This window comes from Aquabacterium parvum, assembly GCF_001447195.1.
Classification (GTDB): Bacteria; Pseudomonadota; Gammaproteobacteria; order Burkholderiales; family Burkholderiaceae_C; genus Aquabacterium; species Aquabacterium parvum.
Genome location: NZ_LFRI01000145.1, coordinates 1 through 56,743 on the forward strand (window position 1 = coordinate 1; position 56,743 = coordinate 56,743).

Annotated in this window: 45 protein-coding genes, 1 pseudogene and 1 riboswitch; of the genes and pseudogenes, 22 read left to right on the forward strand and 24 right to left on the reverse strand. The window is 66.3% G+C overall.

From position 1 onward, the window contains the following. Positions 1-131: 131 nt before the first annotated feature. A complete protein-coding gene (locus ABG80_RS05410; protein WP_058086740.1) occupies positions 132-623 on the reverse strand; it encodes a flavodoxin family protein in 492 nt (163 codons plus the stop codon). A gap of 30 nt (positions 624-653) precedes the next feature. Next, entirely contained in the window at positions 654-2,447 is a 1,794-nt protein-coding gene (locus tag ABG80_RS05415; protein WP_058086741.1) for a monovalent cation:proton antiporter-2 (CPA2) family protein, read from the reverse strand. A 548-nt stretch (positions 2,448-2,995) separates the two neighbouring features. Here ABG80_RS05415 and ABG80_RS05420 point away from each other — a divergent pair. Further along, positions 2,996-3,783: pseudogene (locus ABG80_RS05420) on the forward strand (methyl-accepting chemotaxis protein); the annotation flags it as partial. Positions 3,784-3,786: 3 nt separating this feature from the next. Here ABG80_RS05420 and ABG80_RS05430 read toward each other — a convergent pair. After that, positions 3,787-4,668, reverse strand: coding sequence for an AraC family transcriptional regulator (locus tag ABG80_RS05430; protein WP_058086744.1), 882 nt, complete (start codon positions 4,666-4,668; stop codon positions 3,787-3,789). A gap of 104 nt (positions 4,669-4,772) precedes the next feature. On the opposite strand from ABG80_RS05430, the gene ABG80_RS05435 reads away from it, so the two are divergent. The 3 genes from ABG80_RS05435 (at position 4,773) to ABG80_RS05445 (ending at position 6,932) form a co-directional block, all read left to right on the forward strand. Next, positions 4,773-5,537 carry a hypothetical protein gene (locus tag ABG80_RS05435; RefSeq protein ID WP_235513750.1) on the forward strand — a complete coding sequence of 255 codons (765 nt, stop codon included), beginning with the start codon at positions 4,773-4,775 and terminating at the stop codon, positions 5,535-5,537. Between the two features lie 77 nt (positions 5,538-5,614). Continuing rightward, complete coding sequence (locus tag ABG80_RS05440; protein ID WP_058086746.1) at positions 5,615-6,148, forward strand: carboxymuconolactone decarboxylase family protein; 534 nt, start codon at positions 5,615-5,617, stop codon at positions 6,146-6,148. A gap of 76 nt (positions 6,149-6,224) precedes the next feature. Beyond that, on the forward strand, positions 6,225-6,932 hold the full coding sequence (locus tag ABG80_RS05445; RefSeq protein ID WP_058086747.1) for a glutamine amidotransferase: 708 nt from the start codon (positions 6,225-6,227) through the stop codon (positions 6,930-6,932). On the opposite strand, the gene ABG80_RS05450 is transcribed toward ABG80_RS05445, so the two are convergent. The 7 genes from ABG80_RS05450 to ABG80_RS05480 all read right to left on the reverse strand — a co-directional run bounded on the left by ABG80_RS05450 (position 6,922) and on the right by ABG80_RS05480 (position 15,691). Next, on the reverse strand, positions 6,922-7,944 hold the full coding sequence (locus tag ABG80_RS05450; protein WP_058086748.1) for an aromatic ring-hydroxylating dioxygenase subunit alpha: 1,023 nt from the start codon (positions 7,942-7,944) through the stop codon (positions 6,922-6,924). The genes ABG80_RS05445 and ABG80_RS05450 overlap by 11 nt on opposite strands. Positions 7,945-8,142: 198 nt before the next feature. Beyond that, entirely contained in the window at positions 8,143-9,531 is a 1,389-nt protein-coding gene (locus ABG80_RS05455; protein ID WP_058086749.1) for an amidohydrolase family protein, read from the reverse strand. Between the two features lie 5 nt (positions 9,532-9,536). Further along, positions 9,537-10,391 carry an ABC transporter permease gene (locus tag ABG80_RS05460; RefSeq protein ID WP_083505846.1) on the reverse strand — a complete coding sequence of 285 codons (855 nt, stop codon included), beginning with the start codon at positions 10,389-10,391 and terminating at the stop codon, positions 9,537-9,539. Between the two features lie 130 nt (positions 10,392-10,521). Continuing rightward, positions 10,522-11,349: an ABC transporter ATP-binding protein gene (locus ABG80_RS05465; protein WP_083505847.1), complete on the reverse strand. Its 828-nt coding sequence runs from the start codon at positions 11,347-11,349 to the stop codon at positions 10,522-10,524. Positions 11,350-11,366: 17 nt separating this feature from the next. Further along, complete coding sequence (locus ABG80_RS05470; protein WP_235513751.1) at positions 11,367-12,365, reverse strand: ABC transporter substrate-binding protein; 999 nt, start codon at positions 12,363-12,365, stop codon at positions 11,367-11,369. Between the two features lie 451 nt (positions 12,366-12,816). Next, positions 12,817-13,479 carry a hypothetical protein gene (locus tag ABG80_RS05475; protein ID WP_058086751.1) on the reverse strand — a complete coding sequence of 221 codons (663 nt, stop codon included), beginning with the start codon at positions 13,477-13,479 and terminating at the stop codon, positions 12,817-12,819. Positions 13,480-13,501: 22 nt separating this feature from the next. Next, positions 13,502-15,691, reverse strand: a complete 2,190-nt coding sequence (locus tag ABG80_RS05480; RefSeq protein WP_058086752.1) for a phosphocholine-specific phospholipase C — start codon at positions 15,689-15,691, stop codon at positions 13,502-13,504. Positions 15,692-15,884: 193 nt separating this feature from the next. On the opposite strand from ABG80_RS05480, the gene ABG80_RS05485 reads away from it, so the two are divergent. The 4 genes from ABG80_RS05485 (at position 15,885) to ABG80_RS05500 (ending at position 20,581) form a co-directional block, all read left to right on the forward strand. Beyond that, on the forward strand, positions 15,885-17,072 hold the full coding sequence (locus tag ABG80_RS05485; protein ID WP_058086753.1) for an outer membrane protein assembly factor BamB family protein: 1,188 nt from the start codon (positions 15,885-15,887) through the stop codon (positions 17,070-17,072). 65 nt (positions 17,073-17,137) lie between these two features. Next, positions 17,138-18,295, forward strand: coding sequence for a pyridoxal phosphate-dependent aminotransferase (locus tag ABG80_RS05490; RefSeq protein ID WP_058086754.1), 1,158 nt, complete (start codon positions 17,138-17,140; stop codon positions 18,293-18,295). Between the two features lie 135 nt (positions 18,296-18,430). After that, entirely contained in the window at positions 18,431-19,474 is a 1,044-nt protein-coding gene (locus ABG80_RS05495; protein WP_058086755.1) for a putative solute-binding protein, read from the forward strand. 105 nt (positions 19,475-19,579) lie between these two features. Further along, entirely contained in the window at positions 19,580-20,581 is a 1,002-nt protein-coding gene (locus tag ABG80_RS05500; RefSeq protein ID WP_058086756.1) for an NAD(P)H-quinone oxidoreductase, read from the forward strand. 67 nt (positions 20,582-20,648) lie between these two features. On the opposite strand, the gene ABG80_RS05505 is transcribed toward ABG80_RS05500, so the two are convergent. Then, positions 20,649-21,983: an Hsp70 family protein gene (locus ABG80_RS05505; protein ID WP_235513752.1), complete on the reverse strand. Its 1,335-nt coding sequence runs from the start codon at positions 21,981-21,983 to the stop codon at positions 20,649-20,651. Between the two features lie 87 nt (positions 21,984-22,070). Continuing rightward, positions 22,071-23,132: an AraC family transcriptional regulator gene (locus tag ABG80_RS05510; protein WP_058086758.1), complete on the reverse strand. Its 1,062-nt coding sequence runs from the start codon at positions 23,130-23,132 to the stop codon at positions 22,071-22,073. A gap of 193 nt (positions 23,133-23,325) precedes the next feature. On the opposite strand from ABG80_RS05510, the gene ABG80_RS05515 reads away from it, so the two are divergent. From ABG80_RS05515 to ABG80_RS05525, 3 genes are all read left to right on the forward strand, one after another. Continuing rightward, complete coding sequence (locus tag ABG80_RS05515; RefSeq protein ID WP_083505843.1) at positions 23,326-24,912, forward strand: flavin-containing monooxygenase; 1,587 nt, start codon at positions 23,326-23,328, stop codon at positions 24,910-24,912. A 223-nt stretch (positions 24,913-25,135) separates the two neighbouring features. After that, positions 25,136-26,557 carry a CapA family protein gene (locus ABG80_RS23375; RefSeq protein ID WP_235513753.1) on the forward strand — a complete coding sequence of 474 codons (1,422 nt, stop codon included), beginning with the start codon at positions 25,136-25,138 and terminating at the stop codon, positions 26,555-26,557. Positions 26,558-26,709: 152 nt separating this feature from the next. Then, positions 26,710-27,453, forward strand: coding sequence for a PEP-CTERM sorting domain-containing protein (locus ABG80_RS05525; protein ID WP_058086759.1), 744 nt, complete (start codon positions 26,710-26,712; stop codon positions 27,451-27,453). A gap of 64 nt (positions 27,454-27,517) precedes the next feature. Here ABG80_RS05525 and ABG80_RS05530 read toward each other — a convergent pair whose 3' ends face one another. From ABG80_RS05530 to ABG80_RS05550, 5 genes are all read right to left on the reverse strand, one after another. Further along, positions 27,518-29,254, reverse strand: coding sequence for an ABC1 kinase family protein (locus ABG80_RS05530; protein ID WP_058086760.1), 1,737 nt, complete (start codon positions 29,252-29,254; stop codon positions 27,518-27,520). Positions 29,255-29,668: 414 nt separating this feature from the next. Next, a complete protein-coding gene (locus ABG80_RS05535; RefSeq protein ID WP_058086761.1) occupies positions 29,669-30,433 on the reverse strand; it encodes an enoyl-CoA hydratase in 765 nt (254 codons plus the stop codon). A gap of 116 nt (positions 30,434-30,549) precedes the next feature. After that, complete coding sequence (locus ABG80_RS05540) at positions 30,550-31,701, reverse strand: acyl-CoA dehydrogenase family protein (RefSeq protein ID WP_058086762.1); 1,152 nt, start codon at positions 31,699-31,701, stop codon at positions 30,550-30,552. 11 nt (positions 31,702-31,712) lie between these two features. Beyond that, positions 31,713-32,891 (reverse strand): acetyl-CoA C-acyltransferase, encoded by a 1,179-nt coding sequence (locus ABG80_RS05545; RefSeq protein ID WP_058086763.1) that lies wholly within the window; start codon positions 32,889-32,891, stop codon positions 31,713-31,715. Positions 32,892-32,932: 41 nt separating this feature from the next. Continuing rightward, entirely contained in the window at positions 32,933-33,715 is a 783-nt protein-coding gene (locus ABG80_RS05550) for a 3-hydroxyacyl-CoA dehydrogenase (RefSeq protein WP_058086764.1), read from the reverse strand. 250 nt (positions 33,716-33,965) lie between these two features. Between ABG80_RS05550 and ABG80_RS21240 the strand changes: the two genes are divergently transcribed. Next, positions 33,966-34,898, forward strand: coding sequence for a DUF1571 domain-containing protein (locus ABG80_RS21240; protein WP_058086765.1), 933 nt, complete (start codon positions 33,966-33,968; stop codon positions 34,896-34,898). Positions 34,899-34,920: 22 nt separating this feature from the next. Here ABG80_RS21240 and ABG80_RS05560 read toward each other — a convergent pair whose 3' ends face one another. Beyond that, positions 34,921-35,520, reverse strand: a complete 600-nt coding sequence (locus tag ABG80_RS05560) for a TMEM165/GDT1 family protein (protein WP_058086766.1) — start codon at positions 35,518-35,520, stop codon at positions 34,921-34,923. An 85-nt stretch (positions 35,521-35,605) separates the two neighbouring features. Beyond that, a riboswitch (yybP-ykoY riboswitch) is annotated at positions 35,606-35,747 on the reverse strand. A 12-nt stretch (positions 35,748-35,759) separates the two neighbouring features. On the opposite strand from ABG80_RS05560, the gene ABG80_RS05565 reads away from it, so the two are divergent. Beyond that, positions 35,760-37,460 (forward strand): cation:proton antiporter, encoded by a 1,701-nt coding sequence (locus ABG80_RS05565; protein ID WP_058086767.1) that lies wholly within the window; start codon positions 35,760-35,762, stop codon positions 37,458-37,460. 58 nt (positions 37,461-37,518) lie between these two features. Here ABG80_RS05565 and ABG80_RS05570 read toward each other — a convergent pair whose 3' ends face one another. After that, the gene (locus ABG80_RS05570; protein ID WP_058086784.1) at positions 37,519-39,009 is read right to left on the reverse strand and encodes a flavin-containing monooxygenase; all 1,491 of its coding nucleotides are present in this window, start codon (positions 39,007-39,009) and stop codon (positions 37,519-37,521) included. A gap of 261 nt (positions 39,010-39,270) precedes the next feature. Between ABG80_RS05570 and gph the strand changes: the two genes are divergently transcribed. Further along, a complete protein-coding gene (gene gph, locus ABG80_RS05575) occupies positions 39,271-39,987 on the forward strand; it encodes a phosphoglycolate phosphatase (protein WP_058086768.1) in 717 nt (238 codons plus the stop codon). Between the two features lie 96 nt (positions 39,988-40,083). On the opposite strand, the gene ABG80_RS05580 is transcribed toward gph, so the two are convergent. Beyond that, a complete protein-coding gene (locus ABG80_RS05580) occupies positions 40,084-40,734 on the reverse strand; it encodes a chalcone isomerase family protein (protein ID WP_058086769.1) in 651 nt (216 codons plus the stop codon). 463 nt (positions 40,735-41,197) lie between these two features. On the opposite strand from ABG80_RS05580, the gene trpE reads away from it, so the two are divergent. Both trpE and ABG80_RS05590 read left to right on the forward strand, forming a co-directional pair. Then, positions 41,198-42,676, forward strand: coding sequence for an anthranilate synthase component I (trpE, locus tag ABG80_RS05585; RefSeq protein WP_058086770.1), 1,479 nt, complete (start codon positions 41,198-41,200; stop codon positions 42,674-42,676). A gap of 56 nt (positions 42,677-42,732) precedes the next feature. Further along, positions 42,733-45,162 (forward strand): putative bifunctional diguanylate cyclase/phosphodiesterase, encoded by a 2,430-nt coding sequence (locus ABG80_RS05590; RefSeq protein ID WP_058086771.1) that lies wholly within the window; start codon positions 42,733-42,735, stop codon positions 45,160-45,162. Here the strand turns inward: ABG80_RS05590 and ABG80_RS05595 are convergent. Further along, positions 45,136-46,287 carry an acyltransferase family protein gene (locus tag ABG80_RS05595; protein WP_058086772.1) on the reverse strand — a complete coding sequence of 384 codons (1,152 nt, stop codon included), beginning with the start codon at positions 46,285-46,287 and terminating at the stop codon, positions 45,136-45,138. The genes ABG80_RS05590 and ABG80_RS05595 overlap by 27 nt on opposite strands. Positions 46,288-46,407: 120 nt before the next feature. Then, the gene (locus ABG80_RS05600) at positions 46,408-47,484 is read right to left on the reverse strand and encodes a PEP-CTERM sorting domain-containing protein (RefSeq protein ID WP_058086773.1); all 1,077 of its coding nucleotides are present in this window, start codon (positions 47,482-47,484) and stop codon (positions 46,408-46,410) included. A gap of 668 nt (positions 47,485-48,152) precedes the next feature. Between ABG80_RS05600 and ABG80_RS05605 the strand changes: the two genes are divergently transcribed. Then, positions 48,153-49,394, forward strand: a complete 1,242-nt coding sequence (locus ABG80_RS05605) for a tyrosine-type recombinase/integrase (RefSeq protein WP_200964263.1) — start codon at positions 48,153-48,155, stop codon at positions 49,392-49,394. 233 nt (positions 49,395-49,627) lie between these two features. Continuing rightward, positions 49,628-49,969 carry a hypothetical protein gene (locus ABG80_RS05610; RefSeq protein WP_152987476.1) on the forward strand — a complete coding sequence of 114 codons (342 nt, stop codon included), beginning with the start codon at positions 49,628-49,630 and terminating at the stop codon, positions 49,967-49,969. Here the strand turns inward: ABG80_RS05610 and ABG80_RS05615 are convergent. Then, complete coding sequence (locus ABG80_RS05615; RefSeq protein WP_058086776.1) at positions 49,939-51,078, reverse strand: integrase domain-containing protein; 1,140 nt, start codon at positions 51,076-51,078, stop codon at positions 49,939-49,941. The two genes, ABG80_RS05610 and ABG80_RS05615, sit on opposite strands and share 31 nt — an antisense overlap. A 920-nt stretch (positions 51,079-51,998) precedes the next feature. Between ABG80_RS05615 and ABG80_RS05620 the strand changes: the two genes are divergently transcribed. From ABG80_RS05620 to ABG80_RS05635, 4 genes are all read left to right on the forward strand, one after another. Further along, complete coding sequence (locus ABG80_RS05620; RefSeq protein ID WP_235513754.1) at positions 51,999-53,123, forward strand: PRTRC system protein D; 1,125 nt, start codon at positions 51,999-52,001, stop codon at positions 53,121-53,123. After that, a complete protein-coding gene (locus tag ABG80_RS05625) occupies positions 53,120-53,359 on the forward strand; it encodes a hypothetical protein (protein ID WP_058086778.1) in 240 nt (79 codons plus the stop codon). Before ABG80_RS05620 ends, ABG80_RS05625 begins: the two co-directional genes overlap by 4 nt. Before the next feature lie 424 nt (positions 53,360-53,783). Continuing rightward, positions 53,784-54,812 carry a hypothetical protein gene (locus ABG80_RS05630; RefSeq protein WP_058086779.1) on the forward strand — a complete coding sequence of 343 codons (1,029 nt, stop codon included), beginning with the start codon at positions 53,784-53,786 and terminating at the stop codon, positions 54,810-54,812. Positions 54,813-55,341: 529 nt separating this feature from the next. Then, a complete protein-coding gene (locus tag ABG80_RS05635) occupies positions 55,342-56,346 on the forward strand; it encodes a LysR family transcriptional regulator (RefSeq protein WP_058086780.1) in 1,005 nt (334 codons plus the stop codon). A gap of 136 nt (positions 56,347-56,482) precedes the next feature. On the opposite strand, the gene ABG80_RS23380 is transcribed toward ABG80_RS05635, so the two are convergent. After that, the coding region (locus tag ABG80_RS23380; protein ID WP_235513755.1) for a hypothetical protein at positions 56,483-56,743 on the reverse strand (261 nt) is incomplete at its 5' end.

Below are 56,743 nucleotides of genomic sequence, written 5' to 3' on the forward strand. Positions count from 1 at the left end.
GATTGGACAGGCTCACGTTGCCTCGCTGCAGTGGAAGGCAATGCTCGATGCGCGCGAATTGCTTGGGTGTGATCTCCATGTCGGGCAGTGTCCAGCATGATGCCCAGCGTTGCAATTAGTGTTAACAGCCCCTAGAACACACCGAGCGCGAGCCCCGCCGCCATCGATTCCCCCAGCGCCTTGCACGCCATCAACTCGTCCTCGCCGATCTGCTTGGGCGCGAGGATGGCCTCGGTGCTTTGTGCATGCGTGCACACGATCAGCGGCTCGGCCACGGCCTTGAGCCGCCAGCCAGTGGCAATGCGATCGATCTGGCATGCTGCGTTGTGGCCGTCGCTGCCGGCGCAGATCAGGCTGGCAAAGGGCCGGCCGTTGAGGCGATCGAGCGCCGGGTAATAGCAGCGGTCGAAAAAATCTTTGAGCTGGCCACTGATGGCCGCCAGGGTCTCGGGTGTGGCAAAGACGTAGCCATCGGCCTGCAGCACGTCATCGGGCCCCGCTTGCGAGGCGTGCAGCAGGCGCACGTGAACGCCGCCTTCCTGGCGCGCGCCCTCTGCGGCGGCCTCGGCCATTTGAAGTGTGCCGCCGGTGTGCGAGTGGTAGACGATGAGCAAGGTGCGCATGGGGTGATTTCAAGTGCGTTATGTCGCGCCTCAGCCGGCGTTGCTGGCCGCCGCGCTGGCTTCGATCTGGTGCTGGCGTTTGGCCACGTTGCCCAGCACCAGCGCCCGCCCGGCGAACAGGCCGCCGGCCACTTCGAGCTCGAAGCGCTCGGTGTCGCGGCGGCGCACGCGGTCCATGACCTCGTCGGCTTCTTCCGCGCTGGCGCCGGTGGCCAGCACGGCTTCCCGACCCAGCACCATGGCCGATTCGAAGGTCTCGCGCACGTAGACGTCGGCGCCGGCCTTGGCCAGCTCCACCGCGTGTTCGCGGTCGTAGGCGCGGATGATGACCTGCGCTTGCGGGCACACGTGCCGGGCGCTCTCGGCGATGCGCGTGGCCGCAGCCTTGTCGTCGACGCAAACCAGCACCGCGCAGGCTTGGTGGGCACCGGCGGCGTGCAGCACCTCGGGCCGGCTGCCGTCACCGTAGTAAACCTTGAAGCCGTACGCGGCCGTGTCGCGGATGACCTGGGTGTCGTGGTCGATGATGGTCAGCGAGGCGCCGCGCGCCAGCACGCCCTGGCTGGCGATCTGGCCGACGCGACCGAAGCCGATGATGAGCACGTTGGCCGTGTGCTCGCTGACCGCTTCCACCCCATCCATCGACACGGCGTCGGCGCGGGCCAGGCGCTTGTGCAGCAGCACCGTCAGGGGCGTCAGCGCCATCGACAGCACGACGATGGCCGTCATGTTGGCGTTGACGATGGGGTCGATCACCTTCGCGGCCATCGCGGCGGCGAACAGCACGAAGGCGAATTCGCCGCCTTGGGCCATCAGCACCGCGCGGTCGAGCGCGTCGGCATGGGAGCTCCTGGCCAGCCGTGCCACGAGGTAGATGCACAGCGCCTTGGTGCCCATCAGGGACAGCACGCCCGCGACGATCAAGGGCCAGTTGGCGGCCACCACGGCCAGGTCGAGCGACATGCCCACGCCCAGGAAGAACAGGCCCAGCAGCAGGCCACGGAAGGGCTCGACATCCGCCTCGAGCTGGTGGCGAAAGGTCGATTCCGACAGCAGCACACCGGCCAGGAAGGCGCCCATGGCCATCGACAGGCCACCAAGCTGCATCAAGAGGGCCGCGCCAAGCACCACCAGCAGCGCCGCGGCCGTCATCACCTCGCGCGCCTTGGAGCGCGCCAGCACCTGGAACATCGGGTTGAGCAGCCACAGGCCGGCGGCCACCAGCACGCCCACCGAGCCCAGGGCCAGGCCGATGGCGCGCCAGTTCGTGCCACCTGCTGCGGCATCGGAAGCGGAGGTCGGCGCCAGGAAGGCCACCAGCGCCAGCAAGGGCACGATCAGCAGGTCCTCGAACAGCAAGATGGCGACGATCTTCTGGCCACGCGGCGCGGCCACGTCACCGCGCTCGCCCAGCAGCTGCATGACGATGGCGGTCGATGTGAGCACGAAGCCCATGGCGCTGATCAGCGAGACCTGCCAGGAAAAGCCGAAGCCCGTGCCCACCAGCGTCATCAGCGCGCCGCAGACCAACACCTGCAAGCTGCCCAGGCCGAAGATGGCGCGCCTCAGGCCCCACAGGTGCGAGGGGCGCATCTCCAGGCCGATGAGGAAGAGGAACATCACCACGCCGAGCTCGGCCGTGTGCAAGATGGTGTGCGGGTCGGTGAACCAGGCCAGGCCGAAGGGCCCGATGGCCAGGCCCGCGGCCAGGTAGCCGAGCACCGAGCCCAGCCCCAAGCGCTTGAACAGCGGCACCGCCACCACCGCTGCGCTCAGCAGCATCACCACCTGCAGCAGGTCGCTGCCACCGTTCTCCCCAGCCATGTGCCGTCTCCCGTCTCTCGTCTGCGTCGAGGGGCCGACGCGGGGTCGGCCGTTGAGCTGTTCAAGCCAGCTCGCGCTTGGCATTGTCACCCGCGCCTGTTCGGCGCTTGTGCAGTCCACCTGGTTTGGATGGCACCAGCCGGGTGCGGCCGCCACCCTTTGGTGCGTGATCGATTTGGCGCTTCAGCCCTCGGGCAATCGGCCGACAGCAAGGGTCTGGCCTGGGCATGTGTTCCCTCTCGCCAGTGATCAATGAAGGACCGTTCATGAACACCCTGACCTCACGGCGCTTGCCGCAAAGCCTGTCCCTGACCGCCAAACTGGCCATCGCCGCCACGGCGCTGTGTGTGCTGTGCGTGGCAGCCACCAGCACGGTGATGGGACTGCAAACTTCCGGCATGTCCCGGGACCAGGCCGACGAGCAGGCCCTGTGGAGCGCCGTGTTGGCTGCCCTGGTGGCCTGTGCGGCCGCGAGCGTGGCCATGGTCTGGCTGGTGCTCCGCGTCATGAGGCCCCTGCATGCCTTGACTCGGACCATGGAGGGCCTGGCGGGGGCCGATGCCGACCTGGAGGTGCGCTTGAGCGTCGAAGGCAACGACGAACTGGCCACCATCGGGCGCGGGTTCAACGAGTTCATGGGCAAGATTGCCCAGGTCTTCAACGTGGTGCGTCGCAACGCCGATGGCGTCTCCACCGCCAGCACCGAGATCGCACAGGGCAACATGGACCTGTCGTCCCGCACCGAGCAGCAGGCCAGCGCCTTGCAGCAGACCGCTGCCTCGATGGACGAGCTCAGCCAGACTGTCAAGCAAAACGCAGACAACGCCCGCACGGCCAATGAACTGGCCCTCAACGCGTCCAACGTGGCCAGGCAGGGGGGCGATGTCATGGGGCAGGTGGTCAACACCATGCGCGAGATCCACGAGGCCTCGCGTCGCATCGGCGACATCATCGGCACCATCGACGGCATCGCCTTCCAGACCAACATCCTGGCGCTGAACGCGGCGGTGGAGGCGGCGCGTGCCGGTGAGCAGGGCCGTGGCTTCGCGGTGGTGGCCTCCGAGGTGCGCAGCCTGGCGAGTCGCTCGGCCGCACCATGGCCGACATGGTCGACTGCATCCAGCGCGTGACCCAGATCGTGGGCGAGATCAGCGTGGCCAGCAGCGAGCAGGCCGATGGCGTGGGCCAGGTCGGCACGGCGGTTGGCGACATGGACCGCGCCACCCAGCAGAACGCCGCGCTGGTCGAAGAGATGGCGGCGGCGTCGAGCAGCCTCAAGGGGCAGGCCGACGAGCTGATGCGCGCGGTCTCGACGTTCGAGCGCACGGGCCGCTGAGGCTCAGGCCCCCGCGCTGTCTTGCTGGGCTCTGTTCCTGAGCCAATCGCGCGGTGACATGCCGGTGCGGGCGCTGAAGGCCCGAGACAGCGCCGACGGGTTGGCGTAACCGAGCTCTTCGGCCAGGGCCTTGATCGGTCGGCCTTCGCGCAGCCGGCTCTGGGCCAGGGCCATGCGCCAATCGACCAGGTAGTCGGCCGGGGTCTGCCCCACCACGTCACGGAAGGCGTTGGCGAACGTGGTGCGCGACATGCCGGCACACTCGGCCATGCGCTCCAGGGTCCAGGCCTCACCCGGGGTGTCGTGCACGGCAACCAGGGTGCGTGCCAGCCGCGGGTCCGACAGCCCGGTGATCAGACCCGGTCGGATGCCCGCTTCCTGTGGGTGGTCCAGCAGCCAGCGCAGCAGCTGGAGCACCACCACCTCGAAGAGCCGGTCCGCCAGCAGGCGCTGGCCGCAGCGCACGCGGTCGGTTTCGGCAAACAACAGCCCCAGTGCCGCGTCCAGGCCCTGCACCTGCGCCAGGGGCAGGGCGATCAGTGGTGGCAAGGCGCGCGCCAGCGGGTTGTCTGCGCCGCCGTCGAAGGCCAGCCGGGCGCAGGTGAAGTCCGAGCCATCCACCGGCGGGTTGTGGAAGCGGTGGGTGAAGGGGCGGGGGTAGAGCAGCAGCGTGGGTTCGTTCAAGCGCAGGGATTCGGGCACCTCGCGCGAGCCCGGGTGCCGCACCTCCAGCGTGCCCCGCCGCAGCACGTGCAGGTAGCCGTGCCCGTCGCAGGCGTCGAAGTGGCTGAGCCCGCACAGCGCGCCGGTGTGATGCAGCTGCGCCTGCACCCGAAAGCGTTCGAGGATGCCCGAGAGGCGGTCGATGGGGGCGGCGGCTTGCATGCGGTGTCTGTACGAACTGGTATGTCTTGCGTACGGAATGTATCAACGAATTCGTTCTGGCCCGTGACACTGCCCTCACACCCACTCCACACACAGAGGAAACCATGCAAATGTTGAAGCCCACCCTGTTGAGCGCCGTGCTGCTCGCCGGTCTGATCGGTGGCACCTCGGGCAGTGCGGTGGCCCACGGCACGGGCCACCGCGGCGGCATCGCCACCGAAGGCAAGAAGGCCGTCAAGGCTCCCTTCGACGTGGTCCACACCCGCATCAGCACCGACGGCAAGGTCGCCGTCTTTCACATGGCCGTCTCGGGCAAGGCAGGTGCCACCCGCCCGACCCGGTCCGGCAAGCTGGCGGGCAGCTCGGTGTTTTCTTACGTCTGGCCGACCAGCATCGACCCGTCCGCCGTCGGCTTCGAGCCCAAGGCCGGCATCCTGGCCTTCGCGGTGACCTCCCACCCCGACTTCGACGACACGCCGCTGTTCGACGAAAACGGCGACGGCAACACCGGCAACGACGGCAACGTCTGGCACTCGCACTGGGTTGTGCTGCAACCCGACGACGCCTGTGGCAAGGGCGCCCTGAAGGTGGTCGACATCCCCGAAGGCGCCAAGCCCCGCCTGCCCAAGACCTGGCCCGGCCTGCCCATCCTGATCGACAGCCCGGGCTGGTCGCCGACCTTCAAGAACGAGTCTGTCGAGGTGCGCGTGCCTTTCGATGACATCGGCGTGGTCGAAGCCGGTGCCTTCGATGGCGTGACCGCCGCGCTGCGCGTCAGCGCCAGCGTGCACAACCCGCTGCTGTGCGTCACCCACGTTTTCAAGGTCGCTTCTGGCGACCTGTCCCTGCCTGGCAAGGTCAATCGCTGATTCACGCGGCAACGCGATACCAGACCCCTTTCCCTCGCTGTCATCACCTCAACCCGAAACCTCCCAAGGAGATCACCATGCCCCGCGCCAACATCAACACCCAACTCGCTCCCGCCGCCAGCCAGCCCTTGCTCGCCCAGGTCCAGCAGGCCTTCGGCGCCACCCCCAACATGTTCAAGGCCGTGGCCAATTCGCCGGCGGCCCTGCAGAGCATGTGGGCTGCATTTGGCGCGCTGGGCCAGGGCACGATCGGCGCCAAGCTGGGCGAGCAGATCGCCGTGGCGATTGCCAACCGCAACCGCTGCGAGTACTGCCTGGCCGCGCACACCGTGCTGGGGCAGAAGGCCGGCGCCTCGGCCGCCGAGATGGCTGCGGCGCAGGTGGGCCAGTCAGCCGACCCCCAAACCGCTGCCGCCCTGGCCTTTGCGTTGAAGGTGGTCGAGCAGCGCGCCCAGGTCGGCGATGCCGACGTGGCCAACCTGCATGAGGTCGGTTTCAAGGACGAGCAGGTGGTCGAGATCCTGGCTCACGTGGCGCTGAACCTGTTCACCAACTACGTCAACGTGGCCCTGGACATCCCGGTCGATTTCCCGCGCGTGGCCCTGCGATGACAACCAGCCCCGGGGCGGCTGGCATCATCCCGGGGCGACCTCTTGCTTTGCCGCGTCATTTGCTTTCGGAGTGCCCATGCTCGCCAGTTCAGCCACCGTCACCGTCGTCCAGCACCTGGCTTTTGAGGACCTGGGCTCCTTCGAGCCCGTGCTGCGTCAGCGAGGCCATGCCATCGACGTGCTGCAGGCCGGGGTGGACGACGTGAGCTCAGCGATCCACCAGGCCGAGTGCCTGGTGGTGCTGGGCGGGCCCATCGGCGTTTACGAGACCGAGGCCTACCCTTTTGTGGTGGACGAGGTCGAGGCCCTGCGCGAGCGCTTGAGGGCCAGGCGCCCCACGCTGGGCATCTGCCTGGGCGCGCAGCTGATGGCCGCTGCCCTGGGTGCTCGCGTCTACCCGGGTGGGCGCAAAGAGATTGGCTGGGGGCCGCTGCGACTCACGCAGGCTGGCCAGGCTTCGCCGCTGGCGGCCCTCGAGGGCGTGCCCGTGCTGCATTGGCATGGCGACACCTTTGACTTGCCCGATGGCTGCGAGCTGCTCGCATCCACCGATGTGTACGAGCGCCAGGCTTTCAGCCTGGGCCCCAACGTGCTGGGCTTGCAATGCCACCCGGAGGCCGATGCCCGTCGCTTCGAGCGATGGTTGATCGGGCACGCGGGTGAGCTGGCGTCGGCGGGTATTGACGTGCGGGCCTTGCGTGAGCAGGCGCAAGCGCTCGGGCCAGGGCTGGAGCGCGCCTCGAACGCCGTGCTGCGAGACTGGCTGGCCGGGCTCACGCCCTGAACACCTCTTCCTCGCCATGCTCACGCAGCAGCGCCAGCAGCTGCTTGCGCATGATCATGCCCGGCTTGTCCGATGGCATCGAGTACTCCACGCCATGGCGGCTGGCGTCGACCATGGCGTTGGGGTCGGTGGACTCGATGATCACCTTGTCCTCGCGCGTGATCTCGAAGTCGAAATCGATCAGCGTCTGCGCCGGGCAGTCCGCCTCGGTGTCGTTGCGGAACAGCCATTGCGCCACCTGGATGTGGCCGTCGTCGATCGGCGCCAGGCTGTTGATGATGATGTGGCGGATGCCGCTGGGGTACTCGATGTCGAGTCGGCGCGCGAAGGGGCGGTACCACTCGTTGCGCATGTGGCGCGTGGTGATCGGCTCCTTCACGCCGCTGACGCATTGCAGGTGCGGCGGGTTGACGGCGTCGATGACCGTCTCGGCGTAGAAGCCGCTGGCCGTTTCTTCGATGCGGTAGCTGCTGGGCTTGGGTGAGGCCGCCACGCCGAAGGTGTTGCGGTGCACGAAGCTGAAGTGCGAGTTGTCGAAGGAGTTCTCCATGAAGCGCAGGCCGCTGGTGGCCCAGGTTTCGTAGAACTGGAAGATGGTGCGAAACCCTGGGGCGTCGAACTCGGGGATGGCGGGGATGTCGTCGATGGGCTCGCCCAGGCAGACCCAGGCGTAGCCGTAGCGGCCCGTGCAGCGGTAGGCTGTGGTCTTGAACTGGCAAGGGATGGCGCGGTCGGCCTCGTACTGCGGGATGCGCACCACCGCGCCGCTGCGGTCATACGTCCAGCCGTGGTAGCCGCACACCACCTTGCCGCCCTCGCACCAGCCCTTGCTGAGCTGGGCGGTGCGGTGGCAGCAGCGGTCCTGGAGGGCGGCGGGCTCGCCGTTTTCATCGAGGAAGAGCACGATCTTCTCGCCCAGCAGCGTGAAGGGCTGGGGGCCGTCCTTCAGCATCGACAGGGGCATGACGGCGTACCAGAAGTTGCGCAGAACGGGTTGTCGGGTGGTCAGCATGGCAGGTCTCGCTTTCGCTTCATCGGGGGTTGAAAACGAGCGCAATGCCCGACCGCTCGCCTGCAGGGGGCAGGCTGAGGTGGCTGACCGCTTCTACGCTCAAGGGAGAAAAGGACGGGGGCATGAGCCGCAGGTGACCGGTGGGATGCCGGGCTGATCGCCACGGCGAGGCCCCCACCTGGGTTGTCGTGCGGCGGCTCATGCGATGACCCCCGCGCGTTGCTGCAGGCGCTGCACCACGCGGCGGGCGCGCGCCAGCCACCTCGGCATGTCGAAGCCGGGGATGGCGCCGTCGCGCACCACCTCGCGGCCGGCCACCCAGACCCGGCGCAGGTGCGCGCCGCCGCCCGCGGTGACGGGGGCCGTGGCCAGCTCGTGGTGACCGGCATAGCGCGGCTGGTTCAGGTCGTAGAGCGCCAGGTCGGCCTGCAGCCCCACGGCGATGCGCCCCACCTGCGTCAGGCCCAGTGCGCGCGCGCCGCCATCGGTGGCCCAGTGGATCAGCTGCTCGGCGGGTTGGGCGTGGGCGCCCTTGGCGGCGCGGTGGATGAGCCAGGCGGCGTGCAGCTCGCTGACCATGTCGGCGGCTTCGTTGGAGGCGGCGCCATCGACCCCCATTGAAATCACGGCGCCAGCCTCGTGCAGCGCCTGCACCGGCGCCACGCCGCTGCCCAGCCGGCCGTTGCTCTGCGGGCAGTGGGCGATGGCGGTGCGCGTTTCGCCGCACAGCGCGACCTCGCTGGCGTCGAGGTGCACCATGTGGGCGTAGGACACGTCGGGTCCGATCCATTCCTGCTCGGCGCACCAGTGCACGGGGCGCATGCCCCATTTCTCGGCGGCGAAGCGCACGTAGTCCTGCGTTTCAGACAGGTGCGAGTGCAGGCCCAGGCCCCATTGGCGAGCGGCGCGGGCGAGTTCGCGCAGCTCGTCGGGCGTGGTCGAATAAAACGGCGTGGTCGGCGCCACCACCACCTTGCGCATCGCGTCGCCACCGCCTTGGTGAAAGCGCGTTGCGGTGTCTTGCAGCGAGCGCAGCATCTCGTCGAGCGACTCGTGCGGCATCGGTGGGGGCTCGTCTGTGGCGAAGTTGCGCGTGCGCGTGGCCCCGCCGCGCAGCAGCACGAAGCGCGCGCCCAGCGACTCGGCCGCACCGAACAGCACCGCTGCCGGGTCGTGGTCCACGCCCTGGCCGAACAGGTAGTGGTGGTCGGCCACGGTGGTGCAGCCCGACAGCAGCAGCTCCGCGATCCCCAGGGTGGCCGCCACCGTCAGCGCTTCTTCGTCGATGAAGGGGCCGTAGCGATAAGGCACGGCTTCGAGCCAGGGCATGAGCGGCACGCCCTGGCCGGCGCCCACGTTCTTGAGCACCGTCTGAAAAAGGTGGTGATGGGTGTTGACCCAGCCCGGGTAGAGCACCGCGTGGCGCGCATCGACCACGGTCTCGCCAGGCTCTGGCGTGAGTTGGCCGATGTCGGTGATCACGCCATCGCGCACGCGCACGTCGGTGCCTTGTGCGGCGGTGCGAACGGCATCGACCGCGTCGCCGGTGTGCAGGGCCTCGGCGCCCTGGATGAGGAAGCTGCGCATGGTTTTCAGCGCTCCTGCGTCTGGGCGCTGTCGTGCCAGCTTCTGAGCACCAAGTTGCTGAGCGCCAGCATGGCCCAGAACAGCACCACGCCGGTCAGGCTGATGAGTGCCAGCGCCGCGAACAGGCGTGGGATGTTGAGCTGGTAGCCCGCCTGCAGGATCTGGTAGGCCAGGCCTGCGCCTTGCCCGCCCGTGCCGGCCACGAATTCGGCCACCACCGCGCCCACCAGCGACAGCCCGCACGAGATGCGCAGCCCCGCGAACCAGTAGGGCAGCGCGCTGGGGATCTGCAGCCGCACCAGCGTCTGCCAGCGCGTGGCGCCCTGCATGCGGAAGAAGGCGGCCAGACCGGGCGAGACGCTGCGCAGGCCCATCGTCGTGTTGGCGATGATGGGGAACAGCGCGATCAGCACCGCGCACACGATGAGCGCGGCCGTGGGGTTCTTCACCCAGATGATGATCAGCGGGGCGATGGCGGCGATGGGCGTGACCTGCAGCAACACCGCGTACGGGAAGAAGCTGAGTTCGACCCAGCGGCTTTGCACGAAGGCGAACGCGATCAGCGTGCCCACCAAGGTGGCCACCAGGAAGGCACCTGCCGTGATGCTCAGGGTGGTCCACAGCGAGCCCATGAGCATGCCGAAGTCCTCGTGCAGGGCCTGGCCCACGCGCAGCGGGCCGGGCACCAGGAACTCGGGCACCTCGAAGGCCCGCACCAGGCCTTCCCACAACACGAGCAGCATCATGCCGACGGCTGCGGGCACGGCCACGCGAAGGAAGCGCTCGGACTGGGCCCAAGGTTGGGCCTTGCGGGTGCGGGCGCCCTTTGCGGCCAGGCGATGCCCGGCATCGGTGCGCATCGTGGCGGTGCCGCCTTGTTCGGTTGCGGTCATGGCGCGTGTGTGATCTGGCGGTGAAGCCGGTGCATGGGTGGACGTGGCCGGGGGCGACACCGAAACACCGAGGGACGTGGACATGGTCGCGCTCCTTTCAGGCGGTCTCGAGCTGGTCGCTGCCGCTGACCAGGCTGGCTTGCAGCAGCAGGTCGGACAGCTCGCGGCAGGTGGCGGCGAAGTCGGGCGAGGCGCGGAACGCAGCGTCGCGCGGCATGGCCTGGTCCAGGCTCACCTCGTGGAACACGCGACCCGGCCTGGCGGCCATCACCACCACGCGGCTGGACAGGAAGGCTGCTTCATAAACCGAGTGCGTCACGAACACCACCGACAGGCCCTTCTCGGCCCACAGCTGGCGCAGGTCCTCGTCGAGCTTGTTGCGGGTGATCTCGTCGAGCGCGCCGAAGGGCTCGTCCATCAGCAGCAGGTCGGGCTCGGTGACGAGCGCCCGCGCAATCGACACGCGCATCTGCATGCCGCCCGACAGTTCACGTGGCTTGTGGCGGGCGTAACGGCTCAGGCCCACCTTGGCCAGGGCCTGGCCCACGCGCACCTCGGCTTCGTCCTTGGGCACCTTCTGCAGGTCCAGCGGCAGGCGCACATTGGCCTCCACGCTAGACCAGGGCATCAGCGTGGCCTCCTGGAAGACAAATGCCAGGCGCCGGCCTGCCGGGGCCTGCGCGCCTTGCAGCAGCGCGCTCTGGCGCCACCATTGCAGGCGCCCGTCGCTGGGCTCGATCAGCCCGGCCACGAGCTTGAGCAGCGTGCTCTTGCCGCAGCCAGACGGGCCGATGAGCGAGACGAACTCACCCGGCATCAAGGTGAAGTCGGTGGGGGCCAGGGCCTGGGTGCCGTTGCGGTAGGTCTTGCAGACCGACAGCGCTTCGACCACCGGTGTGATGAAAGCGGGGTTGGGGGCCAGCATGGTGCGCTCCACGGGGTTCAAGGCATGACCTTGATCTGCTTGACGATGTCCAGCGTGAAAGCCTTCTGCCAGGGCGCGTCGGCCTTGAGCAGCTCTTCCTTGACCATGTAGTCGCGCGTGGCCTTCCAGCGTGCTTCGGTCATGGTGCCCACGCCTTGTGTGGCGGCGTCACCGCTGCCCAGCACTTGCAGCGCCTTCATCTGCTGGATGCCGAAGGCGATCTGCTCGTCGCTCATGTTCGGGTTGTCCTGCTTGATGAGCGCGTTGCCCGACGCGGGGTTCTTCAGGTAGCTGACCCAGCCCTTCATCGAGGCCTCGACGAAGCGCTTGACCACGTCCGGCTTGGCCTTGAGCAGGGTCTGCGTGGTGACGATGCTGGTGCCATACGGCGGGTAGCCGTCGTCGGCGAACAGGAAGAACTTGTGCGGCACGCCCTTCTTCATGGCCTGGAAGGGCTCGGACGACGGGTAGGCCTGCTGCGCGACGTTGGTGTCGGCGAAGAAGGGCTGCAGGTTGAAGGTGTAGGGGCGGGTCTGCTCGTCCTTGAAGTCGTACTTCGACTTCAGCCACGGCCACCAGCTGGTGCGGTTGTTGCCGGCCACGAGGATGGTTCGGGTCTTGAGATCGGCCAGCGACTTGACGTCGCCATGCGTGAGCATGCCTTGCAGGTCCTTCTGGAAGCTCGCGGCCACGGTGACCACGGGCAGGCCCTTCTCGACGCCTGAGAGCACCTGGAAGTCGTAGCCGATGATGAGGTCGGCCTGGCCTGCACTGAGCAGCTGCATGCCGTTGACCTGCGGGCCGCCCATCTTGATGGTCACGTCCAGGCCTGCTTGTTTGTACAAGCCCGTGGCCACCGCCTGGTAGAAGCCACCGTGCTCGGCCTGGGCGTACCAGCTGGTCAGGAAGGTGAGCTTTTCTTGCGCGTGAGCGGGGCGGTGCAGGGCCGAGGCCAGCAGGGCCAGGCCGCCCAGCGCGAGCGCATGCAGGTGGCGACGCGATGGGCGCAGCGTCACGAGTGAGCTGCATGCAGATGCAGACGCAGACAGCGATGGGGAGACAGAGAAGCTGAAAGAAGGAAGCTGACGAAGCCGGTTGAACATGGCAGACCTCTGGCCGGTAGGGTGGGGTGAACCTCCGGTGGCCTGCGGGGCCGATGCGTCAGGGGAGAAGCTTGTGAGGCTTCGCGGCACCCGACGCACAGCCGCCCCGTGGGCCACCGTCGTCGGGAGCAATTTCCTGTTGATGCCAGCAGGCTTGCTGTGCACCAGACTGAACGCTTCTACTCCGTCAGTTTGATCTAAGGCAAACGGCGTGCCTGCTTGCATGCGCCGTTGTGGTGCGCGGTCGCAGCGGTGCCGGGCCAGAACGGGCAAGAACGGGCTAAAAAAGAAAGGGCGACGCATCGCGTCACCCTCGGGTGCGCTGCCCTCGGCGGTGGCCGGGGCAGCAGGTCGTTCTGTGGCTTCAGCCGTGGCGACGACGCAGGCCAGCCACCAGGCCCAACGCAGCCAGGCCTGCCAACAAGCTGGCCACCGACGAGGCTTCCGGCACCGCAGAGGTCAGCTTGAACGACAGGTTGTCGGCGTAGCCGTCGTTGTCGCCGCCCCCCAGGCGTTCCATCGACAGCGAAAACATCAGGCTGGTCGTGCCCGTGGGCAGCAGGCCTGAAGCCTGGCGCAGCACCAGGCCGGTCTGGTTGCCACGATCGGCGGGGCCGACAGGGCCGATCGCTGCGTGACCGATCTCGCTGCTGCTGGCGTCCAGGAAGGACACGTACAGCAGGGCGTTGTCTTCCTGGGCCAGCCAGCCACCCAGCCAGCCGCTGAGGTCATAGCTCAGCGATTGACCGGCCAGCGCGCCCAGGTCGAGCCACTGGTAAGCGGCGGCGCGCGCGCCGGTGCCGGTGAACATGCCCAGGCCGCGGTCCACCGGGCCGGGCTCGGTGGGCTTGACCCAGTTGTTGCCGTAGGCCACCGACTGGATGGGGCTGTAGCCGTCGAAGACCGTCCAGCCGGTGATGCCGGCTTCGGCGTCACCGTTGACGATGAGGTTCTGCCCAAGAACAGCCTGGGCTTGCGCGCCCAGCGTGAAGGACAGGAGCGCCAGGGCGCATGCGTGTTTGATCATGTGTACTCCAGGGTTCAAAAAATCAGATGCGGAACTGGTCGAGCACGGCGGTGCCGCCCATCGCGGGGTCGCTCACCGAGGGCTCGCCGTTTTCGAGGTGGCCGGCCAGGCGTCGGCCAAAGCCCGTCAGCTCCTTGATACGCAGCACGTGGTCGTACCAGCGGTGATCGGGGGCGACTGGCACGCGCACGGTCTGCGTGGCGCCTGCGGGCACGGCCCACAGGCGGGTGCTGTCGTCGCCATAGCGAAGTGCCTGCAGCGTGAACGTGGCGGTGCTGGTGCCGATGTTGCTCAGCGTCAGCACCAGCTCCAGGTTGACGCGGTCGGCTTCGACGCGCACCTCGGGGCGCGGCTGCACGGTGCCAGCGCGCGGCAGGGTGCCTGCGAAGTGGCGGTGCCAGCCGTTGGGGCCGAGCACCCACAGGTCGTAGGCCGAACCGGCGGCCATCGCCCAGCTGCCATCGATGTGCTTGCCGGCCTCGACCGTGTAGCGGCGCGGGGCCTCTTGCAGCGACAGGCGGTTGTAGACGTGGAAGACCGCGCCGGCTTCGCCCGTGTTCTCGAAGCGAAGCGTCACGCCGGTGGTGCCGACGGTGGCTTGTGCCTGCAGGTCATAAGGCAGGGCGCGGGCCGGGCGCACGCCAGCGGCCTGCACCGGGGCGATCAGGCTGGTGGGCGTCGCGGGCGTCTTGGTGCTGGTCAGCAGGATGGAGCGCGCGCGCAGCGCGGCGGTGGCCGGCAGGTCCTGCACGAAGGCGCTGTCTTCGGGGTTGGCGAAGTCGAAGCAACTGGTGAGGTCACCGCTGACGGCGCGGCGCCACGGCGTGATCAGCGGCTCTTCGACGCCAAAGCGCGACTCGATGAAGCGGATCACCGAGGTGTGGTCATGCACCTGCGAGTTGACCCAGCCGCCCTTGGTCCACGGCGAGATCACGTACATCGGCACGCGCGGGCCCATGCCGTAGGCGCGGTGGTGGTAGCGGGCGTCCGAGCCGTTGAGGAAGTGGTGGTACTCGCCGGTGGTGTCCACGGTGGAAGCGCCCGCCAGCTTGGCCTTGGCCGGGTCGGCGTCGTACGTCAGGTACGAAGGCGCGGCCGGCGGCGGCATGTGGTCGAAGAAGCCGTCGTTCTCATCGAAGTTGATGAACAGCACGGTCTTGGCCCAGACCTCGGGGTTGGCCGTCAGGGCCTCGAGCACTCGGGCCGTGTAGTCGGCGCCCGATGCGGGGCTGGAGGGGCCAGGGTGCTCGGAGCCTTCGGCCGTGGCCACGATCCAGCTCACCTGGGGCAGTTTGTTGGCCAGCACATCTGCCTTGAGCTGGTCGAGGTCACGCGTGCTGATGCCGCGATCGCGCAGCGCCTGCGAGTAGCCGGGGCGCTGGTACCAGGCGTTGCGGAACGGGCGGAAACCGGCCAGCGAGTTGTCGGTGAAGTTGTCCGCCATGTTCTGGTAGACCTGCCAGCTGATGCCGGCGGCTTGGAGGCGCTCGGGGTAGGTCGTCCAGGTGTAGTCGGTGGCGGGGTTCTCGTTGAACCAGTCGCGGCTGTTGTCGGTCGAGGGGCCTCCGGCGACGGACAGCGGGTCGTTGCCGCCGCTCCACAGGAACAGGCGGTTGGTGTTGGTGCCCGTCTGCGTGGCGCAGTGGTAGTGGTCGCACAGCGTGAAGGCGCGCGCCAGGGCGAACTGGAAGGGCAGGTCGGCTTCCTGGTAGTGGCCCAGCGAGTGCGGCTGCTTGGCAGCCGGCCAGTTGTTCATGCGGCCTTCGTCCCAGGCGGCTTGCGCGTCCGTCCAGCTGTGGGGTGTGCCGGCCACGCGCATGACGCTGAAGTCCTGCTTCGTGTTGAGGTGAAAGGGCGCGATGGCGGTGCGCGTGCTGCCCCAACCGGGTCGGCCCGGCACAGCGGCGGCGCCACCGACGGGTTGCACGAACACGCTCTTGCGCGAGAAGGTGCCGGCGCGGTCCATCACGGGGATGGGGAAAGGATCCGCGAAGCCACGCACCCCGGCGAGCGTGCCGAAGTAGTGGTCGAAGGAGCGGTTCTCCTGCGTCAGCACGACGATGTGCTCGACGTCTTGCAGGGTGCCGGTGCGGCGGTCTGCCTGGATGGCCAGGGCGCGCTGGATGACGGGCGGGAAGCTGGCGAGCGCGGCGCTGGCACCGGCGGCCTGACCCAGCGTCCGCAGGAAACTGCGACGGTCTTGATTGGACATGGTTGCTCTCGGAATGAGGTGGACGGTGGGGCGCGCCGGAGAGCGACTGTAGGGACGCGAGGTGTCAGCTGCTTGGCCAGGGTGTGTGCCCATCAGCAGGGGCACAAAGCGGACACCCTTCACAGGTAAAATGAGCACCCGCTGCGGGTTGATCGCCCATGGCTTCTGAACGCAACATCCACAGGGAGAAAACATGATCAAGCGCACGCTTGCCGCGGTCGCGGCCGCTTTGTGCCTGGGCGCAGCCCAAGCCGCAACCGAATGGACCCAATACCAAGGCAATGCCTCGCACACGGGTTCGCTGGACATCACGGTGGACACCACGTTCACCAAGTCCTGGAGCCTGAACATTGGCGCCGTCAACCCGGTGGCTGCCGTCAACGGCATGGTTTACGCTTCGACGCAAGGGTACTTCTCGGGCCAGAAGCTGCTGGCGCTCGACGCGGCGACGGGCCAGCAGGTCTGGAGCAAGGACTTCGGCGGGGTGTACTCGGTCAACCCGCCCAGCTACGCGGGTGGCAAGGTGTACCTGCAGACCGGCAATCACAGCGGTGACTCCTGGTTCCGTGGCTACGACGCACTGACCGGTCAACTGGTGGCCAAGGCGCCCTTCTCGGCGCAGTGGGAACGTTACCAGGCGCCCACCATCGTCGATGACGTGGCCTACGTGAATGGGGGCAGCTACGGTGGCGCCTACGCCTTTGACCTCAAGACCGGCGAGCAAAAGTGGTTCACCGGCCTGCCGCAGTACGACGGGTGGACGCCAGCCGTCGATGACACCCGCGTGGTGGCTCACATGGCTGGATCGCTGTACGTCATGGACCGCGAAACCGGCACCATCCAGCAAACCATCAAGGACTCCAGCTACAGCTGGTCGGGCTACACGGCTTCGCCTTCGCCCATCCTGGTGGGTGACATGGCCTACGTGGTGTCTTCGGGCTACCTGCGCCAGTTCGACCTGAGCGCGGGCGTGCAGACCTGGGCCTTGAACGGTGTCGTGGGACAGGCGGCCATCGACGGCGACGAGATCTTTGCCTTGCGCAACGGCACGCTGTCGTCGATCAATGCCGCGACGGGTGTGACCAACTGGATGTGGGAAGACCCCATGACCTCGCAGTTCGGCAACGAAGTGCTCGTGACCGACAACCTGGTTTTTGTCAGCGGCAGTTCCGGCAAGAGCTTCGCCATCGATCGGAAAACCCGTGACGTCGTCGCCACATTCTCGGAGTCGGGGCGCTTCTCGTTTGGCAACGACACCCTCTACATCGCTGGCAGCCATGGCCTGAGCGCTTACAGCGTGGCCGTGGTGCCCGAGCCGGGCACCGTCATGCTGATGTTGGGCGGCTTGATGGTCTGTGGCGTCGCGTTGCGCCGTCGCTGAGGTTCGGTTTCGTTCGCTTGCAAGCCTGAGTGGATGGCGGTGCACCGCGCCGCTATCCTTTGGGCATGCCGTCTTTTCTTCATCCGCTTGATTCCCGCCTGCCCCAGGTGGGCACCACCATCTTCAGCGTGATGTCAGCGCTGGCTCAGGAGCACGGGGCGCTCAACCTCTCGCAGGGCTTCCCCGACTTCGAGCCGCCAGCCGAGTTGCTGAACTTGCTCGACCAGGCCGCGCGCGGCGGTCACAACCAGTACGCGCCCATGGCGGGCATGCCGGTGCTGCGCGAGGCCATCGCGGCCAAGGTGGCGCAGCTCTACGGCGCGCAGTACGACGTGGCCCACGAGGTGACCGTCACGGCGGGTGCCACGCAGGCGCTGTTCACCGCCATCGCCGCGCTGGTGCACCCGGGTGACGAGGTCATCGTGTTCACGCCGGTGTACGACAGCTACGCGCCTTCGGTCGAGCTGCAAGGCGGCAAGGTGGTCTACGCCGACCTGGCACCACCCGGCTACCGCCCTGACTGGGCCGCCGTGAAGGCGCTGGTGACGTCGCGCACGCGCATGATCGTCATCAACAGCCCGCACAACCCGACGGGCACGGTCTGGACAGCCGAAGACATGCATGCCCTGGCCGACATCGTGCGCGGCACCGGCATCGTGGTGTTGTCAGACGAGGTCTACGAGCACATGGTGTTCGACGGTGCACGCCACGAAAGCGTGATGCGCCACCCCGAGCTGGCCGAGCGCAGCATCGTGGTCTCCAGCTTCGGCAAGACCTACCACGCCACCGGCTGGAAGGTGGCCTACGCGCTGGCCCCGCGCGAGCTGATGGCCGAGTTCCGCAAGGCGCACCAGTTCATCGTCTTCACGGTGCACGCGCCGTCCCAGGTGGCGCTGGCCGAGTTCATGAAGCGGCCGGGTTGGTGCGAGCAACTGCTGGCGCTGTACCAAGGCAAGCGCGACATCTTCCGCCAGGCGCTGTCGGGATCGCGCTTTGAGCTGCTGCCTTGTCAGGGCACCTATTTCCAGTGCGTGAAGTACGCGGCCATCAGCGACGAGGGCGACCGCGCCTTCGTTGAACGCCTCACGCGCGAGCACGGCGTGGCCGCCATCCCGGTGTCGGCTTTCTATCCCGATGCACGCGACCACGGCGTGATCCGCTTTTGCTTTGCCAAGTCGGCCGATACGCTCAGCCGCGCCCTGGAGCGCCTCGTTCAGCTCTGACGTCGGCTTTCATCCCCGGTGAGAACCCGAAGTCAATAGGGGCAATCGGTTACATCGCTTGCGAGTGGTCGCGACTGTGCACTCCGGCTGGGCGCCGACAATCTCCGACTGCATTCGATCGAGGGATGGTTTCACATGGCATGGCTTCGTTGTATGGCTGCGGCGGTTTGCGCCGCGTCGCTCCTGTCTGCTCCCGCGCAGGCCGCGCAGAAGGTTTGCGTCTACGACTTCATCGGCGCGTCCGGTGACCTGTTCAACATGGTGCGCGACTACGCGCTGGCCATGCAGCGCGACGGCGTCTTCCTCGAACTCAAGGGCTACAACGACGAGGCGGCGGCCCTGGAGGCCTACAAGAGCGGCCAGTGCGATGGCTTCGTGGGCACCGCCTTTCGCTCGCGCCAGTTCAACGCCGTGGCCGGCTCCATCGACTCGTTGGGCGCCACCACCATCGTGCGCAAGGGCAACGTCGACATGCCGGCCTCGTACGAGGTCATGCGCAAGCTGATCCAGACCTACGCGGCGCCATCGCCCCAGGTCGCCAAGCTGATGACCAATGGCGAGCACGAGATCGCCGGCATCGCCCCCGCCGGGGCAGCCTACCCCTTCGTCAATGAGCGTCGGCTCAGCTCGGTCGAGGCCCTGGCGGGCAAGCGCATCGTCGCCTTTGACTACGACAAGGCGCAGGCGGCCATGATCCAGCGCATCAAGGCCATCCCGGTGTCGGCCACCATCTCGAACTTTCACCTCAAGTTCAACAGCGGTCAGGCGGACATGATGGCCGCGCCCACCATCGCCTACCAGCCGCTGGAGCTGCACAAGGGCCTGGGCAGCAAGGGGGCGGTGGTGCGCTTCCCGTTGCTGTTGGTGTCCTACCAGATGGTCATTCGTCATGCGCAGTTCCCCGATGGCTTCGGTGCCAAGTCGCGCACCTTCTGGGCCGGTCAGTTCGATCGCATGCTGCAGCTGATCCGCCGAGCCGACACCACGATCCCGCCGGCTCGTTGGGAGGACCTCAACCCGGACGACGCCGTCAAGTACACGCTGCTGCTGCGCGAGTCGCGCATCCAGTTGACCCAGCAAGGCCTGTACGACAAGCGCGGCCTGAAGGTGCTCAAGCGCATCCGCTGCCACGTCAACCCCGGCGACGCCGAGTGCGAGACCAAGCTCGAAGAAGAGTGAGCAGCGCCAGGATGGCGCAGGGCTGAGGTTTGCCCATGTTCTGGCGATGGTGCGTCGGTGAGCGACACAATCGGGTGCATCGCTGCACACACGGAGTTCAACACCATGCCCGCCCTGCCCGAGCTGATGACCGAGATCGGCTTTTCGCAACCCGGAGGCCCCGAGGTGCTGCAGCCTCGTCGCGTGCCGGTGCCACACCCCGGGCCTGGTCAGGTGCTGTTGAAGGTGCGTGCCGCAGGCGTGAACCGGCCCGACGTGCTGCAGCGACGCGGGCTCTACCCCATGCCGCCCGGCGTCACGCCCGTGCCGGGACTGGAGGTGGCCGGCGAGGTGGTGGCGCTCGGTGAAGGCGTGCAGGGCTTCGCGCCGGGTGACGAGGTCTGCGGCCTCACCGATGGTGGTGGTTACGCCGAGTTCTGCCTGGTGCCTGCCAGCCAGCTGCTGCCCAAGCCCGCGGCGCTGGACTTCGCTCAGGCCGCGGCCGTGCCAGAAACCTTCTTCACCGTCTGGGCCAACCTGTTCATGATGGGCCGCGCAAGCGCCGGCGAGACCTTGCTGGTGCACGGAGGCACCAGCGGCATCGGCATGACGGCGCTGATGCTGGCGCGCGAGTTCGGTTTGCGCGCCGTCTCCACCGATGGCGGACCGGGCAAGGGCGAGGTGGCGCGCCGCTTCGGCGCCGAACTCAGCATCGACCACCGCACCCAGGATTTCCTGTCCGAGGTCATGGCCTGGTCAGGTGGGCAAGGCGTGGACCTGGTGCTCGACATCCTGGGCGCCTCGGCCTTCGAGCGCAACCTGGCGGTTTTGAAGAAGGACGGGCGCTTGCTGCTCATCGGCTTCATGGGGGGCGACAAGGTCGAGCAACTGAGCATCATGCCCATCTTGCTCAAGCGCCTGGTGGTGACGGGTTCGACGATGCGGGCGCGCACGCCGGCTGAAAAAGCCGACATCGCCCGGCAGCTCAAGGAGCAGGTCTGGCCGGTGCTGTCGGCTCGGCGTTGTGCACCGCACGTGCACCGCACTTTCGCGCTCGATCAGGCCGCCGAAGCGCACCGGCTGATGGAAAGCCGGCAGCACGTCGGCAAGATCGTGCTGACGACCTGAGGCCAGTCTTTTGCACCAGGCGCCGTTTGGGGCAGGCGCCCCAGGGGTCAAGGCCGTGGGCCGTTCTTCAAGCCGTGAACAAGCGTTTGGCGTACAGCCCCAGACCCGTGGCCACCGAGGCCAGGCGGTCGCCACGCACCGCGCGAGCGCCCGGGAAGGCGGCTTGCAGCGCGTCCGTCAGCAGCTTCAGGCCGGTGGAGCCACCCGTGAAGTACAGCGCCCCCAGTTGCTCAGGCTTGAGCCCGGCTTGCTGCACCGTGTCGCGCGCGCAGGCCACGATGCGCTCCAGGTCGGCGCGCAAGGCCTGATCGGCCTGGCCTGCGTCCAGCCCGTTGTGCAGGCCCGCTTCGATCAGGCCCAGGTCGATGTCGGTGGCGCCGCCTTCGGCCACCGCGATCTTGGCGGCCTCGGCGCGGCCCACCAGCGCGTGCCCCAGGCGCTCGCTCACCACCTTCATCAGGCGGCGGTGGTGGGCAGGCTCGCCGTAGAAGTCGACCATGTTGCGCAGCTCGGCCACGCGCGAGGGCTGGTAGACCGTGTTGATCAGGTGCCAGGTGGTCAGGTCGAAGTAGACGCGGCTGGGCACCGGGCGCGGCGGCTGGCCCAGCACGCTGGGCCCGAAGCCACCCAGGCCCAGCATCGGCATGATGCGCGCCAGCGAGAGGTGGCGGTCGAAGTCGGTGCCGGCGATGTGGATGCCGTGGTTGGCCAGGATGTCGTCGCGGCGCTCTGTGCGCTGGGCTCGCTCGGGCCCCACGCGCACAACCGAGAAGTCGGAGGTGCCGCCGCCGATGTCGGCCACCAGCACGTGTTCTTCGCGTCCGCAGTGCTGCTCGAAGTCGAAGGCCGCCGCGATGGGCTCGAACTGGAAGGCGATGTCGGTGAAACCCACGGCGCGCGCAGCGGCTTCGAGCGAGGCCTGTGCGGCCGCGTCGCGCTCGGGCTCATCGTCCACGAAGTACACGGGGCGGCCCAGCACAACCTGTTTGAGCGGCTGGCCACCGGCCTTCTCGGCCTGGTTGCGCAGGTGACGCAGGTAGCCGGTGACGATGTCGAGGTAGCGCACACCCAGGCCCTGGCCCACTTCGGTGGTCTGGTCGATCAGGGCCGTGCCGAGCACGCTCTTCATCGAGCGCATCAGGCGGCCTTCATAGCCATCGATGTAAGCCTGAACGGCGGCGCGACCGAAGCAGCGGGGCAGGGTGTCGTCGCCACCGGGGCCGGGCAGGGCCGAGGGCGGCAGGTCGTCGGCGTCGGTGCAGTAGAACACCGCGGTGGGCATGGTCAGCTGTTCGCCTTCCAGGGGCACCAGGCGCATGCCCGAGTCGGCCTCGATGGCGATGGCCGAATTGGAGGTGCCGAAGTCGATGGCGCAGAAGTTCATGTCAGCAAGCCGCGTCATGCGGTGAGAAGGCGGCGCTCAGGCAGCGGGTCGGTGCCGCTTTGGCAGCGGGGGCGCGATTGTAGGCGGTCATGGTGGCAGGGCGTTTCACGCTTTGGCATCGCCCGCATCGCCCACCTTGCCCGCATCACCCGGGTGGTCGGCGTCGCCGCTGTGACGCCAGGCCGCCGGGCTCTTGCCCGCCCAGCGCTGAAAGGCGTGGATGAACGCCGCCGACTCGGCGTAGCCCAGTTGCTGCGCGATGGTCTCCACTGGCAGCGTGGTGTGGGTCAGCAGGTGGCGGGCCTTGGCGTAGCGGGCCTGGGCCAGCAGGTCCCGGAAGTTGCTGCCCTCGTCGCTGAGCTGGCGGCGCAGCGTGCGCTCGGACAGGTCCAGCGACTTGGCCACGTCCTCGGCGCTGGGGTAGCTGCCGCTGAACAGGCCCAGGTGGGTCAGCACGCGGTCGGACAGGGTCTCGGTGCTTTGCTGCTGGGCCACGAGCTGTTGGTCGCACATGGTGCGGTACATGGCGTGGGCGTTGCGGTCGGCCGTGGGCAGGCGCAGGCGCAGGTGCTCGTTGCGGATCCAGAAGCGCGCCTGTGCGTGGCCAAAATTCACGGGGCAGCCGAAATAGCGTTCGTAGGAGGGGGCATCGTCCGGGCGCGGGTAGGGGATGTCGATGCGCTCGGCGTGGATGTCCAGGCCGAGCGTGACCTGCATGTCTCGCACCAGCTTGTAGGTGCCGGCGATCTCGCCATCGACCCGGAAGCGAAAAGCGCGCGGCTCCATCGCCATGGGGCTGAGCACCAGGGCGCTGACGTGTTCACCCGGCTCGAAGCCCAGGGTGCCGAACAGGAAGGTCAGGCGCTGGTAGCGGATGCCGGTCTGCAGGGCATCGTAGGCCGTCTCGCAGGTCATGAGCAGCATCACCAGCGGGCCATAGCCGGCCAGGCCATAGAAGCCGCCGAGTTTCAGGCCGATGAGCGGGTCGGTGATGGACTCGGCCAGGTCGGCGTGGATGCGCATCTCGCGGCTGCGGTCGATGCGCGTGCTGGGGTCCAGGCGTTCGAGGCTCAGGCCATGGCGTTCGAGCACCGGGCGTGGGTCTTCGCCGAGCTGCTGCATGCCCTGCACCAGGTAGATCAGGCCGAGGATGGAACGGGTGCTCATTTGACTTGTGTCAATCGGGGGCCTGCAAATGGGCTGTTTGGCAGGCCGGATGGCCGAAACGATCAATCATTGGTCGAATCTAGCATGGTGGAGGGGGTGGCGCCTGCGCACCATGGGGACACACGGAGACACATCGCACGGCCACACCGGCAAAAGCGATGCCCACTGAACCTCATCAGAAAGGTGCCCCACCATGAACGCTCAAGCGACCCCCTCGACCAACGTTCGCCACGTCGAAGTCGCCATCGCCGGTGCCGGCTTCGGTGGCCTGGCCATGGCCATCCAGCTGCAAAAGCGTGGCATGAACGATTACCTCATCCTCGAGAAGAAGGGCGAGGTCGGCGGCGCCTGGCGCGACAACCACTACCCCGGTGCCGCCTGCGACGTGCAGTCGCACATGTACTCGTTCTCGTTCGAGACCAAGGCCGACTGGTCCAAGCGCTACGCCCCCTGGCACGAGATCCAGCAGTACATCCTCGACACGGTCAAGAAGTACCGCCTGCGCGAGAAGATCCTCTTCAACCAGGAAGTCGACAGCGCCGTCTTCAACGAGGGCATCGGCAAATGGGTGATCAAGACCATGGGCGGCGAGACCATCATCGCGCGCCACTGGGTGCTGGCCTCGGGCCCGCTGCACGTGCCGGCCATCCCCGAGATCAAGGGCCTGGACACCTTCAAGGGCAAGGTCATGCACTCGGCCGAGTGGGACCACAGCTACCAGCTCAAGGGCAAGAAGGTGGCGTCCATCGGCACCGGCGGCTCGGCCATCCAGTACGTGCCCGAGATCGCGCCCGAGGTGGGTCAGTTGCACGTCTTCCAGCGCACGCCGGCCTGGGTCATCCCGCGTGACGAGCGCTCGTACTCCGCATTCCGCAAGTGGACATTCAAGGCCCTGCCCTTCACCCGCACGCTGCACCGCTGGCGCTGCTACTGGACCAACGAGTCGCGCGTGTGGCCCATCCTCAACCCCTGGATGGCCCGCATCGGCGAAGGCCTGCTGAAAAAGTTCATCAGCTACCAGGTCAAGGACCCGGCGCTGGTCAAGAAGCTCACGCCCGACTACACCCTGGGTTGCAAGCGCATCCTGATCTCGAACAAGTGGTACCCCACCTTCAACCGCAAGAACGTGGAGCTGGTGACCGATGACGTCTCGCACTTCACCGAAAACGGCATCGTCACCAAGGACGGCAAGGAGCGCAAGCTCGACTGCGTGATCCTGGGCACGGGCTTCATCGTCGATCCGCGCATCTACATGAAGAGCTTCGAGCTGCGCGGTCGCAACGGCCACGAGGTGCACAGCGACTGGGCCAAGAGCCCGACGTCCTACCTGGGCATCACCACGGCCAACTACCCCAACATGTACATGCTGGTGGGCCCGCATACCGGCCTGGGCCACAACTCCATCATCTTCATGATCGAGGCCCAGGTGGACTACATCATCAAGTGCATGGAGCTGGTCAAGCAAAAGGGCGCCGACTACATCGACGTCAAGCCCGAAGCCATGACTCGCTTCCTGGGTGAGATGACCGACGCGCTCAAGGGCACGGTGTGGAGCTCGGGCTGCAAGAGCTGGTACCAGACCGCCGACGGCATCAACTTCGCGATCTGGCCCAAGAGCACCTGGCGCTACTGGCTGCAGACCCGCCATGTCAACGAAGCCGACTACGTGTTCGGCAAGTGCACGGGCAAGCTGGCTGGCGGTCAGTCCTTCTCGGGGGGCGTCTCGTCCCTGGGCAACCTGGCCGGTGACCAGGCCATGGCCCGCGTCGCACAGCGTTGAGCCGCGCGGGGCGCTGAACACGGTTTGCACGGAGGGCGCGTCTCCCGCACCTCCGTGGTGGGGAGGTCGCGTGCGCCGCCAGCGGTGCGCGAGGCCTGTTGACAAGGGATCACTCCGAGGGTGATCCCTTTTTTTCTGTGGGCGCACCGGGCCTGTGCTTGTGGGGACAATCGGGGTTCCTCGCGTCGGGCGACGCGTTCCTTGGCCTTTCCTGACCGCTCACATGCCCTCCTTCCTTTCACGCGTGCTCGCTGGCCTGTCGACCGCCTGCGCAGCGGTGGTGTCGGCCGCCCCGGCTGTCGACCCGGCCGAACACCTGCACTGCGAGGTTCGCTACGCCAGCCAGGTCTGGCACGTCGACGCCGCTCCCACCCACCAGGCCCTGCAATCGCCCCGACTCGACCTGGGACGGCGTTTCGCGTTCCGGGCGATCGCGCGGGTCGACCCCGAGCGACCGGGGCACATCGGCCACGTGACCACCCAGGTGTTCGATCGCGAGGCCGATCAGGAGCCCATGGTCCAGCAGTTCAAGCGCACCCCGCCGTGGCCCGAGGGCCAGGAGGCCCCCGCGCTCACCGGCTGGCAGCACGTGTACTCGGCGGTGCTCGGGCGCGAGCTGGTGTATGGCTGTGCCGTGCGCCCCGGGCCGCCGCCCGGGCCCAGCGGTGTGGCGCGGCTTCAAGCCACCGAGCCGGCCGGCGGGCTGCCGCCGCTCTGGCGTCCCGAGCCCGTGGTGCCTGCGGCGGCAGGGAATTCGGGGGGCACCCCCGGGGCCGATGCCGGGCCCACCGTGCGCCTGGCCTTCGTCGGTGACGTGATGCTGGCCGATGGCCCGGGCCGGGTGCTGGCCTCGGGCCGCGATCCGTTTGCCCACGTGGCCGCGCGGCTGCGTCAGGCGGACGTGCGCATCGGCAACCTCGAGTGCGTGGTCGCCCGCGGCGGTCAGGCGCTCAACAAGCCCTGGACCTTCCGCGCCGACCCGGCGGTGCTGCCCGTGCTCAAGCGGCACCTCGACGTGGTCTCGGTGGCCAACAACCACGTGGGCGATTTCGGCCGCGAGGCCTTCGCCGAGATGCTCGGCCACCTCGACGCCCAGGGCATCCAGCGCGTGGGCGGGGGGCGCAACCTCAGCGAGGCCCACCGGCCGCTCGTGCTCGAGCGCCAGGGCCTGCGCATCGCGCTGTTGGCCTACAACGAGTTCTTCCCGCGCAGCTTCGAGGCGGACGTCGACCTGCCCGGCAGCGCCTGGAGCGAAGACGAACGGGTGGTCGAGGACATCCGGCGTGCGCGGGCCGAGCACCGCGCCGACCTCGTCATCCCTTTCATGCACTGGGGCACCGAAGACGACCCGGTGGCCAACGACCGTCAGCGCCAGCTCGCTCGCCGCATGATCGATGCCGGTGCCGACGCGGTGGTGGGCACCCACCCGCACGTGGTGCAGGACGCCGAGGTCTACCGGGGCAAGCCCATCGTCTACAGCCTGGGCAACTTCGTGTTCGACGGCTTCGACAGCCTTTCGCACCGCAGGGGCTGGATGCTGTTCTTCTCGGTTGACCGCAGCGGGGTGCGCCAGTGGCATGTCGAGCCGGTTCGCACCGATGTCGAAGGTACCCCCCATTTGCAGGGGGCTCATCTCGCCAGGTGAAAAGAGGGGCTGCGGCCGTGACCCAGTTCACACGGGCGGGCGCCCCCTGGGGAAATCCCCCGCTGATTCATGGGAGTCAACCGAGGTGACAGGGGCGCGTTACCTTCTGTATCGTTCACCCCATCGCAGTTCAAACCCGCAGGAACCTCCTCATGGTCTTCTCCCGCATCGCCCTCGCCCTGGGGCTGGCCCTCGCCGGCACCACCGCCGCCCAGGCCGCCATCGTTTCGTTCACCAACGGCACCCTGGCTGGCGCTTCGTCGGTCCTGAACGACTCCACCCCTGGCTACGCGGGCAGCAACCTGTGCGCGGGTCAAGGCACCTGCTCGACCGCTCTGACCTACAACACCTCGGTTGGCAAGCTGACCGTCACCGCCCAGGACGGCGCTGACTTCGACAAGCTGGCCCTGGTCAACCACAGCAACTACAACAACGCCGGCCTGGGCGTGGTCACCGGCTTCCAGAAGCACGGCAAGTTCGTCATCGCCGACGGCAACTACTCGCTGAGCTCGCACAAGGAAACCCTGACCCTGGCCTTTGACAACCAGGTCAGCCTCAGCCAGCTGTTCTTCTTCCCCGATGACCGCAAGACCTACAACCTGACCCACGAACTCGACAAGTGGGACGGCTTCACCCTGTCGGTCGACGGTGGCAAGTTCGTCGAATACAGCTTCGGCACCCAAGGTGGCCAGCCGGTCACCTTCGGCAGCGCCCTGGTCGGCAAGACCTTCACCTTCGGCTACGCCAAGTTCAAGTCGCCGGAAGACTACTACCTGGCCGGCCTGAACGTCACCAAGGTCACCTCGCCGGTGCCTGAGGCCTCGTCGGTGGCCATGCTGATCGCCGGCCTCGCCGCCGTCGGTGGCATCGCTTCGCGTCGTCGCCAGCAAGCCTGATCGGCGCAGGCGCCATCGCCTGCCCCCTTGCCCTGTGCTCCCCGGCGGGTGCAGGGCGAACGGCTCAGTGGAGGTCTTCGGACCGCTCGCTGAGCCGTTTTGCTTTGGCGCTGCGCGAAATCGAGCCAATCAGCCACAGGCTGCCCAGCGTGGCGCCCACGAAGCCCAGCAATCCGAAGAAGGGCAGGCCCAACAGGGTCGGGCCGCCGGGCACCGTCATCACGATGGACGAGCCCACGATGAGCGCGGCGACCACCAGCCCCACCACCAGCCGGTTGAGCGCCGACTCCACCTGGTTGCCCACGCGGTTGAGGTTGGCGATGTCGATGTGCACCTCGAGGCGGCCCCGGCGGGCCGCGCGCAGCAGCCGGGCCAGGTCACTCGGCAGCCCCCCGATGAGCGACAGCGTCTCGTCGAGCGCGCGCCAGCCGCGCTGCATCAGCGCCTTGGGCCGGTAGCGCGCCCGCACCGAGGCCTTCAGCAGGGGCAAGGCCTCCTCGGCCATGTTGAAGTCGCCGTCGAGCGAGCGCCCCATGCCTTCGAGGGTGATGAAGGACTTGAAGAGCAGCGCCAGGTCGGCGGGCAGGGCCAGGTGATGCTGGCGCAGCAGCGCGGTCACCTCGGACAGCATGGTCGCCAGGTTGATCTGCTGCAGGGTGAGGCCATGGTAGGTGTCGACGAAGGCCTGCAGGTCCATCACCAGGCCCTCTTCGTCGGTGGCGTGCTCGCCTGCCCAGTCCAGCATGACGTCGGCCACCGCCTGCGGGTCGCGCTGCACCAGGCCCACCAGCAGGCGGATGAGTTCGTCGCGCCGCGCGGTGCTCAAGCGACCCACCATCCCGAAGTCGATGAAGGCGATGCGGTTGTCCGGCAGGTAGAACACATTGCCGGCGTGCGGGTCGGCGTGGAAGAGGCCGTCCTGCACGATCATCTTGAGCACCGCCCGGGCGCCTCGCCGGGCCAGCAGCTTGCGGTCGAGGCCGGCGGCGTCCACCAGATCCAGCCGCCGCCCGGGGATGCCCTGGACGCGGTCCTGCACGCACACGCGCTCGCGGGTCCAGAGCCAGTGGATGCGAGGGATGACGATGGTGGCCGCGCCTGCGCTGTCACCGTCGTGCCAGTCGCGAAAGTTGGCGGCGATGCGGTCCGACTGACGGCCCTCGTTGGCCAGGTCGAGTTCGCGGTGCAGCGATCGGGCGAACTGCCGCACCATCTCGCGGGGCTGGTAGGCACGCAGTTCGGGGTGGTCGGCCTCCAGGGTGGCGGCCAGGCGGGCCAGCCAGCGCAGGTCGGCTTCGACCTTGGGCTTGATGCCCGGGCGCCGTACTTTGACGATCACCTCGGTGCCATCCTCGAGCCGCGCCGCATGCACCTGGGCGATGGAGCCTGCGGCCAGGGGCGCGGGGTCGAAGTGAGCGAACAGGGTGTCAGGTGGTGCGCCCAGGTCTTCGGTGAGCTGGGCCAACACCTCGGGCCAGGGGCTGGCGGGGGTGTTGTCCTGGAGCTGACCGAACTCGGCAATCCAGTCCGGCTCGAACTGGTCGACACGCGTCGACAGGATCTGGCCGAGCTTGATGAAGGTGGTGCCCAGCTCCTCGAGGGCCCGGCGCACCCGCTGGGGCGGTGGCATGTGGGCGTAGGCCTCGGCGTCTTCCCAGTGGAGGGCGTGGCCAGCTTTCTCGAGCAGGTTGGCCAGGCCCAGGCGACGCACCACGTCGCCAAAGCCATAGCGGATCAGCACCGAGGCGATTTCCTGCAGGCGCCCCAGGTCTCGAACGGATGTCAGGGCCTCCAGCAGCATGTCACTCCTTTGCAGACGCGTTCGTGTCCTCGCGGACCCGTTTGCGGATCGTAGACGAAGGCGTTCCGGGTGCGGCGCACGGCCCCCCCCCCGATCACGGCCCGAATCGGCCGACGGATGTGGTCAGATTGATCGACATCAGGCCGGCGTCACGATCCGAAAAATGACGTGGTTTTCCCGTGGTTTGCTGACATTTGCTGACAAGGTGCCCACTTTCAGGGGGGATGGAATCCTTGGCGTCCTTCGTATAGTGGATGACGCAAACCACGGTTGCGTCAGGGGCTTCGGCCTGGAACGCAGTCGGGCATCAAAGAGGGTGGAGAGAAAAAGCGAGGGACGAAGATCCCGTTCAGGCAAGGTCGATCGGCGAAAGCTGATCGGCCTTTTTTTTCACCCCTCGCGGCCCCTCTGGTTTCACTGCCAGCTGGCGCTGCGCTTTTCCAGGAAGGCGTTGACGCCTTCGCGCTGGTTGGCGCCATCGAAGAGGCGGATGAAGGCCTCGCGCTCGGCCGCGAGCGCGGCGCCACGCGGCACGCCGGCGCGGGCCTGGTGCACCAAGGCTTTGCACGCGCGCACGCTGTCCGGGCTCTGCTTGCCCACGCGCTGGGCGATGGCCTGGGCCTTGGCCAGGGCCTCGCCTTGCTCCACCACCTCTTCCACCAGCCCGATGCGCAGGGCCGTGGCCGCGTCCACGCGCTCGCCCGTCAGGATCATGCGCTTGGCCCAGCCTTCGCCCACCAGCCAGGGCAGGGTCTGCGTGCCGGTGCCGCCGGGCAGCAGGCCCACGGTGGCTTCGGGCAGGGCCATCTGCGCGTGCGTTTCGGCGATGCGGATGTCGCAGGCCAGTGCGCACTCCAGGCCACCGCCCATGGCGAAGCCGTTGATGGCGGCCACGGTGACCAGGTGGGTCTCGGCCAGGGCTTCGAAGGCGAGGCCGAAGGCCGAGATCATGTCGAGTGCCACGGCCTTGTCGCCGCTGGCGAAGGTGTTGAGGTCGGCGCCGGCGCTGAAGAACTTGGGGCCCGAGCCGGTGATCACCAGGGCGCGCACGGCGGGGTTGGCTTCGAGCGCTTGCACCGTGTCACGCAGCTTGAGCAGGCCTTCGCGGCTGAAGGCGTTGGCGGGCGGGCGGTTGAGGGTGACGGTGGCCACGCCGCCGTCGATGTTGAGTTCGATCATGTCGAGGTCCTTGGGCGATGAATGCGATGGAGCCCGTGCCGTGTGCGGGGCCAGGCGGTGCCGTGATCTTGCCGCATCCGGCGCATCTGTTGCATCCGGTGCGGCTGGCGCGCCCCTCAGAGCTGTCGCGCGATCACGATCTTCTGGATCTGGCTGGTGCCTTCGTAGATCTGCGTGATGCGGGCGTCGCGGTAATGGCGCTCGACGGCGTAGTCCTGCAGGTAGCCATAGCCGCCATGCACCTGGATGGCCTGCGAGCACACCCACTCGGCGGTCTCGGACGCCATCAGCTTGGCCTGCGAGGCCTCCGAGATGCAGGGCACGCCGGCCATGCGCAGGCGCGCGGCGTGGTGCACCATCAGCCGGGCGGCGCTCAAGCGCGTGTGCATGTCGGCCAGCAGCTGCGAGATGGCCTGGTGCTCGGCGATCGGCTTGCCGAACTGCGTGCGCTCCCGTGCGTAGGCGCGCGCCGCATCCAGCGCCGCGCGGGCGATGCCCACCGCCTGCGCCCCGATGCCGATGCGCCCGCCTTCGAGGTTGGACAGCGCGATCTTCAGGCCCTCGCCGCGCTGGCCCAGCATGTGGTCTGCCGGCACGCGCACACCTTGCAGTGAGATGGCGCAGGTGTCCGAGGCGCGGATGCCCATCTTGTGCTCTTCGCGCTCGACCACGAAGCCGGGCGTGGTGGTGGGCACGATGAAGGCCGACAGGCCCTTCTTGCCCAGCTCCGGGTCGGTCACCGCGAAGACGATGGCCATGCCGGCGCGGCGTCCGTTGGTGATGAACTGCTTGGCGCCGGTGAGGACCCAGTGGTCGCCATCAGGGCCTGTTTCGAGCACGGCACGCGTGCGCAGCGCATCGGCCTCGGAGCCGGCTTGCGGCTCGGTCAGGCAGAAGGCGCCGATGACCTCGCCCGAGGCCAGCCGGGGCAGCCACTGCGCCTGCTGCGCCGCCGTGCCGAAGCGCAGGATCGGCACGCAGCCCACCGAGTTGTGCACGCTCATCAGCGTCGAGCACGCGGCGCAACCGGCGGCGATTTCTTCGATGGCCAGGGCGTAGGCCAGGTCGTCGGTCTTGCTGCCGCCTTGTTCTTCGGGCACCAGCATGCCCAGCAGGCCGAGCTCGCCCATCTGGCGCACGACCTCGTCGGGCAAGGCGGCGTCGCGGTCCCATTGCGCGGCATGGGGGGCCAGCACCGACTGCGCGAAATCGCGGGCGGCGTCGCGCACCAGGCGCTGGTCTTCGGTGAGCAGGGTGTCGTGGCTCATGCGGGGTTCATTCAAAGCAGTTCGATGGCCATGGCCGTGGCCTCGCCACCGCCGATGCACAGGGCGGCCACGCCGCGTTGCAAGCCGCGCTGTTGCAGGGCGTGGATGAGGGTGACGAGGATGCGCGCGCCGGTGGCGCCGATGGGGTGGCCCATGGCGCAGGCGCCGCCGCGCACGTTGACCTTGTCGGGGCTGAGTTTCAGCTCGCGCATGGCGATCAGCGTGACCACGGCAAAGGCTTCGTTGATCTCGTAGAGGTCGACGTCTTCGTCCGTCCAGCCGGTGAGGTCGAACAGGCGCCGGATGGCGCCCACGGGCGCGGTGGTGAAGCGCCCGGGGGGGCCGGCGTGGGTGCTGTGTCCAACGATGCGCGCGATCGGCCGCCAGTCGCGCGAGCGCGCGGTGCTGTCGCGGGTGAGCACCAGGGCCGCTGCACCGTCCGAGATCGAGGCCGAGCTGGCCGCCGTCACCGTGCCATCGGCCCCGAAGGCGGGCTTGAGCGTGGCGATCTTCTCGGGCTTGCACTGGCCGGGGGTTTCGTCGACGGCGAGGGTGCGCTCCACCCCTTTGACCTTCATCGTGACGGGCGCGATCTCGCTCGCGAACAGGCCTTCGGCCACCGCCGCCTGCGCGCGCTGCACCGAGGCCAGGGCGTAGGCATCCTGTTCGGCGCGTGTGAAGCCCAGCTCCTTGGCCGTGGCCTCGGCGTGCACGCCCATCAACTGGCCGTCGTAGGCGTCCTGCAGGCCATCGAAGAACATGTGGTCGACCATCTGGCCGTGACCCAGGCGCTGGCCGCCGCGCGCCGAGGGCAGCAGGTAGGGCGCATGCGTCATCGACTCCATGCCGCCTGCCACCACCACGCCCACCGTGCCGGCGAGCAGCTGGTCGTGGCCCAGCATCACGGTCTTCATGCCCGAGCCGCACATCTTGGTCAGCGTCGTGGCGGGCACGCTGTCGGGCAGGCCGGCGGCCAGCAGGGCCTGGCGCGCGGGGGCCTGGCCGACGCCGGCCATCAGGCAGCAGCCCATCAGCACCTCGTCGACCTCGCTGGCGTGCACGTGGGTGTCCAGCATCGCCGCGCGGATGGCGGCGGCGCCCAGCATGGGTGCCGACAGGCCCTGGAACTGGCCCTGGAAACTGCCGATCGCGGTGCGCCGCGCGGCCAGGATGACAACGGGATCGAGCATTCTCAACTCCTCAGCGATGTGGGGGGGCGCTTGGTGGCGCCTCACTTCGGGGCCATGCGGATGGCGCCGTCGAGGCGGATCACCTCGCCGTTGAGGTAATCGTTGCCCACGATGTGTCCCACCAGCGAAGCGTACTCCGCCGGGCGGCCCAGGCGGGCCGGGTGGGGCACGCTGCGGCCCAGGCTGTCCTGCACCTCTTGCGGCAGGCCCAGCAGCATCGGCGTCTCGAAGATGCCAGGCGCGATGGTCAGCACGCGCACGCGGTCACGCGCCAGGTCGCGCGCGGCGGGCAGGGTCATGGCCACCACGCCGCCCTTGGAGGCCGCGTAGGCCGCCTGACCGATCTGTCCGTCGAAGGCCGCCACCGAGGCCGTGTTGACGATGACGCCTTGCGAGGCGTGCGGGTCGGTGTCGCCACCGGGTGCGCCCGAAGCGATCATCGCCGGCGCCGCCAGCCGCATCATGTTGAAGGTGCCAATCAGGTTGACCTCGATGGTGCGGCGAAAGCTCTCGAGCCGGTGCGGGCCGTTCTTGCCCACGATCTTTTCAGCCGGGCCGATGCCGGCGGCGTTGACCAGCACGTCCAGGCGCCCGAAGCGTTGCATGGCGGTGTCCACAGCCGCCTGGCCAGCGGCTTCGTCGGTCACGTTGGTGGCCACGAAGGCCACGCGGTCGGCGGCATCGGGGGGGATGGCGCCGTCGCGCGGCGGGGCCAGGTCGGCGATGACGACGCGGGCGCCGGCGGCCAGGGCCATCTGCACGGTGGCCGCGCCCAGGCCGGAGCTGCCGCCAGTGACCAGGAACACGCTGTCCTTCGTTTGCATGCTTGTCTTCCTCTTTTGGGTTGTCTTTTGGGTTGGGGGTACAGGGTCTGAAGCATCTTGCACCAGGGTGCGGGCCTTGCCCAGCGGGGTGGGCGGTCGGCTCGCGAGGTGTGTCACCACCCCCACGCGTGAACGTTCTGACGCGAGACATGCCCTGCGTCAGGGTCAACCCTGCTTGGGCCGTGGTCTGATGGCGGCTGATGTTTTTCGTCCAACAGGTGCCGTGATGCGAACCCTTGCCACCCCCTCCATGGCGTCCTCAGCCGCTGCTTCTGCTTCTGCCTTGGTATCGCCGACCGCGCAGTCGGCCTTGTCGTCTCCCGGCCGCCGTCGCGTGCTGGCCTGGTCCGTGTCCACGGGCGTCGCCTTGCTGTGCAGCGCCGGCCTGGCGCCTGCCCACGCCCAGGCTCGCCCCTGGCAAACCGAATCCGTGCGTCAGCAAGCCAAGGCCTTGCTGCAACGCTGGCAAGGCGGTGAGCTCAACAAGCTCGACGACGACGCCCTGCTGACCCTGTTCCGCGAGCTGCCCACCGAGGTGCTGGTCACGGCCATGCAGCTGGGCGCCGGTCAGCACGAAGGCTTCGAGATCCGCATGCAGCGCCAGGAGCGCATCGGTGGCGAATGGCAGGACAAGCCCTTCCTCAACCACATCCGCCTGCGCCGCCAGCCGCAGCAGGTCTACATGGCGTGGTTGCCAGGCGGGCCGAAAGCCGGACAGGAAATCCTCTTTGACGCCCGCCAGCGCACCGACGCCATGTACGGGCACCTGGGCGGTGTGTTGGGCTTCGTGTCCAAATGGATCGCGCTGGACGGCAGCATCCCCAAGCAGAACTCCAACCACACCGTGCTCAACCTCGGGCCCGACTTCGTGGCCGAGGTGCTGGGCCGAGAGGTCGGCCGCCAGAACGCGGCGGGCCGCAGCACGCGTGCCGACCAGGTCGAGGTGCTGAAGGTGGCGGGTCAGCGCACCATCGCGCTGACCTGGGCCCCGGGGGCTGCCGATCCGGCTGCTTATGCCGCGCGCACCCGCGTGTGCCTGAACCTCAAGCAGCCCTGGGCCTTGCAGATCGAATCGTGGGCGGCGTCGGGCGAGATCCGCGAGCGCATCCTCTACGAGCGTGTCGAGCCCAAGTCCTTCACCGACCTGGACTTCGACCCCAAGAACCCGGCCTACCGGTTCTGATCAGCCCAGCGCAGGGCCGCGCTCAGAACCCCAGGCTTTGCCCTGCGCCCATCAGGGTGGCCGCGCCCAGCAGCGCGAAGATGCCCGCGGCGATGCCATGCACCAGCCGCATCGGGATGCGCCCGGCCAGCTTGTCGCCCGCGTACACCGCCGGCACGTTGGCGATCAGCATGCCCAGGGTCGAGCCCACCACCACGGCGACCGCGTCGGCGTAGCGCGCGGCCATGGCCACGGTGGCGATCTGCGTCTTGTCGCCCATCTCGGCGATGAAGAAGGTCAGCAGGGTGGCGCCAAAGACGCCAAAGCGTGCTGCGACCTGCGCCTCTTCGTCCTCGATCTCGTCAGGGATCAGCGTCCACACCGCCATGGCGATGAAGGACAGGCCCAGGCCCCAGCGCAGCACCTCTGGCGACAGCGTGGTCGTGATCCAGGCGCCCAGGGCACCGGCCAGCGCGTGGTTGAGCACGGTCGCCACGAAGATGCCGGCAACGATGGGCAGGGGCTTTTTGAAACGCGCGGCCAGCAAAAAGGCCAGCAGCTGGGTCTTGTCGCCGATTTCGGCGAGCGCGACGACGCCGGTGGAGACGGCGAAAGGCTCGGCGAAGGATTCGAAGAAGGGCATGTGGGGCACCCAGGCCGGGACAGGGACACATGACCACGGCGCACCCCCCGGCCAGGATGGGTGCAGCGTGGTCAAAGGTCTTGCCAGGCCATCGGGCTGGGCCCGAGGGCTGCTGGCGCCATGGTCTGCGGACCAAGTGTGTTGACGCCAGCCAGGTGTCCGCAAGCACGGGCCAAGCCCGGTGGGTGCGGCGAAGAGCGGCTACTCCCCGATGACCTTCGCAGTGTAACCTCGCTGCCATGCCCCATGACGTCAGCTTGATCTCCACCATCGCCGTCGGTTTCGGCCTGGCCCTGGTGTTCGGTTTTGCAGCCGCTCGCCTGCGCATGCCCCCGCTGGTGGGTTATCTGCTGGCGGGCATCGTCATCGGGCCGGGCACGCCGGGCTTTGTCGCCGACATGGCCTTGGCCAGCCAGCTCGCCGAGATCGGCGTCATGCTGCTGATGTTCGGTGTCGGCCTGCACTTTTCGGTGGCCGACTTGCTGGCCGTGCGTCGCATTGCCATCCCGGGGGCCATTGTTCAGATCGCGGTGGCCGTGGGCATGGGCTTTGGTCTGGCGGCGAGCTGGGGGTGGTCGGTGGGCGGCTCGCTGGTGTTCGGGCTGTGCCTGTCGGTGGCCAGCACGGTGGTGTTGCTCAAGGCGCTCGAAGCGCGCGGCCTGCTGGAGACGGCCAACGGCCGCATCGCCGTGGGCTGGCTGGTGGTCGAAGACCTGGTGATGGTGCTGGTGCTCGTGCTGCTGCCCGTGTTCGCCGGCTTGCTTGCGGCCAGCCAGGGCGGCACCGATGCCCAGACGCCGCAAGACATCGTCATCACCGTGGGCTGGACGCTGGCCAAGGTGCTGGCCTTCGTGGCCACCATGCTGATCATCGGGCGGCGCGTGTTCCCGCGCATGCTGTGGTGGGTGGCGTCCACGGGCTCGCGCGAGCTGTTCACGCTGTGCGTGGTGGCCGCAGCCGTGGGCGTGGCCTTTGGCGCGGCCAAGCTGTTCGACGTGTCGTTCGCGCTGGGCGCCTTCTTCGCCGGCATGATGATGCGCGAGTCCGAGTTCGCCCACCGCGCGGCCGACGAGTCGCTGCCCCTGCGCGATGCTTTTGCGGTGCTGTTTTTTGTCTCGGTGGGCATGCTGTTCGACCCGAGCGTGTTGTGGCAGTCACCGGGCAAGCTGGCCGCCACGGTGGCCGTCATCGTGCTGGGCAAGACCCTGGCGGCGGTGGCCCTGGTGCTGCTGTTTCGCTACCCGCTGAGCACAGCGCTGACGGTGGGCCTGAGCCTGGCCCAGATCGGCGAGTTCTCGTTCATCCTGGCAGGCTTGGGGTCGAGCCTGGGGCTGTTGCCCAAGGAAGGCCAGGACCTGGTGCTGGTGGCTGCACTGCTGTCGATCGCCGCCAATTCGGCGCTGTTCGGCGCCAGCGTGCCGCTGACCGAGTGGCTGCAATCTCGCTCGGCCCTGGCGCGCCGGCTGGCCTTGCGTGACGACCCCCTGGCCCAGTTGCCCCGACACGTCGACATGTCGCGTGTGCAGGACCTGGTGGTGCTGGTGGGCCATGACGGGGTCGGGCGCCAGGTGGCACAGCGCCTGCGTGAGCAAGGCTTGTCCTACGTGGTGGCCGACGAAAGCCGAGAGGTGGTCGAGGCCCTGCGCGCCGAGCACATCCCCGCGGTGGCGGGCGACCTGATGGACCCCACCACCCTGATCCAGGCGCACATCGCCAAAGCCGTTGCCCTGCTGATCAACCAGCCCGACAGCCTGCGCACGCGAACGATGGTGGACATCGCGCGTGAGCTCAACCCCGGGGTGCGCATCGTGGCGCTGGGTGGCAACGAAGAAGAAGCCCGCCTGCTCAAGCAGGAGCTGGGCATCGAGGTTTGCCTGCCCGACGACGCCCTGGCGCGCCAACTGGGCGACCAGCTGCTGGGGCAGCTCAGGCCCCGGTGAAAACAAAAACCCCGGCACGGGGCCGGGGTGTTTTGAGGTCGAGGGCTCGCCTCGGGCGTCAAGCCGCCTTGCGCTGAGCGGTGGCGCTGCCACCCGCCACGTGCGGCTTGAGGAAGGCCATCACGCCGTCTTCCAGCTTGCCATTGCGCAGCTGGTCCATGTCCAGCGCGTAGTTCTGATAAAGCTTCCAAGGTGCGCGGTCGGCGCCCTTGGGCAGGTGGGCCTCGGCGCGGGCCACGTAGCCCGAGGTCATGTCCAGCAGCGGCGCCGGCTTGACGTTGGGGTCCTTGCGCTCGGCCACGGCGATGCGCGTGCCCGTCTTGTCCATGTGCTTGAGCAGGCGGCAGACGTACTCGGCGATCAGGTCGGCCTTGAGCGTCCACGAGGCGTTGGTGTAGCCCAGCGTGTTCGAGAAGTTGGGGATGTCGCTGAACATCAGGCCCTTGTACGAGATGTGCTGGTTCATCTCGATGGCCTTGCCGTCCACGCTCATCGTCATGCCGCCGAACAGGCGCAGGTTCAGGCCGGTGGCCGTCACGATGATGTCGGCTTCCAGGGTCTGGCCCGACTTCAGCTTGATGCCGTTGCCCACGAAGCGGTCGATGTGGTCGGTCACCACGTTGGCCTTGCCACGCTTGATGGCCTTGAACATGTCGCCATTGGGCACGGCGCACAGTCGCTGGTCCCAGGGGTTGTAGGGCGGCGTGAAGTGCTTCATGTCGAAGTTCGGCCCGACCTGCATCTTCACCTGCTTGAGCAGGAACTTGCGCACGGCGTTGGGGTACTTGCGCGAGAGCTTGAAGATCAGCTGCGTGATGAAGTTGTTGCGCGCGCGGCTGATGTTGTAGACCGTCATCTCGGGCAGGAACTTCAGCAGGAAGCGCACCATCGGATCGAACTGCGGCACCGAGATCACGTAGCTGGGCGTGCGCTGCAGCATGGTCACCATCCGGGCCTTGTCCGTCATCGACGGGATCAGGGTGATGGCGGTGGCGCCGGAGCCGATCACGACCACGCGCTTGCCGCTGTAGTCGAGGTTTTCAGGCCAGAACTGCGGGTGGATGACCTGGCCCTTGAAGTCTTCGCGGCCCTTGAATTCGGGCGTGAAGCCTTCTTCGTAGTTGTAGTAGCCGGAGCACATCATCAGCCAGTTGCAGCTCAGCTGCACGGTCTCGCCCGACTTCTTCTGCACGGTCACCGTCCAGGTGGCGGTTTCGCTGCGCCAGTCGGCCGAGGTCACCTTGCTGCCAAAGCGGATGTGGCGCTGGATGTCGTTCTCGCTGGCCGTTTCCTGGATGTAGTGGCGGATGCGGTGGCCATCGGCAATCACCTGCTTTTCGGTCCAGGGCTTGAAGTTGTAGCCCAGGGTGTACATGTCCGAGTCGGAGCGGATGCCGGGGTAGCGGAACAGGTCCCACGTGCCGCCGATGGTGTCGCGGCCTTCCAGGATGGCAAACGTCTTGCCGGGGCATTGGGTCTTGAGGTGGCGGGCAGCGCCGATGCCGGACAGGCCAGCGCCCACGATCAGGACGTCAAAGTGTTCAGCCATGTGGGGAGTCTCCGTTTGCGAGGTCAGGGGGCCGGCCGGCAGGTGCTTGATGAGAGGCAAGCGGGCCCCGGCTGCAATGTGATAACGAGTGTGTGCACTTTATATTTGAAAAGGACGATTGTCAAATTAGGGTTGGACCCTAGAACGGGGGCATTCCGTGGGGTCTGCACGGGGCACGGGCCCCTGTTCGCGGGGCAGCGGCACAATGCACCAGCCCATTTTCGCCACCACTTCATCCACGCCCCGATCGGGCCTTTGCTGATGTCCGTGACCTCCACCCCGACTCTCCGTGCAGCCATCATCGACCTGGACGGCACCATGGTCGACACCCTCGGCGACTTCCACGTCGTGCTCCAGCACACCCTGGCCGACATGGGCTGCCACCCCATCGAGCTGGCCCGTGTGGACCGCGAGTTCCTCTCGCTGACCGTGGGCAAGGGCACCGACGACCTGTTGCGCCGCAGCCTGGCCCATGCCTGGGGCCTGCCCGATGATTCGCCCGAGGCAGTCCAAGCCGTGCCCGAAGCCTGGCAGCACTACCAGCGCCATTACGACCGCCTCAACGGCCAGCATGCCGATGTCTTCCCCGGTGTGCCCGAAGGGCTGAATCAACTGCGCGAGCTCGGCGTGCCCCTGGCCTGCCTGACCAACAAGCCCACCGCCTTCGCCGAGCAGCTGCTCAAGCTCAAAGGCCTGCGCGGCCACTTCCGGCACGTGTTCGGCGGTGATGCCTTTGCGCGCAAGAAGCCCGACCCGCTGCCCCTGCTCAAAACCTGCGAGGCCCTGGGAAGTGAACCCGCTGCCACGCTGATGGTGGGCGACTCCAGCAACGACGCGCAGGCCGCCCGCGCCGCCGGCTGCCCGGTGCTGCTGGTGACCCATGGCTACAACCACGGCCACCCGATCACCGAGGTGCCGGCGCTGGCGCACGTGAACCGACTGGATCAGGTCGACTGGGCGAAGTTGTTCGCGGGCTGACTGCGCGCGGTTGATCCACCCAGCCCACCCACCAACGCAAACGGGGCCCGAAGGCCCCGTTGTCACGTCAGCTTGCCCAGGAAGGGCGACGGCCGATCAGAGCAGCGCTTCCAGCACCGGCTGAGCGCGGTGGTCGAGCAGCGCGTCTTTCAGGTCTTGCGTGGTCGGGTTGGTGCCCAGCCAAACGCGCAGGATGGCGGGGAAGAAGTTCGCGTCGGCGATCGGCAGGCCGGCGGGCTGGCCGTTGACGTAGAACACCGTGCCACGCTTGGGCACGTACTCCACCGACAGGGTGTCGTTGGCGTTCAGGCGACGGATGCGCGAGAACTGTTCGCCCATGATGCGGATGGACGGGATCAGGCTGAAGAACTCCTGGCGCGGGCTGTTGGCCTCGATGCCGCGGGTGATGACCTTGCCGATTTCGTCCACGCGCATGCCTTGCAGCATCACGAAGCGCAGCTCCTTGGGGCCGTTGGTCGAGAACACGACCTCGGCCTTGTTGGTCTTCTGGGGCACGTACAGGCCCACTGTGTAGAGCTTGGCCACCGCGCGGTAGGACACGCCCGTGCCGTTGAGCGTCAGGGGCACGCCTTCCACCTTGACGGTGGGTTGGTAGTGCACGCCCACCGTGTTGGCGGCTTGGGCCCAAACACTGCTCACGCTCGTCAGACCCATGGCGAGCCCTGCGGCCAGACCGCAGAGGAGGCGAGCGCCGGCGGGCGCCGGAGATGCCAGGTTCAGCTTCATGGTGTGTCTCTCTCGTCGTTGGATGGATCCGGAGATCCGTAATGAATTGTTACCCGTGCGGCGCGTCACACAACCTTCGTTTTCCCTGGTCCTTAGGGATGTCCCGCCGGTCGAATGAGGGGGAATGGCCGCCTGCCGATGCCGACCTGGCGCGCGACCGACCCCCTGCTACACTGGATTCATGTTCGTCTCACGCAAACAGACCAAAGGTCCGCATGACCGGGGGGCATGGCCCTGGCGATGCTGATGCCTGCCTGAAGGTTTTTTGTGGGTGAGCGGCGCGATGATAGGTGCCCGCCCCCACCGCCAAAGGTCTCACCTGGCGAAATGGGTAAGCGCTGGTAAACGCAGCCGGCGCGAGGTGCCCAGATCACCAAAAAGGGTGAGGGACAGAGACGACACATCACCGTGGCACCGGGCCGGCGAGCCCATTTTGTGCCCTGGGGCTCGGAGGCCCACCACCATGATCACCCGTTCCGAATTCGACGCATTGGCCGCTGAGGGCCACAACCGCATCCCCCTGGTCGCCCAGGCCCTGGCCGACCTCGACACCCCGCTGTCGCTCTACCTCAAGCTCACGCAGGGCAAGCCTTTGAGCTTCCTGCTCGAGTCGGTGGTGGGTGGCGAGCGCTTCGGGCGCTACTCTTTCGTGGGGCTGCCGGCCCGCACGCTGGTGCGCGCCACCGGCCGCCACATCGAGGTCGTCACCGATGGCACCGTGGTCGAAACGCATGAAGCCAACCCGCTGGACTTCATCGAGGCCTATCAAGGGCGCTTCAAGGCCGCCGTTCCCCAGGGCCTGCCGCGCTTTTGCGGTGGCCTGGCCGGCTACTTCGGCTACGACACGGTGCGCCACATCGAGCCGCGCCTGGCCAAAACGCACAAACCCGGTGGCATCGGCACGCCCGACATCCTGCTGCTGCAGTGCGAGGAGCTCGCTGTCATCGACAACCTGGCCGACCGCCTGTTCCTCATCGTCTACGCTGACCCGGCCCTGCCTGGCGCCTACGACCGCGCGGTCGACCGCCTGGGCGAGCTGCAAGCCCGCCTGAACGCCGTCGTGCCCGTGCCGCCCGTGACACCGACCGAATCCCATCCTGTGGAGCGGCATTTCGCCAAGGAAGATTTCGAGGCGGCAGTGCTGCGCTGCAAGGAATACATCGCCGCGGGCGACTGCATGCAGGTCGTCATCGGCCAGCGCCTGCAAAAGCGCTTCACCGCCTCGCCGCTGACGCTCTACCGCGCGCTGCGCTCGCTCAACCCGAGCCCCTACATGTACTACTACGACATGGGTGACCACCATGTCGTGGGCTCGAGCCCCGAGATCCTGGTGCGCCAGGAGAAGAACACCGAGGGCGGCGAAACGGTGACCATCCGCCCGATCGCCGGCACGCGCCCGCGTGGCGCCACGCCCGAGGCCGACGTGGCCAATGAGAAAGAGCTGCTGGCCGACCCGAAGGAGCGCGCCGAGCACGTGATGCTGATCGACCTGGCGCGCAACGACATCGGCCGCATCGCCAAGACCGGCTCGGTCAAGGTGACCGAGGCCTTCGGCATCGAGCGCTACTCGCACGTCATGCACATCGTCAGCAACGTCGAGGGCGCGCTCAAAGACGGCATGAGCGGCCTGGACGTGCTGCGCGCCAGCTTCCCGGCGGGCACGCTCAGCGGCGCGCCCAAGATCCGCGCCATGGAGATCATCGATGAGCTGGAACCCGTGCAGCGCGGTGTCTACGGCGGTGCCGTCGGCTACCTGAGCTTCGCGGGTGACATGGACGTGGCCATCGCCATCCGCACCGGCGTCATCAAGGACCAGGTGCTGTATGTGCAGGCTGGCGCCGGCGTGGTGGCCGATTCGGTGCCCGAGCTCGAATGGAAAGAGACCGAGGCCAAGGCCCGCGCCGTGGTGCGCGCGGCCGAGATGGTCGAACAAGGCCTTTGATTCGCCCGCATTCGGGGAGCGGACATGTCTGATGTCCGGATCCTCGGATCAGGGGGGTGGATTCCGGCATTGTTCAACACCTCAGGCGGGATTCCACCCATGCCCCGGGATGGGGCGATGACCGATTCTGGAAGACCAAGACAGCCTGCTTTGCGCAGGCCTTCCAGACCGTGCTGTACCCCTTTGTTTTTTTCATCGCCGTGATGCTGGTCACCGGCAGCGCCCTGCTGCTGGTCTGGCGCAAGGATCGTTCGCTGATCTTCGCGGCGCTGTTGGGGTTTGCGCACCTCGTCTACTGCTTCAACCCGGTGGCCTACTGGGCTTGGGGGCAGCCTCAGCCGGCCTTGCACATGCTCGGTGCCCTCGGGTTGATCGGCGTGGCCGCCGGTTCGCTGACCTTGTTGGTCGCGGGGTTGGCGCACCTCTCGCGCAAGCGCTGGCCGCGTCACGCGGCACCGGCGCTGTTCTTCGGTCAGTCGGCGCTGTACGGCGGCCTGCTGCTGGTCGACATCCAACTGGCGCAAGCCGGCGTGGCAGCGCTCAACACCCTGGTCGGCCTGGTGGTTTGCCGCTGGTTGTGGGGTGGTGGCTTGAGCCAGCGCACCGTGGGCATCGTGCTGGTGTTGCTGGGCCTGAACCACTTCAGCTTCGTGTTCGGCGGGGAGGCGGCCGCTCCCGTTCAATCCACCGTCGCGGCGGTGTTGCGCCTGACGCTTTGCCTGGCGCTGCTGTACGCGGCCATGGTGCGTTCGGCGGCGCGCGCCAACCGGCTCAAAGACCGGTTCTTTGCTTTGACGGAGCGCTCGCACCAGGGCGTGGCCGTGGTGCGCCGGGGCATGGTCACCTACGCCAACCCGGCGTTTCGGCGCATCTTCGGCATGGACGCGGTGGCCGAGGTGCCCGAGATTTTCTCGCCCGAGTGGGTGGCTCGCACCGTGCCGGCCACCGATCGCGAAGCCGCCACCGACATGGCCACGCAGGTCATCCGTGGACAGATGGAGCAGGCCGAGTGGGGCGGTGAGCGCCTCTCGCTCGACGGCCGCCGACTGCACCTGCGCTACAAGGCCTGGCAGGTCGATTGGGATGGTCAGAAGGCGCTGCAGGTCGTGGTCTCGGACGAGACCGCCCAGCAGGCCGCCGCCCAGGCCCTGCAATGGCGCTCGCGCCACGACGAACTCACCGGTCTGCCCAACCGGGCTGCGCTGCTGCGCCGCCTGGGCACCTGCTTCGAGGACTGGGACCAGGACGGCTTCGTGCTGCTGTTGCTCGACGTCGATCGCTTCAAGTTTTTCAACGAGGCCCATGGTCACCGGGTGGGCGACGAGGTGCTGATCGGCGTGGCCCACCTGCTTCGCGACCGGTTGCAGGACCGCGCCGAGGTCATGCGACTGGGCGAGGACGAGTTCGCCCTGCTGGCGCCGGCCCAGGGCGATCCGGCGCGCGTGTCCACCGACCTGGCCCACACCATTCGCCGCCTGCTCAGCGAGCCGCTGACCGTGCGCGAGCACCGCTTCTACATCGACGTGTCGATGGGCGTGGCCACGCACCCTTCTTCGGCGCAGGGGCCCGAGCAACTGCTGCAGGCTGCCCACGCCGCCATGCACGAGGCCAAGCGCCTGCCAGGCACCTCGGTGCAGTTCGCCGCCGACCAGATCAAGCAAGGCATGGCCGCTTTCTTCAACGCCGAACAAGCCCTGCGAGCGGCCTTGCAGAACCACGAGTTCACGCTGGTCTACCAGCCCAAGGTGTGTGCGCAGCGGGGCGAGCTCATCGGTTTCGAAGCCCTGGTGCGTTGGGACCGACCGGGCATCGGCCGCGTCAGCCCGCTGGACTTCATCCCTGCGGCCGAGCGCACCGGCCTGATCGTGCCTTTGGGTGCGCAGATTTTGAGCGAGGCCTGCAGACAGCTCGCGGCTTGGCGCCAGGCGGGCCTGCGCATCGTGCCGGTGGCGGTCAACGTGTCGCCGCTGCAGTTGCTGGATGCCAACTTCCCCGCCCAGGTCATGCAGACGCTCAGGCAACACAGCCTGCCGCCGCGCGCCTTGACCCTGGAGATCACCGAGACGGCCGCCGTCACGCACATGGACCAGGCCATGGCCCACATCAAGCTGTTGCGCGAGCAGGGCGTGGAGGTGGCGCTCGATGACTTCGGCACCGGCTTTTCGTCGCTGAACATGCTGCGCAGCCTGCCGCTGCAGACGGTCAAGATCGACCGATCGCTGATTGACCCGATGCCCAACACCGAGGCCGTGGCCGTGGTCAAGGCCATCTGCGACCTGGCCTCGGTGCTCGATCTCGACGTGGTGGCCGAAGGCGTGGAGACCCCCGAGCACGCCCGTGCCGCTCGCGAGGCGGGTTGTCACGCCTTGCAGGGCTACTTGTACGCCCGCCCGCTCAGCGTCGACGAAGCCACGGGTTGGCTGGCTCGCGCCACCCTGGTCAGCCAGGTCGAGCCTGAATCAGGCTTTCACACGACGGTGGTCTGACCAACGCCGCAGCGCAGCCTGGGCCGGGGCTTCGAGCCAGCGGTAGGTCAGCGCTGCCAGGCCGAAGGTCGCCACCAGGTAAGCCAGCAGCCACCAAGGCGAGTGCAGGGGCAGGTTGGCGGGGTTGGCGCCGCTCAGGTTGGCCACCAGCAGCTGCAGCGGAAAGTGCAGCAGGTAGCTGGCGTAGGTGGTGTGGCCCAGCGTGGTCAGGCCGCGCGAGATGCGTTCGGAGCGGGGCTGCACCAGTGCCAACAAGGCCAGCATCGCCACGGGCGTCAGCAGGGCGACGTAGAACATCGGGCGCAGCATGCCCATGAACGCCAGGCCCGTGCCCAGTGCCAGCGCCACGGCCATGCCGGTTTGGGCCAAGCCCCGCAACGCCAGGGTGGTGCCTTGCAGCCACCGCCAAGCCGCGTGCGTGAGCCCGCCCAGGTAGAAAAAGAACAGGCACAGCACCAGCGGGTGTGGCGTCAGCTTGAGCGCGTAGATGGCGCCCGTGACCGCGATGACCGCGCCGATCTGCCAGGGCCGCACCCAGCCCAGTCGGCTGAGCGCGAAGAACACGCCATAAGCCAGCACCTCGATGGAAATGCTCCAGATGGGTCCGTTGAACGACCACTCGCTGCGCCCAGCCCAGTCGCTGGCCAGGAACAGCTGCAGCACGAAGTGCGCCATGTCGTTGTGGGTGTAGACGTAGTCTTGCCCGGTTTGGGCTCGGTACCAGGCGATCAGCGGCAGCATGGCCAGCAAGGTGACCAGGTGCAGCGGGTACAGGCGCGAAAACCGCAGCCAGGCGAAGCGGCCTGCGGCCACCTTGCCATCGGCCACCGCCTGCCCGTACTTCCAGAAGAAGATGAAGCCCGACAGCGCCCAGAAGGCCTGCACGCCCAGCCAGCCGTGGCCGTAAAAAGGCGCCAGCCAGCCCGCCAGGGGCTGCACGGCGTGGCCGTGCGTCATGTCGGCCGTGACCGGCCCCACCACGTAGAAGTGCTGGTAGTGCCACAGCAGCACCGACAGGGCGCAGACGAAGCGCATCAGCTCCAGGCCCAGCAGGGTGGCCGGGGCGCCGGGTGGCGCGGCGGGGCGAGTGGCAGGGCGAGCAGCGAGGGCGCGTGGTGCAGGCATAGAGCGCCGATCATGCAGCAAGCTCGTGGCCTGACCCCGTCGCCTTGGGCAGTCATCCGAGGGGGGGGCCGTCACCGAGGTTTGCTCACCTTGGTGACGGTGGCCCTGGGCTTTTTCGCCTCAAACGAGGTGGGCTGCTTCCTGAGACTTTGGAGCCTTTTGGGCTTTTTGAGCGCCTTGACGGCGTGCTCGCTGCCAACCCATCAAGCCCAGGCCAACCGCCGCCAGGGCGAAGCTGCCGGGCTCGGGAACCGAGCTGACCAGCGCGGGGTCGAAGCGGGTGTACAGGCTCAGGTCGGTGCCAAGGGTGTGTTTCAGCTGGGCCAGCACGGGGCGGTAGTTCTTGTTCTCGAAACGAACGGTGGCGATGAAGGTGCCATCCTGGTCGCCGCTGGTGGTGACGAGCCCTTTGTGATCGATGGTGTATCCGCTGCTGAATGTCACCTTTTGCGAGACGGAGCTGGTGAGCTCCGGGCGCACGCCGGAATAAGCCCAACCGCCGTCAACGTAAGACAGGCTCATGCCAAAGTACCCGCCAACATCGGCGTCGACACCGGTGATCGTCTTGCCAAAGGCCTGAGCAAGGGCCGCGTCGGTGGAAAAAATGCTGGGGTCGCTTTGGTGGGTGATCGTGACTCGCGCGGTGATCTCCAGGGCCGAGTTCGCGCCGACCTCAAAGGACATGTCGTCAAAATGGAAGTCGGTTTCCTGGAAGTTGATGGACGTCTTGTAGGGGCTGGGGCCATCGTTGGTGGCGTTGGGGCCGTGCGAGCGAGGGGCGGCCAACTCCTGCTTGATCTCTGCGGTGTTCTGGAGCGCCTCGTTCAGGGTCACCGCACCCGGCCCAGCCTGGATCTGCACCTGGCTGTCCCCGGCGCTGTAGGTCGGGCCCTGGGTTGCCAGCATCGGGATGGCTGAGACGGTCATCGCACCGCCCCCACCGTCCATGAGCGAGCCGCCGTGCTGGTACGTGTGCATCCCCCACCAGTGGGGCGCCACGTAGTCCCAGTTGTTTTTGTAAGGTGTAGGCGGGGTCCATTCACGGACAACAGGCGTGGACGAACCCGTGGACAGGTTGATCATGTTCGCCTGGACGTTGTTCACCGAAACGGTGACGCCGAGCAGATCGGCCGCCAGGGTGGTGGAACTCACGGTCAGCGCGAGCACGCTGACGCCCAAGGATGCGATGAAACGCATGGTCTCTCCCTCGATTGATTGATGTGAAACGAACGCTATCGAACTCCTGGTGAAAACTCAACCGGGCTAGCCCACGGCCGTCGTGCGCCGCCACCACCTGCCCCCGCATTCGCGGGTGAGCTGCTGCGGTGATGGACCGGCGTGAAATGGCCGGGCTGCGCCGCCGTGGCCCGAGGTGGCTAGAATGTCCAGCATGCGTGTGTCCTCGTCTCCCTCAGCAGACCTGTGCCGTCGGCGTTGGCGTAAGCCTGCGAACTGACCGAACCATCGCGCCCTCGAAGGCGCCAGACGCCCCATCCGCCAAGACACTGGCCGTTCAGTGATCCAAAGCGGGTTTCCGAGCGGGCCGGACAACGGGGGCTGCCCAGCGCCCCTCACGAACTCCACAGGAAAGAGCGCACATGCTGCTGATGATCGACCAGCCCCAAGGTCGTTTTCTGGCGTCCCATGCTGGCCCAAAATCCAGCGTTCTCCTGGGGAGCTTGGCTCTTGACGTCTCACCAAAGCCCCTCTCATCCCGGAAAAAAGCGGGTATCAAAGCGGGTATCGGTTTTAGGCCGTTGCCATGGTCAAAGCACCCGTCTGACGGTGCCTTGTAAGCAGCATTGCACCCACTGACCTTGACGCGCCAGGCATGGCTGCAAAGATGAATTCAGGTCGGCTCGCCCGTGCGCGCCGGGGAATTCAGCGGAGCAGCCATGCCACTCACCGACATCAAGATCCGTCAGGCCAAGGCCAGCGAAAGGCCGCTGAAGCTCTCTGATGGCAATGGCCTGTACCTGGAGGTCAAGCCCAACGGCTCGAAGCTCTGGCGCTACCGGTATCGCATCGATGGCAAAGAGAACCTGTTTGCGCTTGGCGACTACCCGACCATCACCTTGTCCGAGGCGCGCAAGGTCCGCGACGACGCACGCGAACTGATCAAAAAGGGGCAGCACCCCGCGCATGATCGACAGAACGGGCGCCGCCAGACCATCGCGAGCAACCGCGACACCTTCAAGGCCATCGCGCAGGAATGGATCGAGAAGAAGCGTGGTGGGTGGACGCCCTACTACCTGCTGCAAATCGAGCGCGGCATGAAGACGGACATCTACCCGCGCATTGGGCGACTGCCCATCCGCGCAGTGACATCGGCAGACGTCCTGGCCATCCTGGACCGCGCGTCGAAGCGCGGCGCGGAAACCGTGGCGCTCAATTTGCGCCAGTGGTGTTCGGCTGTGTTTCGCTATGCCGTCGCAACGCTGCGCGCGGACCTTGACCCTGCGGCGCCTTTGCGTGGTGCCGTCATTCGGCCACCCGTTGAGCACAGCAAGCCGCTGTCACGAGAAGACATCGCAGACCTGCAAAATCGACTCGCTGTGTACGGCGGGCACCGCACCACCATCATTGCCGTGCGACTCTTGCTGCTGACCTTTGTCCGCACCACTGAAGTAAGGCATGCCGAATGGGCTGACTTCCATCTGGAGGAAGCCGAGTGGCGCATTCCTGCCGAGAGGATGAAGATGCGCCGCATGCACATCGTGCCTCTGGCACGGCAGACCGTTGAGGCATTGCGTGAATTGAAGGCCGTCACTGGTGATGGACGTTGCCTGTTCCCGAATACCCGACGCCCGCATGACGTGATGAGCGGCACCACGATCAACCGTGCCCTTTCCATCATGGGCTTTGCTGTTGGCGAAGTCTCGGGCCACGACTTCCGGGCCACTGCCTCGACGCGCTTGCACGAGATGGGCTATCGATCCGAAATCATCGAGCTGCAATTGGCGCACACCGAACGCAACCGCGTGAAGGCCGCCTACAACCATGCCGACTATTTGCCGGAACGGCGGCAGATGATGCAAGCCTGGGCTGATTGGTTGGATGGCGTGGCCGCGACGGTTCAAGGATCCCCGGCTGATCGGTCGACGTGACGAGGTGCCATGCTGTCGTGTGAATGGCAGCAGTTGAAGTCGATCAATTGCGTGGGAACCTGAACTCCTGTCAACAAGAGGAGAAGGAGCCATGCGGCGATTCACCATCTTCACGGACTCGAATGTCGAGGCGCCACGCCTCATTCTTCTTGCACTTGTCGTGCACCAGTGCAACAGCGCATCTGTTCAGATGAATGTGCTGAGGGCCGATCATCCATCGAAGGGAAGCTGACATGGACAATTCCTCAAGTACCGTGCCGGAGTCCCTGCATTGCGATCAACTCATGCAAAAGCTCAAAGGCCTTTTCCTGCGGCAGCAGGAACTCATGGCTAACTTGAAGCTCGCAGCCTATGTCGCCGACGCCATGCGAGTGCTGCAAGTGTTGGAGCAGCAGGCCGACATGTCCGAAGCCTTTAGCGACACATTGAAATCCGTATGCGCTGATTGGCGCAATCCTGGTTCGATCGAACAGCCAGCGGATTTGATCGCCGTAGCGTTGGGCTATGTCGTCGCTGCCTTGCAGCAGATTCTGACCGAGATGGATCAAGCGATAGGCGCAGTGCCATCGAGATAAACCTGTCGATCATCGACCATGCGTGATGTGTTGTCGGATGCAGTGACCGGAAGTTCGGGGACGGCTTGGCGATCTGCGACGTGCCTACCACCGAGGTAGGCATTGACGATCTGAGGTCTCCCATGGCCCAGCCTCTCCGCAATGTCTCGCCTTGCGGCCACGTCCACAGCGCGGTCCAATATCTCGCCGCCATTGACCGGTGCGGGCGATCCCGTCGCTTGCTGGTATTCATCCGCCGCGTACTGGTGCCGCAGGCCATGCGGCACTACGCCCAAGGCCTTCTTGGTCACGCCGAAGCGCTCCATCACATACCGCAAATGCCTGATGGCCTGAACCAACGTCAGTTGTGGATCACTGATGCTGTCGTTTTCCCCAATGACCAAGTCCTGCGCCAGCTTGATGGCCTGCAGGCGTGCGTCGGTATCGATTGGCACGTAGCGTTTGCGCCCGCCCTTCGTCCCCCTATGCGTAAAGAGGTACAGCGCGGTGTTGCCACCTACTTGGCCTGCCTGCACGGCAGTCAGTACGTCCGCATGCGGGCGCAGCATGCAGGCTTCCTTGAACCGCAATCCAAATGCCTGCATCAGCCGCAGTGAGGCCGCTGCATGCAGGTCATGGCGTTCGACCTGCGCCAGCACCTGATCGACATCCACGCCGCGCTGTCGCCAGCCCTTTGGCATGGTCGCAATGTAGCTGCGCGTGATCAGCGCCGGGTCGTCGAAATAGGCGCTCAGTGGTTTGACCAGCTTGGGCTTGCCGATCCATCCCGCAAAGGTCGTGAGGAAGCTGTGATTCTTCTGCAGCGTTGCCGCGCCCAGCTCGCCACGCTCAGCCCGCTGGCGCCAATCGGCCATCAACAGATCAACATGCCGCCCGCTGAACGAGCGCGGATCAAGCTTGAAGCATTTGACTGGGTTGTCTCGAAGGAACGAAAAGATGCGGAAGCAAAACTGCCTGCGCTCCTCCATCGTGGCGTGCGACACGCCTTTGCTTTTCGTGGAGTGGCGCCAGTTGTGGCGCTCCAGGATCAGCGCCAGAACGTATTTCCAGCGCTGTGGCTGAAGGGGTAGCCTGTCCAGTTCAACAGGCTGGGTTTGAGTCTTGGTCATGATCAATCCATTTCGTCCAGTCAAGGGTTGTAGGGGTTGAGAGAGGCGCGTGCATCCCATCGCGCGCAAGGTCAGCATTCGGTTGCGAACAAAGCCGCAGCCAGGCCAGTCGTAAAAGTGAACGCCGTGCACACGGTGTCAGGCACACGTGGCTGCTCGCTCGGGGCGAACCGCAGATCGACCGGTCTGGCCGGAAGGCTGCGCAGCAAAGTTGCACGGGCGTCACCCGTACGGGATGCCAATCAAGGCACCCAAATCGAACGCCGCCGCCAGACCATCTGATGACACCGAAGCCAACGCGGTGCAGGGTCTGTTCACGCCAATCCGCAAGCTGTCGGTCGGGCCGACATGACAGGGGATGCTCGAAGCAAAGCGTGAGGCGGGGCGAAGGGGATCACGGGCGTCGCGAGAGCGCGCGCCGTTTGCCAAGGCCTCCAAGGGCGCAAGGCAAGCATCGTCGGTTCAAGACCGACATGGATCCACATTGACACGCAGGCATGCGTGCCGCAAACAAGCTGACCACCATCTTGCGATGGCCAGCGGGGACACTTCCGACTCAAGGTCCAGCGTGACATGGCGTCACGACTCCAGGGCTTCCTTTGGCGACCGATGCGCCCGGTGTGGAAGCTACCGGCTTGACGCCATCAAAGCATGCGCTAGGCGGCACCTCAATGCAAGCGCAAAAAGTGCCGTTATCCCGCCATTACCCCTGATCGCCAATGACCTGGTCTGCGTGCCCTTGGGGTTGACAAGTCTTCGCGATACCTCTCTCTCCGAAACCGGTCTGGCCAAGCGAAATGCGCCCGATTGCAGGCTGACCGCAATCAGACTATCCATGCGCTTGACCCCGCCGTGGATGAGCGTGGTCCGTGCGCATTGGGAGCAGAGCCGGACTGGGTCCGATGCCATTGATCAGGCTGATGCCGAAATCCACCCCATTCAGCGCCCATTGCCGGTGGCTGGCTGACCCGCCTTTGCGCACCCTCATGAGCATCTGTTCTTCTTTGGGGATTTTCATGAGCATCGTGCGCGCTATTGATGTTGGATACGGCATCACCAAGTACATCCGCCGAGTTGACGGCGACTGCATCGAATGCGGCAGCTTTCTATCGATGGCTGAGTTCTGTTCGAGCGACACCACCATGCAAGGGTTGGGTGGTCGGCGTGACACCGTCGCGGTGCCAATGGGCCCTCACTTCTACGAGGTTGGGCCAGACATTGAATTGGCCCTTGAGCCGTGGCGGTCAACGTTGAAGGGCGAGGATTTCATCACCACGCCTGAGTACCTGGCCTTGATGCGCGGCGCGCTGTACTACATGAACGTCGAGGTCATCGACCTGCTCGTGGTGGGCCTGCCGGTGGCCTATTTCGCGGACAAGAAAGACAGCCTCGTCAAGCTGGCCGAAGGCGAGCACTCGGTTGGGCGGGGCCGCAAGGTTCTGGTCAAAAGGGCGCTTGCCGTGGCGCAGCCGCAAGGGGCACTGGTCACCTACGCAGCACAGCAAGGCGTGCTCGATCAAATTCAGCACCAGGACAGCCTGATCATTGACGTGGGTACCCGCACCTTTGACTGGGTGTCCACACGCGGCATGAGGCTGTTGATCCGCAAGAGCCATTCGGTTGATCGGGGCGTCAACAACATGCTGCGCATCATCGCGCGCGAGATATCGCGTGACATCGGTGCGATCTACCTGCATCTGGATGCCATCGACTTGGCGCTCCGCAAGGAACGTCCACTGACCTTGTATGGCAAGCCCTATTCCATCGAGAAGTTCAAGCCTTTGGCCATGACCGTGGCTCACCAAGCCGTGGGCGCGATGCTCAGTCAAATCGGCGATACACAACGGTTTGACAACGTCGTGCTGACAGGCGGGGGCGCCCAGATATTCAAGAAGTACATCAAGGAAGCGCTCCCCCGGCACAGCTTGCTGGAGTTGGCCGAGCCCGTTTATGCGAATGTGCGCGGCTTCCAGCTTGCGGGACAGGGGCGGGTTGAGGCCGAGGCAGGACTTGATGCAGTGGCCCAGGTGGAGCAGCGGCGGTGACGCGCCGTGCCGATGAATCCGAGCTGGTGATCTACGTGGCGATTGACCAGGACAGTGCGCCGCTGCTGCACGCCGACCTGGTTCGCTTTCGCAAGGGCCCCAAGCGGGTCCAGCGGCTGCGTATGCTGGCGCTGCAAGGCTTGATCTTTGAAACTGGCGCACAGCCCAAGCCGCCGCGCCCGCAAGGTGGCACCTCCGCCGCTGGAGGTGTCTTCAGCGAGCCAACCGACGACTGATGTGTGTCCGGCATCGCTGCTGTTCTTGGGCAATAGAGTCTGCGACAAGCTAGCCCGGTGCACCCCTCGGGCGTTTCGCAGCGAACGGGTGCGACGGTGGCCGTGGGTAAGCACACCGAAGACCGAGCCAGGGCAATAAAGTGCGCGACATCAAGGGCCGGCGCGTGACCGCTTCAGACTGCTCGGAGTCATTGGCGGTCCGAGGCCTGAACGGCAGCAACCACAAAAAACGGCCTTTGGCTGCCAGCGGCCTCGACAAGCGGGCGTAGCAGAGCGTCGGCGTGGAATACTCAGATAGCCGTGGCTAGAAATGAACTGTCGGACCCTCATGTGATCCATGCCTTGGTTGCGGAACCAAACTGCTCGATCTTATGTGGTCCAGCAGCCATGGCACGAACATAACTTTCAACCTCAACGAACAACAATGGCAGAACTAGACGCAGAGAAGCTAAAGGAGAACGCGCTAACATCGATTCGCCTTGGCATTGAGGATTTCCAGCGCACCAAGCAGACGAAGGAACAGGGAGGCGATCCGGCCCGTGCCCTTTCAGCCGTTCGGAACCTGTTCGCAGGCATCCTGCTTCTGTTCAAGTACAAGATCGCGGTTTCGGTCGATGATCCTGACGATGCGCCTGCCTTGATCTTCAACCCTCCAGAAGTCATGCCGCAAGCTGACGGCAATGGTGGCGTCGAGTGGAAGCCCGTTGGGAAGTTCAGAAAGACCACCATCGATGTCGCGACCATCAAGAAGCGCTTCGAGGGGTTCAATATTGAAGTCGACTGGCAGGCCATCGAAAAGATGCAGGAGTGCCGCAATCACCTGGAGCACTTGCACCCTGCCAATACGCTGGGCGAGGTGGCGGGCTTCGTTGCCGACCTGTTCCCTGTTCTGGGCGAGTTCATTCAGACGCAACTGAACGAGCAGCCCGCCGAGTTGCTAGCCACTGCATGGCCCGTCATGCTCGCGCATCACGAATTCTTCACCAACACCATGGCGTCATGTGCGGCTGCGTGGGACGACGCTGGTGTCCCTGAGTTGATGCGGCCGTGGCTAGGTCAGTGCCAGTGTGAGGAATGCGGCTCTTCCCTGCTCCGTCCCAGCCAAGACGACATCGAGGACGGGGCCAGCGTTGAGCGCCAGGATAAGTCGTTCAAATACGGCTGTGTAGCCTGCGGCCACTCGGACGTGATTGCTCCGCTGATGATCAAGGCACTCAACGACGCCTACGACTATGACCCACGCGATGGAGGCGAGCCCGGTGTCGAGGACTGCAATGGTTGTGATCGCTCAACCTTTCTCATCCAGGAGCAGCATTGCCTATGGTGCGGAGCTGAACTCGACTACAAGGAATGCTCAGTCTGTGAAGAAGCGCTAGGGCAAGGTGACCAGGACAACGGTGGCGTTTGCGGCTACCACGCACATGTCTTCGAAAAAATGATGCGAGACGACTAGGTTCGCTCAAGAAGTCGAACTGACAGACCTGTCACTGAACTGCTCTGGTTTATCGAGACAGCAATTCTGGAAGACGGCGAGATGCAGGTCTTGGCGGGGTCGCGGTTCGAATTCCACCGAGGCCGATGACCGCTTGGGTATCAAGCAGTGAAATTGCGCTCGCCGGCGGCCACCGGCAGCAACCGCTGCAGGGCTGCCGCCTGCCGTGCAAGGACAGTTAAAGGCTGGTCAGAGTCATTCGCGGACCATCGCCTGAACGACTGCACCTACGAACACCGGTCCTTGCAAGGCACTGGCCGTAACCGACGACCGCGTCCCAGAACTTGTCACTGCGGGCGCGCGGCGCCCTTCTTCGAGCAGCCACAGACACAGCGCGACCCCGGTTGAACGCTGACAGCATCCCGTATCTGCTTTTAGTTCTCGCGCCCTCGCCGTCGCAGTGGGATGTTCAGCCTCTTTAGGAAGTCGGACCAGAAGTCATCAGAAGAATGCACGGATTCATGGCGCCGCACTAATTTGGTGCCGATGAATGGCACCACGCTTGCTATTTCTGTGCAGATGGCATCTGGAGTTTGCAGTGGTAATCAGTGACATAGACGTTCGCTTGTTGAGAGTCTTTCGAGCGGTGGTGGAAGCAGGCGGCTTTGCCAATGCCCAGTCCATCCTCAATGTTGGTTCCTCCACTATCAGTGCTCAAATGTCCCAGTTGGAAACCCGGCTTGGCTACGTCGTCTGTCATCGTGGCAGGGGCGGTTTCAAGCTCACTGACAAGGGCGAATCTCTATACCGCCTAGTGATTGAGTTTTTTCAATCCGTGCACAACTTCGAGATGCAGGCTGGGGAGTTGCGAGGGGGCATGACTGGCCAACTTCGCATTGGCTTCATTGACAATATCGTCAGCGACCCCAACTCCCCGTTTCGAACAGCGGTAGAGCGGTTCCGACGGCAGCCTCACAACCAGGCTCGGCTACTGCTCGAGGTGCTGTCGCCTCAGGAGCTCGAACGCGGCTTACAAGAGCATCGCATTGACGTGGCTGTTGGCATCTTCTACAGCCGACTGCCACGCCTTAACTACGAGGCTCTGTACCTCCAGCGTGATGTGCTGGTCTGCCACCGTGACCACTCGCTGGCTAGGATCTCAGACGAAGGAGACCTTGCCGCAGCACTCCCGTTGAGTCACAAAGTGCTGCGCTCATTCCTGGGAACGCACGAGTTTCCATTTGCCAGTCCTGGTGGAGAGACCATGATTTCCAGCATCAGTCATATTGAGGCAGCGGCCCTGATGATCCTCACTGGAGACTGCATCGGGTTCCTGCCCAGGCACTATGCAAAGACATGGATAGATAGTGGTGAACTTGTCGAGTTGCTGCCCCATCAGCTATTCCGCGACACGCAATTTTCGATAGCAATACGCGAAGACCAGATGCGTCCTCCGCCAGCACTTCATGCATTTCTGGGATGCTTGCGCGCCGCGAAGGTGCAGGATGTCAGCACCGAGTCGGTGCACTTCCAGAGAAGTTCGATGGGCATGTGAGTTACTTCGATTGGCCGATATTTATCTGGTCAGTCTCAGTAGATAGAGTTACCTCCATGACGTGTCTCGATGCAATCGTGTCGAGCGTCTCGTAGAAGGACTCCCCATGAAACGATTCGTGTTGGCGCTGGCATGCTCAGCCGCATTGAGCACTGGTGGCAACGTTTTCGCCGCCGACAAGACCCTCACCAAAATCAAGGCCGGTCACCTGGTTGCCATCGACATGGCCCCATTGTTCATCGCCAAAGAAAGTGGATGCTTCGTAAGCGGTCAATAGACTACGCCCCTTGCGGTTCCTGCTCAACCGTGATGGGCACGTTGTGCCGGTGATGGTCGAGCGAGAATCGCGGTTGTTGCCGCACCTTGCGTTCAATCGATGACCAACCCATTTGCCCCG

Coding starts and splice junctions, on each gene's coding strand:
- ABG80_RS05570 (WP_058086784.1), bottom strand. CDS start 39,009: ATGGCTGAACACTTTGACGTCCTGATCGTGGGCGCTGGCCTGTCCGGC.
- ABG80_RS05600 (WP_058086773.1), bottom strand. CDS start 47,484: ATGCGTTTCATCGCATCCTTGGGCGTCAGCGTGCTCGCGCTGACCGTG.
- ABG80_RS05500 (WP_058086756.1), top strand. CDS start 19,580: ATGCCCGCCCTGCCCGAGCTGATGACCGAGATCGGCTTTTCGCAACCC.
- ABG80_RS05455 (WP_058086749.1), bottom strand. CDS start 9,531: ATGCGCAGCTTCCTCATCCAGGGCGCCGAGGCCCTGCACACCGGCGAC.
- ABG80_RS05595 (WP_058086772.1), bottom strand. CDS start 46,287: ATGCCTGCACCACGCGCCCTCGCTGCTCGCCCTGCCACTCGCCCCGCC.
- ABG80_RS05410 (WP_058086740.1), bottom strand. CDS start 623: ATGCGCACCTTGCTCATCGTCTACCACTCGCACACCGGCGGCACACTT.
- ABG80_RS05610 (WP_152987476.1), top strand. CDS start 49,628: ATGGACAATTCCTCAAGTACCGTGCCGGAGTCCCTGCATTGCGATCAA.
- ABG80_RS05510 (WP_058086758.1), bottom strand. CDS start 23,132: ATGAGCACCCGTTCCATCCTCGGCCTGATCTACCTGGTGCAGGGCATG.
- ABG80_RS23375 (WP_235513753.1), top strand. CDS start 25,136: ATGCCCTCCTTCCTTTCACGCGTGCTCGCTGGCCTGTCGACCGCCTGC.
- ABG80_RS05535 (WP_058086761.1), bottom strand. CDS start 30,433: ATGATCGAACTCAACATCGACGGCGGCGTGGCCACCGTCACCCTCAAC.
- ABG80_RS05540 (WP_058086762.1), bottom strand. CDS start 31,701: ATGAGCCACGACACCCTGCTCACCGAAGACCAGCGCCTGGTGCGCGAC.
- ABG80_RS05450 (WP_058086748.1), bottom strand. CDS start 7,944: ATGCTGACCACCCGACAACCCGTTCTGCGCAACTTCTGGTACGCCGTC.
- ABG80_RS05490 (WP_058086754.1), top strand. CDS start 17,138: ATGCCGTCTTTTCTTCATCCGCTTGATTCCCGCCTGCCCCAGGTGGGC.
- ABG80_RS05435 (WP_235513750.1), top strand. CDS start 4,773: ATGCAAATGTTGAAGCCCACCCTGTTGAGCGCCGTGCTGCTCGCCGGT.
- ABG80_RS21240 (WP_058086765.1), top strand. CDS start 33,966: ATGGCGTCCTCAGCCGCTGCTTCTGCTTCTGCCTTGGTATCGCCGACC.
- ABG80_RS05620 (WP_235513754.1), top strand. CDS start 51,999: ATGCCGAAATCCACCCCATTCAGCGCCCATTGCCGGTGGCTGGCTGAC.
- ABG80_RS05465 (WP_083505847.1), bottom strand. CDS start 11,349: ATGCTGGCCCCCAACCCCGCTTTCATCACACCGGTGGTCGAAGCGCTG.
- ABG80_RS05515 (WP_083505843.1), top strand. CDS start 23,326: ATGAACGCTCAAGCGACCCCCTCGACCAACGTTCGCCACGTCGAAGTC.
- ABG80_RS05580 (WP_058086769.1), bottom strand. CDS start 40,734: ATGAAGCTGAACCTGGCATCTCCGGCGCCCGCCGGCGCTCGCCTCCTC.
- ABG80_RS05445 (WP_058086747.1), top strand. CDS start 6,225: ATGCTCGCCAGTTCAGCCACCGTCACCGTCGTCCAGCACCTGGCTTTT.
- ABG80_RS05565 (WP_058086767.1), top strand. CDS start 35,760: ATGCCCCATGACGTCAGCTTGATCTCCACCATCGCCGTCGGTTTCGGC.
- ABG80_RS05525 (WP_058086759.1), top strand. CDS start 26,710: ATGGTCTTCTCCCGCATCGCCCTCGCCCTGGGGCTGGCCCTCGCCGGC.
- ABG80_RS05545 (WP_058086763.1), bottom strand. CDS start 32,891: ATGCTCGATCCCGTTGTCATCCTGGCCGCGCGGCGCACCGCGATCGGC.
- ABG80_RS05475 (WP_058086751.1), bottom strand. CDS start 13,479: ATGATCAAACACGCATGCGCCCTGGCGCTCCTGTCCTTCACGCTGGGC.
- ABG80_RS05560 (WP_058086766.1), bottom strand. CDS start 35,520: ATGCCCTTCTTCGAATCCTTCGCCGAGCCTTTCGCCGTCTCCACCGGC.
- trpE (WP_058086770.1), top strand. CDS start 41,198: ATGATCACCCGTTCCGAATTCGACGCATTGGCCGCTGAGGGCCACAAC.
- ABG80_RS05415 (WP_058086741.1), bottom strand. CDS start 2,447: ATGGCTGGGGAGAACGGTGGCAGCGACCTGCTGCAGGTGGTGATGCTG.
- ABG80_RS05480 (WP_058086752.1), bottom strand. CDS start 15,691: ATGTCCAATCAAGACCGTCGCAGTTTCCTGCGGACGCTGGGTCAGGCC.
- ABG80_RS05530 (WP_058086760.1), bottom strand. CDS start 29,254: ATGCTGCTGGAGGCCCTGACATCCGTTCGAGACCTGGGGCGCCTGCAG.
- ABG80_RS05485 (WP_058086753.1), top strand. CDS start 15,885: ATGATCAAGCGCACGCTTGCCGCGGTCGCGGCCGCTTTGTGCCTGGGC.
- ABG80_RS05630 (WP_058086779.1), top strand. CDS start 53,784: ATGGCAGAACTAGACGCAGAGAAGCTAAAGGAGAACGCGCTAACATCG.
- ABG80_RS05440 (WP_058086746.1), top strand. CDS start 5,615: ATGCCCCGCGCCAACATCAACACCCAACTCGCTCCCGCCGCCAGCCAG.
- ABG80_RS05430 (WP_058086744.1), bottom strand. CDS start 4,668: ATGCAAGCCGCCGCCCCCATCGACCGCCTCTCGGGCATCCTCGAACGC.
- gph (WP_058086768.1), top strand. CDS start 39,271: ATGTCCGTGACCTCCACCCCGACTCTCCGTGCAGCCATCATCGACCTG.
- ABG80_RS05550 (WP_058086764.1), bottom strand. CDS start 33,715: ATGCAAACGAAGGACAGCGTGTTCCTGGTCACTGGCGGCAGCTCCGGC.
- ABG80_RS05460 (WP_083505846.1), bottom strand. CDS start 10,391: ATGCGCACCGATGCCGGGCATCGCCTGGCCGCAAAGGGCGCCCGCACC.
- ABG80_RS05635 (WP_058086780.1), top strand. CDS start 55,342: ATGGCACCACGCTTGCTATTTCTGTGCAGATGGCATCTGGAGTTTGCA.
- ABG80_RS05505 (WP_235513752.1), bottom strand. CDS start 21,983: ATGACGCGGCTTGCTGACATGAACTTCTGCGCCATCGACTTCGGCACC.
- ABG80_RS05615 (WP_058086776.1), bottom strand. CDS start 51,078: ATGACCAAGACTCAAACCCAGCCTGTTGAACTGGACAGGCTACCCCTT.
- ABG80_RS05495 (WP_058086755.1), top strand. CDS start 18,431: ATGGCATGGCTTCGTTGTATGGCTGCGGCGGTTTGCGCCGCGTCGCTC.